Source organism: Comamonas sp. Z3 (assembly GCF_008121565.1).
GTDB classification, from domain to species: domain Bacteria; phylum Pseudomonadota; class Gammaproteobacteria; order Burkholderiales; family Burkholderiaceae_C; genus Comamonas; species Comamonas brasiliensis.
In genome coordinates this window covers 123,952-177,571 of sequence record NZ_VOQU01000006.1, presented here as the reverse complement: position 1 = coordinate 177,571, position 53,620 = coordinate 123,952, and the positions used below count along the sequence as shown (strand labels likewise).

Annotated in this window: 61 protein-coding genes (1 of these 61 cut by a window edge); 29 read left to right on the top strand and 32 right to left on the bottom strand. The window is 62.9% G+C overall.

What is annotated here, in order from left to right:
* Positions 1-431: the 3' portion of a GntR family transcriptional regulator gene (locus FSY59_RS18400; RefSeq protein WP_255439372.1), read on the top strand. 202 nt of this gene lie to the left of the window's left edge; 431 of the gene's 633 nt are visible here — the last part of the coding sequence; the start codon falls outside the window, past its left edge; its stop codon occupies positions 429-431.
* 8 nt (positions 432-439) lie between these two features.
* Here FSY59_RS18400 and FSY59_RS18395 read toward each other — a convergent pair whose 3' ends face one another.
* The 3 genes from FSY59_RS18395 to FSY59_RS18385 all read right to left on the bottom strand — a co-directional run bounded on the left by FSY59_RS18395 (position 440) and on the right by FSY59_RS18385 (position 3,766).
* A complete protein-coding gene (locus FSY59_RS18395) occupies positions 440-1,255 on the bottom strand; it encodes a 3-keto-5-aminohexanoate cleavage protein (protein ID WP_148729249.1) in 816 nt (271 codons plus the stop codon).
* Positions 1,255-2,172: a 3-hydroxyacyl-CoA dehydrogenase family protein gene (locus FSY59_RS18390; RefSeq protein ID WP_255439488.1), complete on the bottom strand. Its 918-nt coding sequence runs from the start codon at positions 2,170-2,172 to the stop codon at positions 1,255-1,257. Before FSY59_RS18390 ends, FSY59_RS18395 begins: the two co-directional genes overlap by 1 nt.
* A gap of 649 nt (positions 2,173-2,821) precedes the next feature.
* Entirely contained in the window at positions 2,822-3,766 is a 945-nt protein-coding gene (locus FSY59_RS18385; protein WP_148729034.1) for a LysR family transcriptional regulator, read from the bottom strand.
* Positions 3,767-3,881: 115 nt separating this feature from the next.
* On the opposite strand from FSY59_RS18385, the gene FSY59_RS18380 reads away from it, so the two are divergent.
* The 5 genes from FSY59_RS18380 to FSY59_RS18360 all read left to right on the top strand — a co-directional run bounded on the left by FSY59_RS18380 (position 3,882) and on the right by FSY59_RS18360 (position 9,648).
* Entirely contained in the window at positions 3,882-4,859 is a 978-nt protein-coding gene (locus FSY59_RS18380; RefSeq protein ID WP_043374928.1) for a tripartite tricarboxylate transporter substrate binding protein, read from the top strand.
* 2 nt (positions 4,860-4,861) lie between these two features.
* Positions 4,862-5,911 (top strand): 4-hydroxythreonine-4-phosphate dehydrogenase PdxA, encoded by a 1,050-nt coding sequence (locus FSY59_RS18375; RefSeq protein WP_148729033.1) that lies wholly within the window; start codon positions 4,862-4,864, stop codon positions 5,909-5,911.
* Between the two features lie 60 nt (positions 5,912-5,971).
* Positions 5,972-7,144, top strand: coding sequence for an L-rhamnonate dehydratase (locus FSY59_RS18370; RefSeq protein ID WP_003051848.1), 1,173 nt, complete (start codon positions 5,972-5,974; stop codon positions 7,142-7,144).
* Between the two features lie 11 nt (positions 7,145-7,155).
* On the top strand, positions 7,156-8,085 hold the full coding sequence (locus FSY59_RS18365) for a dihydrodipicolinate synthase family protein (RefSeq protein ID WP_148729032.1): 930 nt from the start codon (positions 7,156-7,158) through the stop codon (positions 8,083-8,085).
* Positions 8,086-8,199: 114 nt separating this feature from the next.
* On the top strand, positions 8,200-9,648 hold the full coding sequence (locus FSY59_RS18360; RefSeq protein WP_148729476.1) for an aldehyde dehydrogenase family protein: 1,449 nt from the start codon (positions 8,200-8,202) through the stop codon (positions 9,646-9,648).
* Here the strand turns inward: FSY59_RS18360 and FSY59_RS18355 are convergent.
* On the bottom strand, positions 9,633-9,941 hold the full coding sequence (locus FSY59_RS18355) for a hypothetical protein (RefSeq protein WP_148729474.1): 309 nt from the start codon (positions 9,939-9,941) through the stop codon (positions 9,633-9,635). The two genes, FSY59_RS18360 and FSY59_RS18355, sit on opposite strands and share 16 nt — an antisense overlap.
* A gap of 239 nt (positions 9,942-10,180) precedes the next feature.
* On the opposite strand from FSY59_RS18355, the gene FSY59_RS18350 reads away from it, so the two are divergent.
* Positions 10,181-11,185, top strand: a complete 1,005-nt coding sequence (locus tag FSY59_RS18350; RefSeq protein WP_003051856.1) for a 2-dehydropantoate 2-reductase — start codon at positions 10,181-10,183, stop codon at positions 11,183-11,185.
* Positions 11,186-11,227: 42 nt separating this feature from the next.
* The gene (gene cutA / locus FSY59_RS18345) at positions 11,228-11,602 is read left to right on the top strand and encodes a divalent-cation tolerance protein CutA (protein WP_043374920.1); all 375 of its coding nucleotides are present in this window, start codon (positions 11,228-11,230) and stop codon (positions 11,600-11,602) included.
* Between the two features lie 107 nt (positions 11,603-11,709).
* On the opposite strand, the gene ftsY is transcribed toward cutA, so the two are convergent.
* Positions 11,710-12,882, bottom strand: a complete 1,173-nt coding sequence (gene ftsY / locus FSY59_RS18340; RefSeq protein WP_019044104.1) for a signal recognition particle-docking protein FtsY — start codon at positions 12,880-12,882, stop codon at positions 11,710-11,712.
* Positions 12,883-12,946: 64 nt separating this feature from the next.
* Here ftsY and FSY59_RS18335 point away from each other — a divergent pair, with 64 nt between their 5' ends.
* From FSY59_RS18335 to coaD, 4 genes are all read left to right on the top strand, one after another.
* Positions 12,947-14,380, top strand: coding sequence for a pitrilysin family protein (locus tag FSY59_RS18335; protein WP_148729482.1), 1,434 nt, complete (start codon positions 12,947-12,949; stop codon positions 14,378-14,380).
* 504 nt (positions 14,381-14,884) lie between these two features.
* The gene (locus FSY59_RS18330; RefSeq protein ID WP_148729472.1) at positions 14,885-16,237 is read left to right on the top strand and encodes a pitrilysin family protein; all 1,353 of its coding nucleotides are present in this window, start codon (positions 14,885-14,887) and stop codon (positions 16,235-16,237) included.
* A complete protein-coding gene (gene rsmD, locus FSY59_RS18325) occupies positions 16,234-16,944 on the top strand; it encodes a 16S rRNA (guanine(966)-N(2))-methyltransferase RsmD (protein ID WP_003051863.1) in 711 nt (236 codons plus the stop codon). The genes FSY59_RS18330 and rsmD overlap by 4 nt, the downstream gene beginning before the upstream one ends.
* Before the next feature lie 160 nt (positions 16,945-17,104).
* Complete coding sequence (gene coaD / locus FSY59_RS18320) at positions 17,105-17,599, top strand: pantetheine-phosphate adenylyltransferase (protein WP_003051866.1); 495 nt, start codon at positions 17,105-17,107, stop codon at positions 17,597-17,599.
* A gap of 4 nt (positions 17,600-17,603) precedes the next feature.
* Here coaD and FSY59_RS18315 read toward each other — a convergent pair whose 3' ends face one another.
* The 5 genes from FSY59_RS18315 to FSY59_RS18295 form a co-directional block, all read right to left on the bottom strand.
* Positions 17,604-18,659 carry a putative zinc-binding metallopeptidase gene (locus FSY59_RS18315; protein WP_148729471.1) on the bottom strand — a complete coding sequence of 352 codons (1,056 nt, stop codon included), beginning with the start codon at positions 18,657-18,659 and terminating at the stop codon, positions 17,604-17,606.
* Positions 18,660-18,778: 119 nt separating this feature from the next.
* Complete coding sequence (locus FSY59_RS18310) at positions 18,779-19,099, bottom strand: BON domain-containing protein (protein WP_003051870.1); 321 nt, start codon at positions 19,097-19,099, stop codon at positions 18,779-18,781.
* A 73-nt stretch (positions 19,100-19,172) separates the two neighbouring features.
* Positions 19,173-19,715, bottom strand: a complete 543-nt coding sequence (locus tag FSY59_RS18305; protein ID WP_003051873.1) for a hypothetical protein — start codon at positions 19,713-19,715, stop codon at positions 19,173-19,175.
* A 161-nt stretch (positions 19,716-19,876) separates the two neighbouring features.
* Positions 19,877-20,038, bottom strand: coding sequence for a DUF1328 domain-containing protein (locus FSY59_RS18300; protein ID WP_003051882.1), 162 nt, complete (start codon positions 20,036-20,038; stop codon positions 19,877-19,879).
* 170 nt (positions 20,039-20,208) lie between these two features.
* Positions 20,209-21,558, bottom strand: coding sequence for a CHASE3 domain-containing protein (locus FSY59_RS18295; protein ID WP_050872335.1), 1,350 nt, complete (start codon positions 21,556-21,558; stop codon positions 20,209-20,211).
* 133 nt (positions 21,559-21,691) lie between these two features.
* Between FSY59_RS18295 and FSY59_RS18290 the strand changes: the two genes are divergently transcribed.
* Positions 21,692-22,324 carry a response regulator transcription factor gene (locus FSY59_RS18290; RefSeq protein ID WP_003051886.1) on the top strand — a complete coding sequence of 211 codons (633 nt, stop codon included), beginning with the start codon at positions 21,692-21,694 and terminating at the stop codon, positions 22,322-22,324.
* Positions 22,325-22,382: 58 nt separating this feature from the next.
* On the opposite strand, the gene FSY59_RS18285 is transcribed toward FSY59_RS18290, so the two are convergent.
* From FSY59_RS18285 to gpmA, 4 genes are all read right to left on the bottom strand, one after another.
* Entirely contained in the window at positions 22,383-22,763 is a 381-nt protein-coding gene (locus FSY59_RS18285) for a response regulator (RefSeq protein WP_003051888.1), read from the bottom strand.
* Between the two features lie 80 nt (positions 22,764-22,843).
* The gene (locus FSY59_RS18280) at positions 22,844-23,632 is read right to left on the bottom strand and encodes a HesA/MoeB/ThiF family protein (RefSeq protein WP_043374907.1); all 789 of its coding nucleotides are present in this window, start codon (positions 23,630-23,632) and stop codon (positions 22,844-22,846) included.
* 75 nt (positions 23,633-23,707) lie between these two features.
* Positions 23,708-25,219, bottom strand: coding sequence for a S41 family peptidase (locus tag FSY59_RS18275; RefSeq protein ID WP_003051892.1), 1,512 nt, complete (start codon positions 25,217-25,219; stop codon positions 23,708-23,710).
* Positions 25,220-25,346: 127 nt separating this feature from the next.
* Entirely contained in the window at positions 25,347-26,090 is a 744-nt protein-coding gene (gpmA, locus tag FSY59_RS18270; RefSeq protein ID WP_003051894.1) for a 2,3-diphosphoglycerate-dependent phosphoglycerate mutase, read from the bottom strand.
* 285 nt (positions 26,091-26,375) lie between these two features.
* Here gpmA and FSY59_RS18265 point away from each other — a divergent pair, with 285 nt between their 5' ends.
* The 4 genes from FSY59_RS18265 (at position 26,376) to FSY59_RS18250 (ending at position 28,901) form a co-directional block, all read left to right on the top strand.
* Positions 26,376-26,783, top strand: a complete 408-nt coding sequence (locus FSY59_RS18265; protein ID WP_003051897.1) for a rhodanese-like domain-containing protein — start codon at positions 26,376-26,378, stop codon at positions 26,781-26,783.
* A gap of 71 nt (positions 26,784-26,854) precedes the next feature.
* Positions 26,855-27,112 carry a glutaredoxin 3 gene (gene grxC / locus FSY59_RS18260; RefSeq protein WP_003051899.1) on the top strand — a complete coding sequence of 86 codons (258 nt, stop codon included), beginning with the start codon at positions 26,855-26,857 and terminating at the stop codon, positions 27,110-27,112.
* Between the two features lie 200 nt (positions 27,113-27,312).
* Positions 27,313-27,774 (top strand): protein-export chaperone SecB, encoded by a 462-nt coding sequence (gene secB, locus FSY59_RS18255; RefSeq protein ID WP_003051901.1) that lies wholly within the window; start codon positions 27,313-27,315, stop codon positions 27,772-27,774.
* A 116-nt stretch (positions 27,775-27,890) separates the two neighbouring features.
* On the top strand, positions 27,891-28,901 hold the full coding sequence (locus FSY59_RS18250; protein ID WP_003051903.1) for an NAD(P)H-dependent glycerol-3-phosphate dehydrogenase: 1,011 nt from the start codon (positions 27,891-27,893) through the stop codon (positions 28,899-28,901).
* 128 nt (positions 28,902-29,029) lie between these two features.
* Here the strand turns inward: FSY59_RS18250 and FSY59_RS18245 are convergent, their stop codons facing one another.
* Together FSY59_RS18245 and lysA are read right to left on the bottom strand one after the other, a co-directional pair.
* Positions 29,030-29,920, bottom strand: coding sequence for a DMT family transporter (locus FSY59_RS18245; RefSeq protein WP_148729469.1), 891 nt, complete (start codon positions 29,918-29,920; stop codon positions 29,030-29,032).
* Between the two features lie 309 nt (positions 29,921-30,229).
* Positions 30,230-31,477, bottom strand: a complete 1,248-nt coding sequence (lysA, locus tag FSY59_RS18240; RefSeq protein WP_034400885.1) for a diaminopimelate decarboxylase — start codon at positions 31,475-31,477, stop codon at positions 30,230-30,232.
* Positions 31,478-31,582: 105 nt separating this feature from the next.
* Here lysA and FSY59_RS18235 point away from each other — a divergent pair, with 105 nt between their 5' ends.
* Entirely contained in the window at positions 31,583-32,509 is a 927-nt protein-coding gene (locus tag FSY59_RS18235) for a LysR family transcriptional regulator (protein ID WP_003051909.1), read from the top strand.
* Between the two features lie 86 nt (positions 32,510-32,595).
* Entirely contained in the window at positions 32,596-32,967 is a 372-nt protein-coding gene (locus tag FSY59_RS18230) for a polyhydroxyalkanoate granule-associated phasin (protein ID WP_003051911.1), read from the top strand.
* Between the two features lie 5 nt (positions 32,968-32,972).
* On the opposite strand, the gene FSY59_RS18225 is transcribed toward FSY59_RS18230, so the two are convergent.
* Positions 32,973-34,454, bottom strand: coding sequence for a SulP family inorganic anion transporter (locus FSY59_RS18225; RefSeq protein WP_148729468.1), 1,482 nt, complete (start codon positions 34,452-34,454; stop codon positions 32,973-32,975).
* Between the two features lie 91 nt (positions 34,455-34,545).
* Entirely contained in the window at positions 34,546-34,995 is a 450-nt protein-coding gene (locus FSY59_RS18220; protein ID WP_003051916.1) for a MaoC family dehydratase, read from the bottom strand.
* 100 nt (positions 34,996-35,095) lie between these two features.
* Here FSY59_RS18220 and FSY59_RS18215 point away from each other — a divergent pair, with 100 nt between their 5' ends.
* Positions 35,096-35,497, top strand: a complete 402-nt coding sequence (locus tag FSY59_RS18215; protein ID WP_019044097.1) for a hypothetical protein — start codon at positions 35,096-35,098, stop codon at positions 35,495-35,497.
* 115 nt (positions 35,498-35,612) lie between these two features.
* On the opposite strand, the gene panC is transcribed toward FSY59_RS18215, so the two are convergent.
* Positions 35,613-36,452: a pantoate--beta-alanine ligase gene (panC, locus tag FSY59_RS18210; protein ID WP_003051920.1), complete on the bottom strand. Its 840-nt coding sequence runs from the start codon at positions 36,450-36,452 to the stop codon at positions 35,613-35,615.
* A gap of 40 nt (positions 36,453-36,492) precedes the next feature.
* Positions 36,493-37,362, bottom strand: a complete 870-nt coding sequence (gene panB / locus FSY59_RS18205) for a 3-methyl-2-oxobutanoate hydroxymethyltransferase (RefSeq protein WP_003051922.1) — start codon at positions 37,360-37,362, stop codon at positions 36,493-36,495.
* A gap of 202 nt (positions 37,363-37,564) precedes the next feature.
* Between panB and FSY59_RS18200 the strand changes: the two genes are divergently transcribed.
* The 6 genes from FSY59_RS18200 to yiaA all read left to right on the top strand — a co-directional run bounded on the left by FSY59_RS18200 (position 37,565) and on the right by yiaA (position 41,999).
* Complete coding sequence (locus tag FSY59_RS18200) at positions 37,565-38,299, top strand: Crp/Fnr family transcriptional regulator (protein ID WP_003051924.1); 735 nt, start codon at positions 37,565-37,567, stop codon at positions 38,297-38,299.
* Positions 38,300-38,431: 132 nt separating this feature from the next.
* A complete protein-coding gene (locus FSY59_RS18195) occupies positions 38,432-38,731 on the top strand; it encodes a DUF4148 domain-containing protein (RefSeq protein ID WP_003051926.1) in 300 nt (99 codons plus the stop codon).
* Between the two features lie 162 nt (positions 38,732-38,893).
* Entirely contained in the window at positions 38,894-40,078 is a 1,185-nt protein-coding gene (pabB, locus tag FSY59_RS18190) for an aminodeoxychorismate synthase component I (RefSeq protein WP_003051928.1), read from the top strand.
* A complete protein-coding gene (locus tag FSY59_RS18185) occupies positions 40,075-40,707 on the top strand; it encodes an aminotransferase class IV (RefSeq protein ID WP_003051930.1) in 633 nt (210 codons plus the stop codon). The genes pabB and FSY59_RS18185 overlap by 4 nt, the downstream gene beginning before the upstream one ends.
* A 49-nt stretch (positions 40,708-40,756) precedes the next feature.
* Positions 40,757-41,329 carry a DUF4274 domain-containing protein gene (locus FSY59_RS18180; RefSeq protein ID WP_003051932.1) on the top strand — a complete coding sequence of 191 codons (573 nt, stop codon included), beginning with the start codon at positions 40,757-40,759 and terminating at the stop codon, positions 41,327-41,329.
* Between the two features lie 151 nt (positions 41,330-41,480).
* The gene (gene yiaA, locus FSY59_RS18175; RefSeq protein ID WP_003051934.1) at positions 41,481-41,999 is read left to right on the top strand and encodes an inner membrane protein YiaA; all 519 of its coding nucleotides are present in this window, start codon (positions 41,481-41,483) and stop codon (positions 41,997-41,999) included.
* 27 nt (positions 42,000-42,026) lie between these two features.
* Here the strand turns inward: yiaA and FSY59_RS18170 are convergent, their stop codons facing one another.
* The 3 genes from FSY59_RS18170 to panD form a co-directional block, all read right to left on the bottom strand.
* On the bottom strand, positions 42,027-42,710 hold the full coding sequence (locus FSY59_RS18170) for a tRNA-uridine aminocarboxypropyltransferase (RefSeq protein WP_003051937.1): 684 nt from the start codon (positions 42,708-42,710) through the stop codon (positions 42,027-42,029).
* A 125-nt stretch (positions 42,711-42,835) separates the two neighbouring features.
* Positions 42,836-43,201, bottom strand: coding sequence for a 5-carboxymethyl-2-hydroxymuconate Delta-isomerase (locus tag FSY59_RS18165; protein WP_003051939.1), 366 nt, complete (start codon positions 43,199-43,201; stop codon positions 42,836-42,838).
* A 38-nt stretch (positions 43,202-43,239) separates the two neighbouring features.
* Positions 43,240-43,620, bottom strand: a complete 381-nt coding sequence (gene panD, locus FSY59_RS18160) for an aspartate 1-decarboxylase (protein ID WP_003051941.1) — start codon at positions 43,618-43,620, stop codon at positions 43,240-43,242.
* A gap of 347 nt (positions 43,621-43,967) precedes the next feature.
* Here panD and FSY59_RS18155 point away from each other — a divergent pair, with 347 nt between their 5' ends.
* Positions 43,968-44,996 carry a porin gene (locus FSY59_RS18155; RefSeq protein ID WP_148729467.1) on the top strand — a complete coding sequence of 343 codons (1,029 nt, stop codon included), beginning with the start codon at positions 43,968-43,970 and terminating at the stop codon, positions 44,994-44,996.
* Between the two features lie 152 nt (positions 44,997-45,148).
* Here FSY59_RS18155 and FSY59_RS18150 read toward each other — a convergent pair whose 3' ends face one another.
* From FSY59_RS18150 to FSY59_RS18130, 5 genes are all read right to left on the bottom strand, one after another.
* Entirely contained in the window at positions 45,149-45,514 is a 366-nt protein-coding gene (locus FSY59_RS18150) for a 6-carboxytetrahydropterin synthase (RefSeq protein WP_003051945.1), read from the bottom strand.
* 138 nt (positions 45,515-45,652) lie between these two features.
* Positions 45,653-46,291, bottom strand: coding sequence for a 7-carboxy-7-deazaguanine synthase (queE, locus tag FSY59_RS18145; protein WP_148729466.1), 639 nt, complete (start codon positions 46,289-46,291; stop codon positions 45,653-45,655).
* Between the two features lie 136 nt (positions 46,292-46,427).
* On the bottom strand, positions 46,428-47,285 hold the full coding sequence (locus tag FSY59_RS18140) for a ScpA family protein (RefSeq protein WP_003051948.1): 858 nt from the start codon (positions 47,283-47,285) through the stop codon (positions 46,428-46,430).
* A gap of 70 nt (positions 47,286-47,355) precedes the next feature.
* Positions 47,356-47,562, bottom strand: coding sequence for a DUF3460 family protein (locus tag FSY59_RS18135; RefSeq protein WP_003051953.1), 207 nt, complete (start codon positions 47,560-47,562; stop codon positions 47,356-47,358).
* A gap of 62 nt (positions 47,563-47,624) precedes the next feature.
* Positions 47,625-48,086, bottom strand: a complete 462-nt coding sequence (locus FSY59_RS18130; protein WP_050872324.1) for a hypothetical protein — start codon at positions 48,084-48,086, stop codon at positions 47,625-47,627.
* 106 nt (positions 48,087-48,192) lie between these two features.
* Here FSY59_RS18130 and FSY59_RS18125 point away from each other — a divergent pair, with 106 nt between their 5' ends.
* Positions 48,193-48,699, top strand: coding sequence for a hypothetical protein (locus tag FSY59_RS18125; RefSeq protein WP_003051956.1), 507 nt, complete (start codon positions 48,193-48,195; stop codon positions 48,697-48,699).
* A 323-nt stretch (positions 48,700-49,022) separates the two neighbouring features.
* Entirely contained in the window at positions 49,023-49,730 is a 708-nt protein-coding gene (locus FSY59_RS18120) for a YitT family protein (protein ID WP_050872323.1), read from the top strand.
* A 68-nt stretch (positions 49,731-49,798) separates the two neighbouring features.
* Here FSY59_RS18120 and soxZ read toward each other — a convergent pair whose 3' ends face one another.
* The 4 genes from soxZ to FSY59_RS18100 all read right to left on the bottom strand — a co-directional run bounded on the left by soxZ (position 49,799) and on the right by FSY59_RS18100 (position 53,436).
* The gene (soxZ, locus tag FSY59_RS18115; protein WP_148729464.1) at positions 49,799-50,128 is read right to left on the bottom strand and encodes a thiosulfate oxidation carrier complex protein SoxZ; all 330 of its coding nucleotides are present in this window, start codon (positions 50,126-50,128) and stop codon (positions 49,799-49,801) included.
* 163 nt (positions 50,129-50,291) lie between these two features.
* Entirely contained in the window at positions 50,292-50,780 is a 489-nt protein-coding gene (locus tag FSY59_RS18110; protein ID WP_148729463.1) for a thiosulfate oxidation carrier protein SoxY, read from the bottom strand.
* Positions 50,781-50,895: 115 nt separating this feature from the next.
* A complete protein-coding gene (locus tag FSY59_RS18105) occupies positions 50,896-52,227 on the bottom strand; it encodes an FAD/NAD(P)-binding oxidoreductase (RefSeq protein ID WP_148729462.1) in 1,332 nt (443 codons plus the stop codon).
* Between the two features lie 186 nt (positions 52,228-52,413).
* On the bottom strand, positions 52,414-53,436 hold the full coding sequence (locus FSY59_RS18100; RefSeq protein ID WP_148729461.1) for a YeeE/YedE family protein: 1,023 nt from the start codon (positions 53,434-53,436) through the stop codon (positions 52,414-52,416).
* Between the last annotated feature and the right edge of the window lie 184 nt (positions 53,437-53,620).

Below are 53,620 nucleotides of genomic sequence, written 5' to 3'. Positions count from 1 at the left end.
TCATTCATCTCTACGAAATGAGAGAGCTGCTCGAGCTGGAGGCGATGCGCAGAATTGCGCTGCCTCTGGACCGTGATGCCCTGGAGCAGCTCAGGCGCATTCAGGCCGGGCACGACGCAGCGATCCAGCAACAGGAGCCGCGCGGCATTTTTCGGACCAACCAGGAGTTTCATCGGCTGTTGTTTGCGCAATGCGGCAATGTTTTCCTGTCGCAATCCATCGAAGACTTCGCCCGCCAAACGCATGCGATTCGATTTGGAACGCTGATGTCCAGAGAGCGTCAGTTGCAATCCCAACAGGAGCATCACGAGCTGCTGGCGGTACTGGCGCAGGGGGAGGGCTCGCGGGAGCGCCTGATCCGTCTGACCGCAGAGCATCTTGTGCCTCCAAGAGACCATTACCTGAAGACACAAGAGGCGCTGCTGCCTTGAAGTGCTGATCAGTTTAGGAACAGGCTTCGAATATCGTCAGCCGTGGCCAGCGGACGGCCCAGCGCTGCGGCCCCCTGGCAGACCTGGGCGACCAGGGCGGCATTGCTTGCAGCCGGCTCACCACTCTTCAGGAACAGGTTGTTCTCGAAGCCGACGCGTGCATGCCCTCCCAGGCTGGCTGCAGCCATCGCGCACGCGTTTTCCTGAGGGCCGAAGGCGCACATTGCCCATGGATAGACATCGTCATGGGCATTCAGGAACGGCAGCAGATCGATGGGCGAAGAGGTCTGACCGGCAGAGTAACGGCCCAGTACAAAAAGCAGAAACCATTTGTTTTCCGGGATGACGCCGCTTGCACGCAGGCGTTGCCAGGCCTGCACGTCCGCCACGTCATACAGGATGATCTGGGTCATCACATTGCTCTGCTTGAGCCATGTGAAGAAGGAGTGGATATCCGCTTCGGGAACTTCAGGTTTGAGTATCTCGCGCAAGCCGACGGAGATCGCTTCCGGCGCCGTTTCTCGTGCGACCCGCATCTGCTCGTGTGGCTGGTAGACCTGAGCCGCTTCGGTGGTGACCTGAACCACCAGTTCCTGGCCCACCGCTTTGCGCACTGCGGCAGTGGCTTCAAGGTAGGCGTGGGCATCGAGCAAATGCCTGCCGTCAGGCTTGCGCACATGCATATGAATCATGGACGCACCGCAGTCCAGGCATTCCTTGGCGGTCTGTGCCAGATCGGCGGCAGTCAATGGAACCTCGGGGTGCTGTTCCCTGGTCTTGTAGGCTCCGTTGGGAGCAACGGTGATGATCAGCGGTGTATTCATCATGCGCTTTCTTCTTGCTCGGCGGCATCGCCCACGGCAGGCAGTTCGCTTTTGAGAAGTTCGAGACCTGCCAGCAGTGTCCTCTGGTAGCGCTGTTTCTCTTGGGCGATGCTCTCCGGAGTCCACTTGAAAAAACCTTCTCCGGACTTCATGCCGAACTTGCCTTCAGCCACTCTTTGCGACAGGCATGGGCTAGGCTCCTTGTTGGCCGCCAGAGACGGGTACATCGTTGCTCCAGCGGCGCAGTGGACTTCCAGACCCGCATGGTCGCGCTGAAGCACGGGACCTGCTGCGAGAAAGCGGAATCCGAAGCCAAAGCGCACGGCTGCATCCACATCCTCGGCCGATGCAATGCCCGCTTCAATCAGTGCAAAAGCCTCGCGAGCCAGCGCGTGCTGAAGGCGGTTCGCCAGAAAGCCTGGCAAATCCTTCCTGACCAGCACCGGAACCATGCCGCACTGGCGCATGAAGGCATGAAGGTTCTCTGCGCATTCCATGCGGGACGCCTCGCCACACACCACTTCAACGAGAGGCGTCAGGTGCGCAGGCATGAAGAAATGCAGACCCAGCATGCGTTCCTGTGTTGGCAGGCCTTGTGCAATTGCGGTGATGGGAAAGCTCGAGCTGTTGCTGGCCAGCAATGCATCCTTGCGGGCGCGCTGCTCGAGTTGCCTGAAAAGCGCTTGCTTGATGTCCAAACGCTCCGGGATGCATTCGATCACCAGGTCCACAGAGTTCCAGTCAAGATCGTCCAAGGACGATACGACGGACAGCCGGGCAAGGTGCTGAGCCGCGCCCAGCTGGATCAATCCCTCACGGACTTGCTCAGGGACTTTGGCGGCCCGGTCGGCGTCGGGTTCGATCACCGTCGTTCTGCAAGCTCCGCGGCAAAGGACGACCGCGACATCGGCTCCCATTGTTCCGCCGCCAATAACCACAGCGTGTGAACGCGAGGGGCGGAAAAAATGCCCAGGCGCACTGAAAATCGTTTGCTTCAACGGGTGTCTCCAGGTTTCGTATGTCTTGAAGACAGTTTGGATGGCGGCAATAAATTTGATAAGCAAATTTATTGGGATGACTATCCTGTTTCTTGAATGTATTGCTGTGCTTCCGCCGGCGTGACTAGGCAAGGCCACGGCGCAGTGCGAGCGCGCCAGGGCCGTGCTGACGCAGCAGCCGAAAGCCCTGGCCTTCGTTTGTCAGCATGTAACTGATGTGCGGTGGTCTGCGAGTCTTCTGGCCATCCGTGCACGCATTGCCGAGGCCCTTTGCCATGAGGAGCAGACGCCATAAGCCCCTGGCCTAATCGCCGGTGCTGGACGGCCCCAGAGCAGCTCCGAGGCCTTGATGTGTTCAACGTCCATGACGGTTTTGCATACCGCAAGCGTTGTATCTAACAGGCACAGCACTCATTCATCGATGCTTCGGGGTTGATGTGGCATGTGCCGGGAGCCGGGCCCTGGCGGCCAGTGCTTCCAGAGGACCGGGGTCTTTCACCGAACCTCAGCGGCCTTGGTCTGACGGTCTTGAAAAAGGGCCGCTTGTCACGACCGGCCACGCCACGCTTCAGGCTGCTGCATCGTGACGGTGCAGCAGATCCAGGAACATCTGTGCCGAGCGGCTGATGGGCCTGTCCTTGCGTACCAGGCTGCCGTAGGCCTCCAGACTGTGCTTGGTCCGATACGGCAGGATATGCAGCATGCCGTGGGCAGCATGAAGGTCCGCCACCGTGCGCGGAATCACGCCCACCATATTCGAGCTTCGCACCAGATTGATGGTGGTGAGTATGGAGCCGGTTTCGATCAGGCCGCGCGGCAGCGGCAGACTGTGCTCGCGGAACTCCTGCTCGATCAAGCTGCGCATGGGGCTGCCAGGCGGCTGCATCACCCAGCCATGCCCCTGCAAGGCCTGCAGACCGGGCCGCTGCAGCGACAGCAGAGGATGCTCCTTGCGCACGATGAAGGCCAGTTGCTCGTCGTCGATCGGGCAAAAGCGGCAATCGCTGCCCGCTTCATTGGTCATGCGCCCGACGACTACCTCCAGCACTCCTTCACGCAGCTGGGCCAGCAGGCGATCACTGGTGTCCACGGCCACTTCCAGCTCCAGCAGGGGCAACTGCTGCTTCAGCTCCAGCAGGGCCTGGGTGAGGCGCCCGGGTGAGGCGGCCATGATGCTGCCCACGGCCAGCCGTCCGGAGCTTCCCTGGCGCAGCTCGCCCAGTTCGCGATTCAGGGCCTCGATATTGCCGCGCAGCGAACGGAAATATTCCAGCACCCGCTCTCCTGCCGCATTGCGCTGCAGCCGGCGGCCCACGCGCTCGAACAGCCGCTGACCCAGGGCGTCTTCGAGCTCCTGCAGCATCTTGGTGGCTGCCGGCTGGGTCAGACCGAGCTCGGCCGCTGCTGCACGCAAGGTCTGGCGCTCGTCGATGGCCAGTATCAAGGCCACCTGGCGCATGCGCAGCCGGTTCAGCAGCTGTGGCGTGTTGTCGCTTTTGTCGATTGATCCCATGGCATGGTTTCTTATTGCTTCAGGTTATCGATTAATCAATAACTTTCAGTTTACGCATATCAGCGGCTTCCCTAGGATCGGGCTGCGATGAAATAAAAAAGCCAAGGAGACAAATGTGCAAAGACGTCATCTACTTTCCATAGCCGCCCTGTGCGGCGCCGCCGCGCTGCCCTGGCAGGTCCAGGCACAGGACTCTGCGAACTGGCCCGTCAAGCCCGTGCGCATGCTGGTGGGTTCTGCGCCCGGAGGCGGCACCGATGCCATGGCCCGCGCCGTGGCCGACCGACTGGGGCCGCTGCTCAAGCAGCCGGTGATCGTGGAGAACCGGCCCGGCGTCTCCAATACGCTGGCCGTGGACATGACGGCCAAGGCCACGGATGGGCACACCATGGTCATGGGCGTGGTCACGGCCCATGCCATCGCACCGCATCTGCTCAAGCTGGGGTATGACAACAACCGGGATCTGGTTCCCGTGGCCTTTGTCGGCTCGGTGCCCAATGTGCTGGTGGTGGGCAACTCCGTTGCCGCCAACACGGTGGCGGAGCTGGTGGCCATGGCCAGGAAGAATCCCGGTCAGATCAATTTCGCCAGCAGCGGTACGGGCAGCACCCAGCATATCGCTGCCGAGGTGTTCAAGGATGCCGCAGGCATTCAGATCACCCACGTGCCCTACAAGGGCAGTGCCGCGGCCCTGGTCGATCTGGTCAGCGGCCAGGTGCAGATGAGCTTCGACACCATGCCCTCGGTCATAGGCCAGATCAAGGCCGGCAAGCTGCGCGCTCTGGCGGTCACTTCTCCCCAGCGCAACCCTCAGCTGCCCCAGGTGCCGACCATGGCCGAAGCGGGCCTGCGCGACGTGGAGATCAGCGCCTGGTACGGCATCTACATGCCCGCCTCCACGCCCAAGGCTGTGCAGCAGAAAGTGCATGACGAGGTCAACAAGGTCATCGCCATGCCCGAGACCAAGACCCGTCTCGAAGCCGTGGGTGCCGAGCTGCGGCCCATGGCCCAGGCCGACTTCGGCAGTTTTCACCTCGCCGAGTACAAACGCTTCGGCGACATCATTCGCAAGAACAACATCAAGCTGGACTGAGCATGAGCAAGGCTTCTTTTCCCGTTGTCGCCCTGACCCTGGGCGATCCTTCCGGCATCGGCGCCGAACTGATTGCACGTTTGCTGGCCAGGCCGCAAGCCACCGAGCAGGCGAACCTGGTGTTGATAGGCGATCCCTGGCTCTGGGAGCAGGGCCAGCGTATCGCCGGACTGCAGGTGGCAACCGCGGCGCTGGCCGGCCTGTCTGCCGCGCGCGAGCGTGCCGACACGCGGCTGCCGGCCTTTGTGGCCGTGGACACCATCGCCCAGGCCGATGTGGTGCAGGGGCAGGTGGGGGCGGCAGGCGGCCGCTCGGTACTGCAGGTGCTAGACCAATGCATGGATGCGGCCCTGGCCGGCGATATCGACGCCATCTGCTTTGCGCCCTTGAACAAGCAGGCCATGAAGCTGGGCGGCCTGCACCACGAGGACGAGCTGCACCACTTTGCCGAGTACCTGGGCGTGACCGGCTACTTCTGCGAGTTCAACACGCTGGGCGATCTCTGGACCTCGCGCATTTCCTCCCACGTGCCGCTCAAGGATGTGGCCGGCTATCTGAGCCAGGAGCGCATCAGCCAGGCGGCCGAGCTGATCTACAACGCCTTGCGCGCCAGCGGCCTGGCTGCTCCCAAGGTGGCGATTGCCGGCTTCAACCCGCACAACGGCGATGGCGGAACCTGCGGTCGCGAGGAAATCGACATCATCGCGCCCGCCGTCCAGGCCCTGCAGGCGCGCGACTGGCCCAGCGATGCGCCGTTCCACGGCCCGTTCCCGGCCGACACCATCTTTCTCAAGGCCCAGGCCGGCGAGTACCAGGCCATCGTGACCATGTACCACGACCAGGGCCAGATCGCCATCAAGCTGCTGGGCTTCTCGCGCGGGGTGACGGTGCAGGGCGGCCTGCCGATTCCCATCACCACGCCGGCCCACGGCACGGCCTACGACATCGCGGGCCAGGGCAAGGCCAATGTGGAAGCCACCTGGCAGGCGCTGCAGATCGCCGCGCGCATGGGGGCCGCCCACCGTGATCGCCAGGTCGCCCCAACTGTCTGAGCCCATTTTCCGGGCGGCCTGGGCCGCCTGTCCTACCCACTCTTTGCTTCCGAGGTCTGTATGAAGATCAAGTCCGTCCGCGCCCGTGTCTATGAATGGAAGGGCAAGACCGTTCCGCCCCAGGGCAACTTCTGCTCCAACGCCATGGATCTGGTGTACTCCAACACCGAGTCCATGAGCACCTTCCGCTTCCATTCGTGGACCGTGGTCGAGATCGAAACCGATGACGGCATCATCGGTCTGGGCAACGTGGCCCTGGCGCCAAGAATAGCCAAGGCCATCATCGACGAGTACCTGGCGCCCCTGGTCATCGGCCAGGACCCCTGGGACTACGAATACCTGTGGCAGCGCATGTACCGCGCCACCCATGCCTGGGGCCGCAAGGGCGTGACGATGGCCGCCATCTCGGCTGTGGACCTGGCCATCTGGGACATCCTGGGCAAGAGCGTGAACAAGCCCGTGTTCAAGCTGCTGGGCGGGCGCACCAAGGAAAAGATTCCCTGCTACTACAGCAAGCTCTACCGCACCGACCTGAAAGAGATGCAGGACGAAGCACAGAAATTCCTGGATCAGGGCTTCAAGGCCTTCAAGATGCGCTTCGGCTACGGGCCCGCCCATTTGCAGGACGGTGTGAAGGAGAATCTCAAGTCCGTCGAAGCCATCCGTGAAGTGATCGGCTACGACACCGACCTGATGCTGGAGTGCTACATGGGCTGGAACCTGGAGTATGCCAAGCGCATGCTGCCCAAGCTGGCCAGGTTCGAGCCGCGCTGGCTGGAAGAGCCTGTGATCGCCGACGACATCGACGGCTACGCCGAGCTCAACGCCATGAACATCGTTCCCATCTCGGGCGGCGAGCACGAGTTTTCGCTCTACGGCTTCAAGCAGCTGCTGGACAGGAAGGCCGTCTCCGTCGTGCAGTACGACACCAACCGCGTGGGCGGCATCACGGCGGCGCACAAGATCAATGCCCTGTGCGAAGCCTATTCAGTGCCCGTGATCCCGCATGCCGGCCAGATGCACAACTACCACCTGACCATGAGCACGCTGGCTTCGCCCATGGCCGAGTACTTCCCCATCTTCGACGTGGAAGTCGGCAACGAGCTGTTCTGGTACATCTTCGACGGCGAACCGGTTGCCGACAACGGCTTCCTGCAACTGCGCGACGACGTGCCTGGCCTGGGCCTCACGCTCAAGACCGAGTATCTGGACCAGTTCCACATCATCGATTGAGGAGACGCAGCATGCCAGCACCCTCCAATCCCCGTTACCGGGGCATCTTCCCCGTCGTGCCCACCACCTTCCACGAGGACGGCACGCTGGACCTGACCAGCCAGAAGCGCTGCCTGGAGTTCATGATCGACTCGGGCGTGGACGGCCTGTGCATCCTTGCCAACTTCTCCGAGCAGTTCCTGGTTTCGGATGAGGAGCGCGAAATCCTCACGCGCACGGCCCTGGAGCATGTGGGCGGCCGTGTGCCGGTGATCGTGACCACCACGCACACCAGTACCAAAATCTGCGCCGAGCGCAGCCGCCGTGCCCAGGACATGGGCGCCGCCATGGTCATGGTCATGCCGCCCTACCACGGCGCCACCTTCCGCTTCGGCGAAGCCCAGGTGCAGGCCTTCTACCAGGGCGTGTCCGACGCCATCGACATCCCCATCATGGTCCAGGACGCACCGGCCGCGGGCACGCCGCTGTCGCCGGCCTTTCTGGCCCGCATGGCCAGGGAGATAGCGCAGGTCAGCTACTTCAAGATGGAAACCGCCGGTGCGGCGGGCAAGCTGCGCGAACTGATCACCCTGGGCGGCGAAGCGATAGAAGGCCCCTGGGACGGCGAGGAAGCCATCACGCTGCTGGCCGACCTGGAGGCCGGCGCCACGGGCGCCATGACGGGCGGCGGCTTTGCCGACGGCATACGCCCCATCATCGAGGCGCACCGCGCAGGCGACAAGGACAAGGCCTTCGAGCAGTACCAGCGCTGGCTGCCGCTGATCAACCACGAAAACCGCCAGGCCGGCTTCCTCGCCGCCAAGGCGCTGATGAAGGAGGGCGGCGTGATCGCCTGCGATGCGCCGCGCTCGCCCTGGCCGCCCATGCACCCCGAGGTGCGACGCCAGTTGCTGGACATCGCCCGCCGGCTGGACCCGCTGGTGCTGCGCTGGGCCCGTTGAGACGACTATGAATACAGGAGCTGGTTGCGCTTTTTCATTAAGGAGTTCAGGTGCTTTTTATACTGAAATCTATGAATAGCAAGTGCAGCAAGCTCCTCTATCAAGAGCATATCCATGACCCAACACCACAACCTCATCAACGGCCAATGGACGGCTGCTGACAGCTATTGCCCCAACACCAACCCCAGCGACCTGTCCGACGTGATCGGCGAGTACGCCCAGGGGGGTGCCGAGGACGTGCAGGCCGCCGTGGCCGCCGCCGCTGCCGCTTTCCCAGTCTGGTCCACCTCGGGCATCCAGGCGCGCTCCGACGCCCTGGACAAGATAGCCACGGAAATCCTGGCGCGCAAGGCGGAGCTGGGCGAGCTGCTGGCCCGCGAAGAAGGCAAGACCCTGCCCGAAGCCATTGGCGAAGTCGGCCGCGCCGGCCAGATCTTCAAGTTCTTTGCCGGTGAATGCCTGCGCCTCACTGGCGAGACCGTGCCTTCGGTGCGTCCCGGCATCGGTGTGGAAATCACGCGCGAGCCCATCGGTGTGGTCGGCCTGATCACGCCCTGGAACTTCCCCATCGCCATCCCCGCCTGGAAGATCGCTCCGGCCCTGGCCAACGGCTGCTGCGTGGTGCTCAAGCCCGCCGACCTGGTGCCCGGCAGTGCCTGGGCCCTGGCCGACATCATCCACCGCTCTGGCATCCCCGCCGGTGTCTTCAACCTGGTCATGGGCCGCGGCCGCGTGATCGGTGAAGCCCTGGTCAACCACGCCGACGTGGCGGCGATCAGCTTCACGGGCTCGACGGGCGTGGGCCGTGGCATTGCCGAAGCCTGCGTGAAAAGCGGCAAGAAGGTGCAGCTGGAAATGGGCGGCAAGAATCCCCAGATCGTGCTGGACGATGCCGACCTGAACCAGGCCGTGGAACTGTCGGCCCAGAGCGGCTTCTACTCCAGCGGCCAGCGCTGCACGGCATCGAGCCGCCTGATCGTGACCGACAGGATCTACCCGGCCTTCATCGAGGCCCTGCAGGCGCGCATGGCCCAAATCAAGGTCGGTGACGCACGCGCCGCCGGCACCGACATGGGCCCCGTGGTCAGCCAGGCCCAGCTGGAGCAGGATCTGAGCTATGTGGAAATCGCCAAGGCCGAAGGCGCGCGCCTGGCCGCTGGCGGCGTCCGCGTGGCCTGCCACACGGGCAGCGGCAAGGATGGTTTCTACATGGCGCCCACGCTGTTTGTGGACACCGAAGCCGGCATGCGCATCAACCGCGAAGAAGTCTTTGGCCCCGTGGCCAGCGTGATCCGCGTCAAGGACTACGAAGAAGCCCTGGCCATGGCCAACGACACGCCGTTCGGCCTGTCGGCCGGCATTGCGACCACCAGCCTCAAGCACGCCACGCACTTCAAGCGCCACAGCCAGGCCGGCATGGTCATGGTCAACCTGCCCACGGCGGGCGTGGACTACCACGTGCCGTTCGGCGGTCGCAAGGGCAGCAGCTACGGCCCGCGCGAGCAGGGCCGCTATGCCCAGGAGTTCTACACCACGGTGAAGACGGCCTATACGCTGGCGTGAGCACGGCCCTTGAGGGTTCTCTGGTTTGCTGCATCTCTTTGCCGGGCCCTGGGCCCGGCTTTTTCATGGCGCGGTGGCGACCAGCCCAGCAGCGCCGCCCTGATGGTCTTGCCACCGTCGGCGTTGTCCCAGACCCCTTCTTCCAGCACATCGTGAATGCGCTTGTCCAGCGTGGCAGCCACCTGCTCGCGCGTCTGCACGGCCTGGGGGCTGGCGTCCGGCACGATGCCCAAGGCGCTGGCCAGTGCCGTGATCTGGGCTGTGAGATTGACGACGGCGGTGTTGGAGCTCATGAGTCGGTCCTTGAAATGTCGATGAACAGGGCAGCTGGCATGGCGCGCAGTGCGGGGTGCCCAGCTGTCAACGGCCTTCAGTGTCGCGCGGGGGGATACTGCTGTTAACGTATCAACAATGAGCGGCGGCCGCGAAGATATCGCCTGGTTTCAAGGGGGCAAGGTCTTCAGATGCTTTACGGTAAAGCACCGGCAGCCACTGCTTTTTGAGAGTTCCATAAGACAGGAGAGACAAGAGCATGGGTCTGAAGAGAGTCTGTATCTACGGTGCCGGCGCCATTGGCGGCTGGCTGGGTGTGGCGCTGGCCAGGGCCGGCTGCGAGCTGAGCGCCGTGGCGCGGGGCCAGACGCTGGCTGCGCTGCAGCACAACGGCTTGACGCTGGTGCATGGAGAGGAGCGCGAGACCGTGGCCGTCAATGCGCAGCAGGACCCGGCCGCCCTGGGCGTGCAGGATGTGGTGGTGATTGCCGTCAAGGCGCCGTCCATGCCCGAGGTGGCCCGTGCCGTCGCACCGCTGATCGGCCCGCAGACCCTGGTGCTGACCGCCATGAACGGCGTTCCCTGGTGGTTTCTGGCTGGTGGCGTGGATGCCGGCTTGCGCGGCCTGCAGCTCAGGGCCGTGGACCCGCAGGGCGAGATTGCGCGTGCCATTCCCACCGGGCAGGTGCTCGGCTCGGTGGTGCATGCCAGCTGCTCTCTCGATGCGCCGGGGGTGGTGCGCCGTCATTTCGGCAACAGCCTCATCGTCGGCGAGCCCATGGCCCTGCCCGGCGATGCGCCCACGCCGCGTCTGCTGGCACTGACCGAGCTGCTGCGCGCGGGCGGCATCGAGGTCAGGCTCAGCGACAACATCCAGCGTGACGCTTGGTACAAGCTCTGGGGCAATATGACCATGAACCCCGTCAGTGCGATCACGGGCGCGACCACGGACAGGATTCTGGGCGATGAGCTGGTGCGCAACTTCATCACGGCCGTGATGCTGGAGGCCCGGGAAATCGGCGCACGCATCGGCCTGCCGATTGCCGACAGCCCGCAGGACCGCCATCAGGTCACGCTCAAGCTGGGCGGCTTCAAGACCTCCATGCTCCAGGATGTGGAAGCCGGCAAGCCGGTGGAGCTGGACGCCCTGGTGGGCGCCGTGCGCGAGATGGGTGCCATGTGCGGCATGAGCACGCCGTTCACCGATGCCCTGCTGGGGCTGACGCGGCTGCGCGCGCAGCAGCTGGGTCTGTATCCGGCGTAAGGCAGTGGCGGGCAGGGCGGTCTTGGGCCTAGACTAGGCTGCATGAGCACCACATCTACCCAGACCGCCACTCTCAAGTCCGCGTCCGCGCAGGACAGTCATTGGGCCACGCTGTGCGTGGTGACGACCACCGTTGGGCATTCGGCCGAGGCCGAGGACATGGCGCGGGCGCTGGTCGCGGCCAAGGCTGCGGCCTGTGTGCAGACCGAGCGCATCACCTCGTATTACGAGTGGGACGGCGTGCTGCAGACCGCTCCCGAATGGCGCCTGACCTGCAAGACCCTGCCCGAGGCACTGCCACGGCTGACTGCGCTGCTGCGCAGCCATCACAGCTATGAAGTTCCCCAGATCACCATGCGCACCGAGCGCTGCCTGAACGACTATGCCAAGTGGATCAAGCAGCAGGTGCAGCTCTGAAGCCTGAATAAAAAAGGAGCGCCTTGCGCGCTCCTTCATTGGGTTTCAGTGCTGAATCTATCTGAAAACTCGATAGATAAAGCGCTGGCAGCTATGGTTCTTGTGCTTCAGGACAGCAGGGCCTGGGCGAACTCGCGTGCGCTGAAGGTTTCCAGATCCTCGATCTTCTCGCCCACGCCGATGAAGTAGACGGGCACGGGGCGCTCCTGCGCAATCGCGGCCAGCACGCCGCCCTTGGCCGTGCCGTCGAGTTTGGTGACGATCAGGCCCGTGAGCTGCAGTGCATCGTCGAAGGCGCGCACCTGGGTCAGGGCGTTCTGGCCGGTGTTGCCGTCAATCACCAGCAGCACCTCGTGCGGCGCCGTGCCGTCGGCCTTGCTCACCACGCGCTTGATCTTCTTGAGCTCTTCCATCAGATGCAGCTGCGTGGGCAGGCGTCCGGCCGTATCGACCAGCACCACATCCTTTTTGCGCGCCTTGCCGGCGGAGACGGCATCGAAGCTCACGGCGGCGGGGTCGCCACCGTCCTGGCTGATGATTTCCACGGTGTTGCGATTGGCCCAGACGCCCAGCTGCTCACGCGCGGCGGCGCGGAAGGTGTCGGCGGCGGCCAGCAGCACGGACTGCTCGCCGTCGGCCAGATGCTTGGTCAGCTTGCCGATGGAAGTGGTCTTGCCCGCACCGTTGACGCCGGCCACCATGATGACGGTCGGTGTGTGCTCGCCGATGGTCAGCGGCTTTTCCAGCGGCCTGAGCAAATCGGTCAGCGCATCGGCCAGCAGTGCCTTGACGGCGGCGGGCTCGGTGGTCTTGGTTTCCTTGACGCGGCGCTTCAGGTCTTCCAGCAGATGCTGGGTGGCCTTGACGCCGGTGTCGGCCATCAGCAGCGCGTCCTCCAGCTCTTCATAGAGCCGGTCGTCGATCTGGGTGCCGGTAAAGACGGTGGCAATGCTGGAGCCGGTCTTGCGCAGACCGGCTTTCAGGCGTTCCATCCAGCTTTGACGGGAATTTGGGGCTTGCGGCTTTGCGGTAGGCTCGGGGGCTGCTACAAAATCCTGAGTAGCAGGCTGATCTTCGCCGGCCTTGGCCGTCGCGCCGCCGCCAAAGGGCTTGCGCCACCAGGAGCTGTTGCCATTTTCGGCAGGCGCAGCAGGCGTATCCTGTGAAGCGGGCCTGGTTGGCGCAGCAGACGCAGACGCAGGCGCCGCGGTTGTCTCGGCAGCGGGCGTGGTGTTCACCACATCGGGTGAATTGGGCTTTTTCTTGAAAAAACTGAACATTGGCGGGTTTTTAGAATCGCATCATTCTATGAAACATGTACGCGCACTCCCTGTACTGGGCTTAATGGCCTGTTTGAGCGCTGGGGCAGCCTTGGCTGCGCCGGGCGCATCGTCGCAACCTGTGCCTGCTGCTGCCACGGTGGCCGCGCCGCAAGTGCAGCAGTTCACGCTGAAGAACGGCATGCAGCTGATCGTGCTGCCCGACCGGCGCGCGCCCACGGCCGTGCACATGGTCTGGGTACGTGTGGGCTCCATGGACGAGGTCGACGGCACCACGGGCGTGGCCCATGCGCTGGAGCACATGATGTTCAAGGGCTCCAAAAGCGTCAAGCCCGGAGACTTCTCGCGTCGCGTGGCGGCGCTGGGTGGCCAGGAAAACGCGTTCACCTGGCGTGACTACACCGGCTATTACCAGCAGATTCCGTCCAACCGTCTGGAAGACGTGATGAAGCTGGAATCCGATCGTTTTGCCAACAACCAGTGGCCGGACTCCGAATTCAAGAAGGAAATCGAGGTCATCAAGGAAGAGCGCCGCATGCGCACCGACGACCAGCCGCGCGCCATGCTGATGGAGCAGCTGATGGCGGCCACCTTCATGGCCTCGCCCTATCGCCGCCCCGTGGTGGGCTGGATGAGCGATCTGGACTCCATGACGCCCGGAGATGTGCGCGACTTCCACAAGCGCTGGTATGTGCCGTCCAATGCCGCAGTGGTCGTGGTGGGGGATGTGAACGTCAACCAGGTGCGTGCCTGGGCCGAGAAGTATTACGGCAGCATTCCTGCGCGCGCCTTGCCGCAGCGCAAGCCGCAGACCGAACCCAGGCAGATCGGCGTGCGCCGTATCGAGGTCAAGCAGCCTGCCGAGCAGGCCTTTATCGCCATGGCCTATCGCACGCCCACCCTGAAGAGCGTGGACAAGCTTCAGGCCGAGGACAAGGATGCGCTGGCGCTGCTGGTGCTGTCCGCGGTGCTCGACGGTTATGACGGCGCCCGTCTGGAGCGCGCCCTGGTGCAGGGCGAAGGCCAGGCCAACGGCCGTGTGGCAGACAGCGCCGGCAGCTCGGCCAGCATTTTGGGGCGCGGGCCCAGCCTGTTCATGCTGACGGGCGTTCCGGCCCAGGGAAAGACCGTGGCCGATGTGGAAGCTGCCTTGCGCGCCCAGATCAAGAAGGTGGCCGAGGAGGGCGTGCAGGCTGACGAGCTGGACCGCGTCAAGACGCAGTGGATGGCCTCCAACGTCTATGAGCGCGATTCCGTCATGGGCCAGGCCCAGAACCTGGGCAATTACTGGATCCAGAACATGCCGCTGGATGCCGAGGACAAGCTGCTGGCCGAGCTGCAGAAAGTCACCTCCGACGATGTGAAGGCCGTGGCCGCCAAGTATTTCGGCGACGACCAGCTCACCGTCGGCACTCTGGTGCCCCAGCCGCTGCCCGCAGGCGCCAAGCCCCAGCGTCCCATGTCCGGCAAGGCCGATGCAGGCGGTTCGGTGCATTGATGAAACACCCCCTGAGCCGCTTTGCGTCTTCCCCCTCTCTCTACGCGCTGTGCGCTAAGGGAGGGGAACGCAGCCTTCGCTGCGGGGCGGCCCTTGCTCGGCTGCTCGCGCATGGTGCGCGCCCACGGTGGCGCTGCGTTGAGGAAATAGCTGCTTTGATGCAAACCCCCTTGAGCCGCTTGCCTGGGCGGTCCCGCGCCTTTCCCTCTCTCTACGCGCTGTGCGCCAGGGGAGGGGAACGCAGCCTTCGGTGCGGGGCGGCCCTTGCTCGGCTGCCCGCGCATGGTGCGCGCCCACGGTGGCGCAGCGTTGTGGAAATAGCTGCTTTGATGCAAACCCCCTTGAGCTGCCTGCCTGGGCGGCCCCGCGCCTTTCCCTCTCTCTACGCGCTGTGCGCCAGGGGAGGGGAACGCAGCCTTCGCTGCGGGGCGGCCCGTGCCGGGCTGCTTGCGCATGGGGCATGCCCTCGCTGATGCGGCGTCATGGAAAACAGAGGTTGAACACATGAAAACTATGAAGAAGATAGCTGCTGGCGCTTTTGTGGTGGGCGCTGGCATGGGTTTTCTGACCCAGTCCGCCTGGGCCTTGCTGCCGATAGAGCACTGGACCCAGCCCAGCGGTGCCCAGGTCTGGCTGGTGCAAAGTCCCGGCATTCCCATGGTGGATGTGCAGGTAGATTTTGACGCTGGCAGCCGCCGCGATCCCGAGGACAAGCTGGGCCTGGCGGCAGCCGTGGCCATGATGTCCTCCAAGGGCATCAAGGCGGCGGGCGATGCGCCTGCGCTGGATGAGAACGGCCTGGGCCAGGCCTGGGCCGACCTGGGCGCAAGCTTTGGCGCCAGCGCGGGGCGCGACAGCTTCAGCTTCGGCCTGCGCACGCTGACCGTGCCCGATCTGCAGCAGAAAGCCGTGGCCCTGGCGGCGCGCCAGATCGCGTCGCCAAGCTGGCCCGAGGCCGTGTGGCAGCGTGACCGCGAGCGCTGGAGCGCCTCCATCAAGGAAGCCGACACCCGTCCCGGCACCGTGGCCTCCAAGGCCTTGCGCAAGGCCGTGTTCGGCAGCTCGCCCTATGGCTATCAGACCACGGTCGACAGCCTGGGCCGCATTGATGTTTCGGCCATGCAGGACTTTCACCGCAAGCTGATTGCTGCCTGCCGCGCCAAGGTCAGCGTGGTGGGAGCGGTCAATCGCCAGCAGGCCGATGCCATGGTCAAGCAGTTGCTGGGGCCGCTGCAGGCCACCAATGGCAACGACTGCCCGCCGCTGCCTGCCGTGAGCAAGGTGGAGGACCTGAAGCAGGCCAAGGTCGAGAACATTCCGTTCGATTCGGCCCAGGCCCAGGTGCTCATAGGCCAGCCCGGCATTGCGCGCAACAACCCCGATTTTCTGGCCGTGATGGTGGGCAACCACATTCTGGGCGGCGGCGGCTTCACCTCGCGGCTGATGGAAGAAGTGCGTGAGAAGCGGGGCCTGACCTACGGGGTCTCCAGCGACTTCTCGCCGGGACTGGATCGCGGTGCCTTCATCATCGGCCTGCAGACCCGTCCCGATCAGGCGGCCGAGGCGCTCAAGGTCTCGCAGGACGTGTTGCGCAAATTCATTGCCGAAGGTCCTACCGACAAGGAACTCAAGGCGGCCAAGGACAACCTGATCGGCGGCTTTGCCCTGCGCATAGACAGCAACCGCAAGCTGCTGGGCAATGTGGCCAACATTGCCTGGAACGGGCTGCCGCTCGATTATCTGGAGCACTGGACCGATCGCGTTCAGGCGCTGACCACCAAGGACGTGAAGGAGGCGATGCAGCGCATGGTTCAGCCCGAGCGCATGGTCACCATCACTCTCGGAGCCAAGCCATGAGCCGCAGTGCCATCAAGCTACACACACCCGCAGGCCGCAAGGCGCTGGACAAGATGATTCACGAGTCCGAGCGCAAGGCGCAGGAGCTGGCGGCCAGCCGCCCGGCCCGTCCCGGAGCCAAGGCTGCCCAGCCTGCCGCCGCCAAGCCGGCGGCCACCGGGGCTGGTGAAATCCGCATCATCGGCGGGCAATGGCGCCGCACGCGTCTGGCCGTGGCGCAAAAGCCCGGTCTGCGGCCCACGCCCGATCGCGTGCGCGAGACCCTGTTCAACTGGCTGGGTCAGGACCTGAGCAACTGGAAATGCATTGATGCCTTCGCGGGCACGGGGGCGCTGGGCTTCGAGGCCGCATCGCGCGGCGCCAGCAGCGTCATCATGAACGAGCAGGATGCCGCCCTGGTGCAGCAGTTGCAGCGTCTTCAGCAAAAGCTCGATGCCAGGATGGTCAAGGTGCAGCGTGGCGATGCGCTGAGCTGCCTGAAGACCGTGGCGGGGCAGGATCTGATCTTGCTGGACCCGCCATTCGGTCAGACCGAGCTGTTCGAGCCCGCGCTCAAGGCCGCCACGGCGGCCTTGAATGATGGCGGCTTCATTTATCTGGAAGCTCCCGAAGCCTGGGCCGAGGACCGCCTGCTGGAAATGGGGCTGGAGCTGCACCGCTATCTGAAGGCCGGCGCCGTCCATGCGCATCTGCTGAAGAAGCAGTAAAGCCTTGCTGCCGAACCGGGAGCTGCTGGCGCTTCGAGCAGAGGCGTCAGCAGCTCCTTTTTGCATGGTTCAGCGCTGCGCAGGCCTGAATGCATAATCTCTTTACGCTGCACTGCAGCAGCCCTCACACTCATCAAGACCCGCAGGAGAGAGATAAGCCATGAGCCAAGACCTGATTGCTGTTTACCCCGGAACCTTTGACCCGATCACGCTGGGGCATGAAGATGTGGTGCGCCGGGCTGCACAGCTGTTTGGCAAGGTCATCGTGGCGGTGGCGGCAGGTCATCACAAAAAGACGCTGTTTTCGCTGGAGGAGCGCATTGCCATGGTGCGCGAGGCCTGCGCCAATTATCCGCAGGTGCAGGTGGAGAGCTTTGACGGGCTGCTGGCGCATTTTGTGCTCGCACGTGGCGCCAAGGCCATGGTGCGCGGCCTGCGCGCGGTGACGGACTTCGACTATGAGTTCCAGCTTGCCGGCATGAACCGCACGCTGATGCCCGAAGTGGAAACCGTGTTCCTCACGCCCAGCGATCGCTATCAGTTCATCAGTTCCACCTTTGTGCGCGAGATTGCCACGCTCAACGGCGATGTGGACAAGTTTGTCTCCAAGGGCGTGCATGAGCGCCTGATGGCCAAGGTCGGCCGCGCGGCCTGAGCAGTCAGTCTCCCTGGCTGGGTGATCTGCTGCGATAGCTGCTGATGGTCTCGTGGACGAAGCGCAGCTTGTCCCAGGCCGGGCCGGAAATCGCAAACGGGTAGGCATCGCCATGGCCCAGGCTGCGGTTCAGGCTGTTGTGCAGCAGCGTGAGCGGCACCCACTGGGACTGCATCACCGAAAAGTCGGGCGGCACCGGCACGAGCGGGTTCTGAATGCGCTGCTGGCCTGCGGCGGGGATATCCGGAACGGTGATGCAGGTGCCGTAGCTGGCTGCGGTTTCCAGCAAATCCACCATGTGCAGATAGTGAGCCCAGGTTTCGGCCCAGTCTTCCCAGGGGTGCGAGGTGGCATAGGCGCTGATGAACTGATGGCGCCAGCTATTGTCCAGCGGGTCCTTGCCGTAATGGCGCTGCAGCGCCTGGGCATAGTCCTGGTTCTCATAGCCGAACAGCGCCCTGAAGCGCTCCAGATGCACGCTGTTGGCTATCAGCTGATCCCAGTAGAAATGGCCAGATTCGTGACGCAGATGCCCGATCAGCGTGCGATAGGGCTCGTGCAGGGCCTGGCGGCGTTTGGCGCGCTCGTCGTCGTCGGCCTCGACGACATTGAGCGTGATCATGCCGCTGGCATGGCCGGTCATGACGGGGCTCTGGCCGGGCAGATCCGCGAGCAGGGAAAAGCGCGGCTCGGCCACGCAGTGACCATGGGGATCCTGCAAACCCAGCCTGGCCAGGGTGTAGAACAGCCTGCGCTTGGCAACCTTGATCTTCGCCCAACGCAGCTCGTTGGCAGGATCGCCGTTGTCGGGCAGCCATTCGGTCTGGCGGCAGGAAACGCACAGCGGCTGCGGGTCTGAAGCCTCGATCGCAAAATTGCACAGGCTGATGTTGTATCGATGGGCGCAGGCGCGATAGCGTGCGGTGGGGCCTGCGTTCGGCGGCAGAATGCCGACGCGCAGCTGATCGGGCAGGAATGCCTGGATTGCACCGCAATGCACGCATTGCAGGCTTTCAAAATAGATCAGATGGCCGCAGGCCTCGCAGTTGAAAACTTGCATGAGGACACTTTAATGGCTAAGTACGCTGATCGGGGCAGGAAAAAACAAAGCCAGCTCGAAAGCTGGCTTTGGGCTGGAAGCGCAGCCCTCAGACAGAGGCTGGCTTCAGGTGCGCAACGTCAAGGCCTGACCACGATGCTGTTGCGCACTTCACGCACATGCTTGGTCGTGCGGGCGATTTCGCCGGCACGGGCTTTTTCCGCTTCGGATTTGGCAAAGCCCGACAGCTGCACGGTGCCGTTCATGGTTTCCACGCTGATGGCGGTTGCCGAGACGCTCTTGTCTTCGGCCATCTTGGCCTTCACTGCAGTGGTAATGCCGGCGTCATCCACATAGGAGCCCACAGTCTGCTGGTCACGAGCCACCGAACAGGCTGTGGTAGCCAGCACGGTCGTCGCAGCGACCAGACTGAAAGCCAAAGCACGAGTCAGATTTTTCATATGGTTCTCCCTTGGTTTTGAAAAGGCGCAAAGCACGCCTGCGAAAGCTGGGAACGTCTACACGTTCCAAGAGTTACTTCCTGCGCGAGCGGCCCAGAAAGAAGGCTGTCGCCAGGGCCGCGCCGGTCGCGGCGGCGATCAGCACGGAACGCCCGGGTTGTTCGGACACATACTTGGTGGTTGCATCCGCTGCGGTGTTGAACTGACGGCGTGCGCGGTGCGAGCTGTCGGCCCAGAAGTTGATGCTGCGCTCTGCCAGATCCTGAGCCCGGTTGGCCAGGTTGTCGATCAGCGGGTTCTCGCTGTCGTCGAGATTGCGTATATGGCGCCCTGTGGAGTCTATCGCCTCGGAGGCCGTGCGCCTTGCGCGGCGTGCGGTGTCCTCAACCTTGTCGGCAACATCCTCGGCCACGTCGCGTGCTTCATTGACCATCTTCTGGGCGGCCTGCTTGCCCGAGTCCACGGCGTCCTGCGCTGCGTCGGCCATCTTGTGCGCAGCATTCTGGGCAGATTGGGCGGCGTGCTTTGCCGTGTCCTTGACGTCAGCAGCCACATCCTTGGCGGCGCCCTTGAGGTCTTCAACCGTGTCCTTGGCGTCTTTTACGGCTTGGCTCATTGTTTGGAACTCCCTGAAATCTAAAAATTTTCGTGACAGCGTGCAGTAACGCCAGTCTGCGGAACTCTGCCTCGAGGAGGCGGAAGTTGAGAGTGATCATGGCGAATACTGCCGGTTTGTGCAATGTGGACGAACAAAGTTCTACACATTCGGTGCCGTTGCTATTTCTTCACCAGGCCCATCAGGAAAGTGATGACGGCCATGACCAGGAAGACAAAAAACAGGATCTTGGCAATGCCTACGGCGCTTGCCGCAATACCGCCGAAACCGAAAACTGCAGCGATCAAGGCAATCACCAGAAAGACAATGGCGTAGTGCAACATGATTTTCTCCTTTCGAATGCAGACCGACAGGCATTGCTGTGCGGCCATGTATTGACTGTAGAGAACTGAGCAGCCCGTGCCTGACGGTGAGCTTCTGCCACCTGGGTCGGGGTATTGAGAGACAGCCGTGTAGGACGACATCGACTTGCTCGGCCGAGCGCTACCCGGTTTCAGGCAGTTGCTATGCTCAGGGGAATGACTGCCGAGATGGTGGTGCCCTTGCCGGGTTGCGAGGCCACGGTGAGCCTGCCGCCAACGGCTTCGACACGGTGCTTCATGCCGGCCAGGCCATGGGAGTTGGGGCGCATGCTGGCGGGCTCGAACCCCTGGCCATCGTCTTGAATCTGCACGGCTACATAGGTGGGGTAGTTGTGCACCGTGACGATGACATGGCTGGCCCTGGCGTACTTGCCGATATTGGTCAGCGACTCCTGCACCACGCGATAGACCGTCAGCTGCGTGGACTCGGGCAGGTCCACCTGCTCCAGACTGCACTCCACCTCGATGTTGCTGCGATCGCCGAACTCCCGGGTCAGGATTTCCAGTGCCGTGGTCAGTCCCAGGTTGGAAAGCGAGGAAGGGCGAAGGTCCTCGATGATGCGACGCTTGAGTGCAATGCCGCTGTTGAGCGTCTCGATCAGATGGGTGACGCGCTCGGAGACCTCGGGTGCCGAAGTGTCGATCTTGGATTTGAGTCGCGCAACATCGAGTTTGGCTGCGGTCAGCAGCGAGCCAAGCTCATCGTGCAGCTCGCGAGCCAGATGCGCCCGCTCGTCTTCGCGTACCTGCTGCAAATGGGTTGCCAGCTCGGTGAGCGCCGCTGTGCGGTCACGAACGACTTCCTCCAGGCGATTGCGCTCGTCGCGCTGGATCTCCTGCTCGCGCTGATGTGAGTGCTGCAGTGCATTGGCCTGTCGCAGATACATGAAGAAGCCCAGAATCCCGAGCGCCGTCACGGTCGCAATGCCCAGGCGCGACAGGCCCAGCGTCTGCTCGATGTCTGCGAGATTGGACTTGACGCGCTGGTCGATGCTGTCCATCAGGGTCTTGATGTGGCCCCGTATGGCATCCATGTTTTCCATGCCCACATCGGTGAACATCACAAAGCGCCATGCTTCGTCGTTGCCCTGGCGATAAAGGCGCAGGCTCAGCTCCATTTCGCTGGTCTTGCGCTCGACCTGACGGGCCAGCGGTGTGAAGGTGGCCAGCTCCTTGGGATCCATGATGAAGATGCTGCGCAGCTCGTCCATGCTGCTGCTGATGGCGGCAGAAGCGGAGTTGTAGGGCTCGAGATAGCGCTCTTCTCCCGTCAGCAGATAGCCGCGCAGACCGGTTTCAGCGTCCAGCATCTGCTGCATCAGCAAGCTGAGCTTGGCTCTGGTGCTTTGTGTCTTGGTGAGCGTGTCCAGAGCCTGCAAGGAGCGCTTATAGCCTGCCTCATTAATGCTTACCATTAAGACTGCCGCAATGACTGCGATCGTCAAACTGACTGCAATTTTGCGGATATTGGTCCAGCGCATCTACATCCTCTCACCGACAAGGCAATTACCTGATATTCTGCATAACCGTAGCGTCAACGACTGACATCATAGTGCGGGTCTTAAAATGTTATGCGCCCTGGAGACGAGCGCGGTTTCATGAAAAGAGGTGTTCATGATAAAAGTAGGCATAGTGGATGACCATGCGATCGTTCGCTCGGGATTACGCCAATTCCTGTCGGAGCATGTGGATCTGAGGGTCGTGGGAGAAGCCGGCAATGGACGGGAAGCCATCGATCTGGTCCGGGAACATGAAATCGATGTGTTGCTGATGGACTTGTCCATGCCCGGGCAAAGCGGCATAGATGCCCTGGCCATGCTCAGGGCCAAGGCGCCCGACATGGGCATCCTGATACTGAGTGGATACCCTGAGGAGCATTACGCGATCAACCTGATTCGTCAGGGAGCCAGCGGCTATCTCAACAAGGAGTGCGATCCCCAGGATATCGCGGAGGCCATCCGCACCGTGGCTCTGGGAAGGCGCTATCTGACGCCCGCAGTGGCCGACCTCCTGGCCCAGCAGCTCAATCGCAAGGATGATGTGCCGGCGCACGAGCAATTGTCGGAGCGCGAGTTTCAGGTGTTTCTGAAGCTTGCTCGCGGCGAGACGGCCGGAGATATTGCCAAGTCGCTTTCCCTGAGTGTGAAAACAGTGAGTACTTACCGAACCAGGCTCATGGAAAAAATGGGGCTTTCCTCGAATAGCGATCTGACCTACTATGCGCTGAAAAACCGCCTCATTGATTAATGGGGCTCCAATAAAAAAGGCTTGAAAGATTCAAGCCTTTTTTTACTTTTTGTTATTATCAAGACTTGCTGGTATTCAAATCCATGCAGAAATCGATAAGCGCATCGATTTCATTGGATTTGTCAAATACGGCATCGGCATTGAGTTCCAGGCAGCGCTGGCGGATATCGGCAGTCGCATAATTGCTCAGCACCAGCAGCTTTTTCTGCCGCGGTCGCTGTTGAAAGCTGGTGACAATGCCAAGGCCGCTGCCCTCGCGCAGGAACAGGTCCACGATGACCAGATCCCAGGCGTCCGGGTTATGGCTGAGCCAGCGTACGGCATCGGCTTCGGTCTCTGCCACCCCCACAGCCTCGACATCGGCAAGCTCCGCCATCGTCGCAATCAGGTTGTCGCGAATCGTAGGGTTGTCTTCAACAAAAAAGGTACGCAGTTTCACGACGGTAGCAAGTTGAGGTAGATGCCATGGATCAAGCTGTGAGAGTCGTTCAATTCTCGGTATGGGGAATCAATTACGGCCTATGAAAAATCATTGTATTGATGTTTCTTGTGATTTGTGCTTGACGTTCCGCAGATATCACAGGTTTTAACCCTAGCAATTTTCATCCTACTCCACTCCATGGAACGTGCATCAAGCATTTGAAGTTGTCCGACAGAAGATCGGCCAAAACCGACAATCAGCTTCAGTGCTTCAGCTGCCTGCTGGGTTCCGATCAGTCCGACCAGCGGTGCAAAGACGCCCATGGTCGAGCACTGGACCTCTTCGAATTCAGCCTCTGGCGGAAAGACGCAGGCATAGCACGGGCTGTCGGGGTCGCGCGGATCAATGACCATCAACTGGCCATCGACACGGATGGCCGCTCCTTCGATCAGAGGTACGCCATGGCGTACGCAGGCCGCATTGATGGTCTGGCGGGTCTTGTAGTTGTCGGTGCAGTCCAGCACGATGCCGGCCTCGGGCAGCAACTCGTCGAGCAGGCTCTCGGTCGCACGCTGCTGGATGCAGCGAATCTCTATACCGGGGTTGATGGCATGCACGGCGGTGCGTATCGACTCCACCTTGGCCATGCCTATGCGCTCGGTCGTGTGGGCAATCTGGCGTTGCAGATTGGTCATGTCCACGACATCGTTGTCGACGATGGTGATCCGGCCCACACCTGCCGAGCCCAGATAGAGTGCGGCAGGCGAGCCCAAGCCGCCGGCTCCGATGATCACTGCATGCGTTGCCAGAATACGTTCCTGGCCTTCGATGCCGATCTCGTCGAGCATGATGTGACGGGAATAGCGCAGCAATTGATCGTCATTCATCGGTTTGCGTCCATGGTTCCAAGAAAAAAGCCGGGCAAGCCCGGCTGATTTTGAGCGGGTTTGACAACCCGGTGCTTATTTTTTGCTCTTGTCGGAGTCACCCTTTTCGGGGGCTTTCTTGTCAGCGGGCTTTTTGTCTGCAGCCGTCGCATCCCCGGGCTTTTCTTCGGCCTTGCGCTCTGTCAGGGTCTTGCTGACCTTGACGGGCTGGCCCTTGAGCTTGTTCAGCGCCTGTTGCAGCTGGAAGTCCTTGTCAGTTCCGAATTCCGGCAGGCGGCGTTCGGCGGCCGGCTTCTTTGCTTCCTCTTCCAGGCGTTTGCGGGCTTCCTCGCGCGCTTTTTCCAGGGCGTCATTCTTGACCTCGGCACCCTGTCCGCTGGACAGATGCTTCTCGAGATCCGCCTCGCGCATGCCCAGTGCGGCAAACAAGTCACCATCCGCCGTCTCGTCCACCATCACATCGGGCACGATGCCCTTGGCCTGAATGGACTTTCCGCTAGGCGTGTAGTAGCGCGCCGTCGTCAGCTTGAGAGCCGTATCGGGGCCCAGGGGACGCACGGTTTGCACCGACCCCTTGCCAAAGGACTGGCTGCCCATGACGGTGGCGCGCTTGTGATCCTGGAGCGCTCCGGCCACGATTTCACTGGCCGAGGCCGAGCCTTCGTTGACCAGAACCACCAGGGGCAGCTTTTTCAGGGCTGCAGGCAGGCGCTGCAAGGGATCGCCAAAGCCGCGCTGGGCATAGAACTCGGGCGATGCCTTGTAGACGGCCTTGCTTTCAGCCAGCTGGCCGTTGGTGGAAACCACGGGTACATCGGGTGGCAGGAAGGCGGCCGAGATGGCCACGGCTGCATCCAGCAGTCCGCCGGGATCGTTGCGCAGGTCCAGCACCAGGCCCTTGAGATTGGGTTCCTGCTTGTAGATTTCCTCGACCTTGCGCACAAAGTCGTCCACGGTGCGTTCCTGGAACTGGCTCAGGCGAATCCAGGCATAGCCGGGCTCGATCACCTTGCCCTTGACCGACTGGGTCTTGATCTCTTCGCGGGTGATGGTGACGGGGAAGCTGCGGCTTTCATCCTTGCGCAGGATGTTCAGGCGCACCTTGGTATTGGGTTCGCCGCGCATGCGCTTGACGGCGTCATTGAGCGTCAGGCCCTTGACGGCCGTGTCGTCGATCTTGGTGATCAGGTCGCCGGTCTTGAGGCCGGCGCGGAAAGCGGGCGAGCCTTCGATGGGAGAGACGATCTTGATCAGCCCATCTTCCATGGTGATCTCGATGCCGACGCCAACGAACTTGCCGGAAGTGCCTTCCTTGAATTCCTTGTAGGTCTTCTTGTCGAAGTACTGGGAGTGCGGGTCCAGGCTGGAGACCATGCCGGAGATGGCATCGGTGATCAGCTTCTTGTCGCTGACCTGTTCGACGTAATCGGTCTTGATCAGGCCGAAGACGGCCGACAACTGCTGGATTTCTTCAAGTGGCAGAGGTGTCACACCCCCGCGGGCCAGCGTCTGCAGGGATACGGTGGTCAACGCACCGGCGACCACGCCCACAGAGATCCAGCCTGCAATTTTGATTTTTTGACCCATAGCACCCCTTAAACCATTCGCAATATACACCTTCGACGGCAGAAGGCCCACGAGGTTCCGCAGGCCTTTTGCAGTGTCAGCCCGGTTCAGACTGCGTCAGCGATCCGAACCGGGGTGGTGCAAGGTCTCAGGCCTTTCCCTGGGCCGCGACGGCCGCTGCGGCCTTGGCTGCGGCTTCGGCATCGCCCAGGTAGTAGTGGCGGATGGGCTTGAGATCGGCGTCGAGCTCATAGACCAGAGGAATGCCATTGGGCACGTTCACGCCCACGATCTTGTCGTCGGCGATATTGTCCAGATACTTGATCAGGGCGCGAATGGAATTGCCGTGAGCGGCAACCACCACGCGCTTGCCGGCCTTGATGGCGGGGGCGATGGACTCGCTCCAGAACGGCACGACGCGCTCGACCGTGTCCTTGAGGCACTCGGTCAGCGGGATCTGCTCGGGCTGCAGCTTGGCGTAGCGGACATCGCTGCGTTCGCTGCGCGGGTCGGTGGCTTCCAGGGCTGGAGGCGGCACATCGTAGCTGCGGCGCCAGACCAGCACCTGCTCGTCGCCATACTGCTTGGCCATATCGGCCTTGTTCAGGCCTTGCAGGCCGCCATAGTGGCGCTCGTTGAGGCGCCAGCTATGCACCACGGGCAGCCAGGTGCGGTCCATTTCATCCTGCACATGCCACAGGGTACGGATGGCGCGCTTGAGCACGCTGGTGTAGGCCACATCGAAGTCATAGCCTTCTGCCTTGAGCAGTTGGCCGGCCTTCTTGGCCTGTTCGACGCCGGTGGCAGTCAGATCCACATCGGTCCAGCCGGTGAAGCGGTTTTCTAGGTTCCAGGTGGATTCACCGTGGCGGATCAGAACGAGCTTGTACATGGATTCTCTCAAAGTAGCAAAGCAGTAATGACACAAAGTCAAAAGCGTGCATTTTAGGGGCTGGGCTTTGTCCGGGCTTGAGGCAAGGAAAGCCGGACCGATCCGGCGCCGGCCGGCCTGCTATTCCTGTAGCGAGCTTCGGGGATTGTGCGCAGCGCCCACTTGCGGCCCAGGGCGCGTCAACCGGGGCTATGGGCTTGCAGGCTGCAGGTCTGTGGCCCGCTGCTGCGGCCCGCAGGCTGGCCTGCCTCTAAAATCGTCCGGTTTGCCATCCCAAGGAATGACGTGAAATTCATCATTGATAACTGGTATTTGATCCTGATTGCCGTGGCTTCGGGTGTGATGCTGCTGCTGCCCGCGCTGCGCGGCGCGACCGGCGGTTCGCTGTCGGCAGCGGCTGCGGTGCATCTGATCAACCGCGAAAAAGCCGTGGTGCTGGACGTCTGCGAGCCCGAAGAGTTTGCCGCCGGCCATGTCAACGGCGCCAGGAACCTGCCGCTGAGCCAGTTGGAAGAAAAGCTGCCCACCACCGTCAAGAACAAGCAGCTGCCCGTGGTGCTGGTCTGTGCAACGGGCGCCCGCGCCGCGCGCGCCGAGGCGGTGGCCAAGAAGCTGGGTTACGAAAAGGCCCAGGCGCTGGCTGGCGGCATGAAGGCCTGGCGCGATGCCGGCCTGCCGGTTGAAAAAGCCTGATCCGGCCCCATCTGAGAACCCTGACGAATGCAGCGTTGCATGCTGCATTGAAAAAACCAAGGAAGTTGCCCATGCAAGCCGTGAAGATGTACACCACCGCCGTCTGCCCCTACTGCATTCGTGCCAAGCAGATTCTCCAATCCAAGGGCGTGGAGCAGATCGAGGAGGTGCGCATCGACTTCGATACCGCCGCCCGCGAGCACATGATGCAGACCACGGGCCGCCGCACCGTGCCCCAGATCTTCATTGGCGACACCCATGTGGGAGGTTGTGACGATCTGATGGCGCTGGATGCCAAGGGCGGTCTGCTGCCCCTGCTGCAAGGCTGACGCAGCTGCGCCGCCCATGTTGTCCCAGGACATGAATTTGCACTTTGTGCCGGCTGCCAGGATGCAGCCATGGGCGGCCACTGCATAATGCCAAATGCTATTTTCTGGGAAATGCCTGCTGCGAGGATAGCTGCGTGCTGATTCTCCGTGCAGGCATTTTCATTTCCCTCTCAAGATTTTTCTGAAAGACCCAGCTCATCATGGCCGAACAAGACAACAGCCCCGTGTTCCAGATCCAGCGCGTGTATCTGAAGGACCTGTCCCTGGAGCAGCCCAACTCTCCCGCCATCCTGCTGGAGCAGGAGCAGCCCAGCGTGGACATCCAGCTGGGCGTGGAAGCCACCCCCGTGGCTGAAGGCGTCTACGAAGTGGCCGTGACCGCCACGGTTCAGACCAAGATTCAGGACAAGACCGTGTTCCTGGTCGAAGCCAAGCAGGCCGGCATCTTCGAAATCCGCAACGTGCCTGAAGACCAGATGGGCGGCGTGATCGGCATTGCCTGCCCCCAGATCATCTACCCCTATCTGCGCGGCAACGTGGCCGACGTGGTGACCCGCGCCGGTTTCCCTCCCGTGCACCTGGCCGAAATCAACTTCCAGGCCATGTACGAGCAGCAGCAAGCCGCTGCCGCCGCTCAGACCGAAGGCCAACTGCCCCAGTAAGCTGACGGCAGCTTCCGATTCCTGCGATGTGCAAGAATCGGCAGCCAGGCAAAAAAGAGGCCCTAGAGGCCTCTTTTTATTGCGGGTTGTGCGCAAACTGCTATCAAAATTCAGGTATGAAAATTCTTGTCATCGGCGCTGGCGCCTGGGGTACGGCCATGGCCATCAGCGCGGCCACCCATCCGCAGCAGGGTCGCGTCAGCCTCTGGGCACGGGATCCGGCGCAGGCGCAGCTCATGCAGGCCGAGCGTGCCAACAGCCGCTATCTGCCCGGCATCCGCTTTCCGGATGCGCTCACGGTGGTCTGCGGCGATGTAATGGCTCATGTGGCGGATGCCGATCTGATTGTGCTGGGCACCCCCATGGCGGCGCTGCGCCAGTGGCTGGGCCAGCTCAAGGATTGCCGCCGGCCCGTGGTCTGGCTGTGCAAGGGTTTCGAGGCTGTGGCCGCCGATGCCCCTGCCGGCAGCTATGGGCTGATGGCGCATGAAGTCTGCCAGCAGGTCGCGCCGCAGCTGCAAAGCGGTGCGCTCAGCGGCCCCAGCTTCGCGGCCGAGGTGGCGCGCCAGCAGCCTACGGCTCTGGTGGCCGCCAGCGCCCATGAGGGCGTGAGCGAGCTGTTGGTGTCGGCCTTTCACGGCGAAGCCATGCGCGTCTATGCCAATCAGGACATCGTGGGCGTGGAAGTGGGCGGTGCCGTCAAGAATGTGCTGGCCATTGCCACGGGTCTTTGCGACGGCCTGCAGCTGGGGCTGAACGCGCGCGCGGCCCTTGTCACGCGTGGCCTGGCCGAGATGACGCGCCTGGGCGTGGCCCTGGGCGCGCGCGCCGAAACCTTCATGGGCCTGTCCGGCCTCGGCGATCTGGTGCTGACTGCGACCGGCGATCTCTCGCGCAACCGCAAGGTGGGCCTGTTGCTGGCCGAAGGCAAGAGCCTGGAGCAGGCCGTGACATCGCTGGGCCATGTGGCCGAGGGCGTGTACAGCGCCCGCACCGTGCTCGCCCGGGCACGCCAGGTCGGCGTGGAAATGCCCATCACCGAAACCGTGGTGGCCTTGCTGGACGGCCAGCTACCGGTCACCGAAGCCGTGCAGCATCTGATGGTGCGCGATCCGCGCGGCGAATAAGTCAATAAAACGATAGCTGTCAGCGCTTGATATTCATGGATTTCAGATACTTTTCTATCTGAAAATCAATGAATAAAGGCGGTGGCAGCTATTATTTTTTATGGCGCTGACCGGCGAATTCAGGCGCGCTACTTCGCCTCTCTGATGCTGAGCCAGGCACTCGCTGCCCCGCACAGCGCAATGACGACCATCCCCAGCACGGCCCATTGGTCGGGGATATGGCCATAGACCAGCCAGCCTGCCAGCAGCGCGGAGGGAATCTGGCTGTAGAGAAACGGCGTGATGGTCGCAGGCTCGGCTTTTTCATAGGCCTTGAGCAGCATCAGATGTCCCACGGCGCTGCCTGCGCCCATGGCAATCGCGGCCAGCCAGAGTGCGGCGCTGTCCGGCAGCTGCCAGACCCAGGGCAGGGTCATGCAGGTCAGGCTCAGGGCCAGCAGGCTGGTGTAGATCTGCGTGGTCAGCGGGCGCTCCTTGCCCGCCATGCGGCTGCTCAGGATCTGATAGGCCGTGTTGGCCAGCAACTGCAGCGCAGGCCAGACCAGGGCCCAGCCGCTGAACTGGCCGCCGCCCGGCCGCAGGATGACCAGCGTGCCCGCAAGGCCCAGCGCCACCAGCACCCAGCGCAAGGGGCTGACCTGCTGGCCCAGCCAGAGCGCGGCCAGCAGGGTCAGGGCCAGCGGCGTCAGCGCCACGATGGCCGTGAACTCCGCCAGCGGCAGATAGCGCAGGCTGAGCATGGCCAGCGCATTGCTGAGGCAAAACAGAATGGCGCGCAGAAACTGAAAGCCCGGGCGCCGGGTGTGAAAAATCTCCAGCCCGTGTCTTGCCACTCCGAAGCCCACGGTCAGCACCGACTGCAGCGCATAGCGCAGCCACAGAGCCATCAGCAGCGGCAGCAGGGCGCCCGCATATTTGGAGCCCGTATCGAGTATCGAAAAACAGGCGCAGGCCAGCACCGTGAAGCCGATGCCCGTCAGCGTATGGCGATGGACCGAGGGGGCGGAGTGCTGTGACATGGACGAACTTACCGGGCACTGGGCGGTGCCGAGAGAAAAGATTTCAGGTGATTTTGGCCTGAAGCGCCTGATGACTAAGCGCTAGCTGCTATTGAATTCATGGCGTGAACTCAATCATGGGGCGTGACGCAAGAGAGAGGCAGCAAGCAAGGGCCTAGCCGGCCGCACCGCCCTGCAGCTAGGGCTGCCCCAGCGATGCTGTCGTCCCCCTCCCTTAGCGCGCAGCGCGTAGAGAGAGGGGCGCCCGGCGAGAGGGGCGCCCGGCCAGGGGAAGGCGCGGGGCCGCCCAGGCAAGCGGCTCAGGGGGAATTACAAACCAATCTCCAGGGCCAGCAGTTCTTCCACTGTCTGGCGACGGCGAATCAGCTGGCTCTGTGCGCCATCGACCAGCACTTCGGCGGCCAGCGGGCGGGTGTTGTAGTTGCTGGACATGGAGCTGCCGTAGGCACCCGTGTCGTGGATCACCAGCAGGTCGCCCACGCTGGCGCCGGCCAGCGAGCGCGGCAGCACCACGCCGCCGTCGCCCTGGGTGAAGACATCGCCCGATTCGCACAGCGGGCCAGCCACCACGCTGTCCTGCGCGGGCAGGCTCTGGCCGTCGCGGCGCAGCACTTCCATGCCGTGGTAGCTGCCGTACATGCTGGGGCGCATCAGCTCGTTGAAGCCGGTATCGACCAGCACGAAGTGATTGCTGCCCGCATTCTTGGTGGCGCGCACCGTGCCCAGCAGCACGCCGGACTCGGCCACCAGGAAGCGGCCGGGCTCGAGCTCCAGGCCCAGCTTGTGGCCGACGATGGCCTCGGCCTGCTGGCGCGCCGCATCCCACAGGCCATGGTAGTGGTCGGTGTCGATGGTGGCATCGCCAGCACGATAGGGGATGGACAGGCCGCCGCCGGCACTGATGGCGTGCAGATCGACGCCAGCTGCCTTGGTGCGCTCGACCAGCTTGACCATGGCGCCACAGACTTCCTGCAGATGGCCGTAGTCCACGCCCGAGCCGATATGCATGTGCAGGCCGGCCAGCACCAGGCCGCCGGTCTTGATGGCTTGCAGCGCCGCTTCCAGTTCGCTGTGCCAGATGCCGTGCTTGCTGTGCTCGCCGCCGGTGTTGGTCTTGTTGCTGTGACCGTGGCCGAAGCCGGGGTTGATGCGCAGCCAGACATGGTGGCCCCTGGACACGGCGGCCAGCTGGTGCAGCATGTCGATGGAGCCGGCGTTCACGGGCACCTTGTGCTCCACCACGGTGGCCAGCGTGGCCTCGTCCATCACATCGGCCGTGAAGACGATGTCGGCAGGCTCGCCAAAGCCGGGCGTGAAGCCCGCTGCCAGCGCACGCAGGACTTCGCCGCGCGAGACCGCATCCACCTTCACGCCCTGCTCGCGCATGAGCTTGAGGATGTGGATGTTGGAGCAGGCCTTCTGGGCAAAGCGCACGGTGTCGAAAGCCTTGAGCTGGGCAATGCGCTCGCGGATGGTGGCGGCGTCATACACCCACAGCGGCGTGCCGTACTGGTCGGCCAGGTTCCAGAGCTGTGCAGGAGAGAAGGGGTTTGCCATGGCGGTCTCTTGAAAGGGAATAGTTCCGCGCATCATGCACGGGGGTATCTATTCAGTCCAATAGCTTGATTTATGAAGATCATTCAATATTGATATGCTCTGCACATGACCGATTCAGAAGCTTCACAGCGCATCACCCACCGCCATATCGAGGTGTTCCGTGCCGTCATGACGGCCGGCAGCGTCACCGGCGCGGCGCAGCTGCTCTATACCTCGCAGCCCACGGTGAGCCGCGAGCTGGCGCGCATGGAGCAACTGCTGGGCTATGCGCTGTTCGAGCGTGTGCAGGGCCGGCTGCGTGCCAATGCACGTGCCTTGCTGCTCTGGGACGAGGTGCGGCGCAGCTGGCAGGGCCTGGAGCGCGTGATCGACCGCGCCGTGGAGCTGGGGCGCCCGCAAGGTGCGAGCATCAGCGTGCTGTGCCTGCCGGCACTCAGTCATGCCTTGCTGCCGGGCGCGCTGGCGCGTCTGCAGTCCCGTCACGGCGCGGTGGCCGTGAGCGTGAGCACCCAGGAGGCACCGCTGCTGCAGGAGTGGATGGCGGCCCAGCGCTTCGATCTGGGCCTGTCCGAGCTGGCCGATGCACCTCGGGGCACGCGCAGCCAGCCCTTGCCTGCCATGGATGAAGTGGCCGTGCTGCCTGCCAACCACCCACTGGCGCAGAAGGCGCTGCTGAGCGAGCGGGACTTTGAAGGCGAATCCTTCATCAGCCTGGCGCGCGACGACCCCTACCGGGCCCAGATCGATGCGGTGTTTGCCCGCGCCGGCGTGCAGCGCCGGCTGAGTCTGGAGACCGCCAGTGCCGTCGCCGTCTGCGCCATGGTGCAGCAGGGGCTGGGTCTGGCCATCGTCAACCCGCTGACGGCGCGGGCCTGCGCGGGCCCGCAGTTGGTGGTGCGGCCGCTGGCGTTCTCGATAGCGTTTCAGGTGCATATGCTGCTGCCGCTGCACCGGCCCGCGGATGCAGGCCTGTCCTGGCTGATCGCGGCGCTGGAGCAGGAGGCACTCAGCCTGCTGGATGGCAGGCCCTGAAGTTGCCGATAGGGCTATCGAAAGTGAGCTTGCGCAAACTTCTATGTTGCAGTGCACAATAAACATCTGCACCCAAGGAGTTACATATGCCTGAGTCCGCCATTCCCCATCGCACAGCCAGCGAACTGCTGGACATCAGCATGGCTGCACCTCAGGTCATCAACCACCGGCTCACGCGCATGGCGCTCAGCGGCCCGGTACTTTCTGCGCGCGATCAGAAGGAGTTCACCCGCATGGTGGTGGAAAAGCAGGTGGCCTTCAGCCAGGCCTGGCTGACCATGGGGGCCGAGATGTTCAAGGTGCAGCAGCAGCTGTGTCTGGCCTGGATGCGCAACCCCTGGACCATGGGCCAGAAGCTGCCCGTGGCCGCCGACAAGGTGGCGGCCAGGAGCCTGGCGCCGATTCGCCGCAAGGCCGTGGCCAATGCCAAGCGCCTGTCGCAGACCCGCCTGAAATAGGCAAGCTAGACCCGGATGCGCTCGATCAGCCGCTGACTGGCGTCATCCAGCCCCTTGAGCTCCACGCGGCAGCCATGCTGGCGCAGACGCTCCATGACCTTGTCCAGCGCGCCCACGGCGGTGATGTCCCAGAAATGCGCGCCGCTGACATCGATGCGGGCCTGCTTGCCAGCCGCGGCACGCACGTCGAAGGCCTCGATCAGCGCATCGGCAGAGGCAAAAAACACCTGGCCGCTCACCGTCCAGGTATAGAGATCGCCAGCCTCGTTCAGGCTGTCCCGGACCTGCAGCATATTGGCCACCTTGAAGGTGAAGAACACGCCCGAGAGCAGCACGCCGGCCACCACGCCGGCGGCCAGATTGTGGGTGGCGATGGTGATGATCACCGTCACCAGCATCACCGAGCTGGACAGGCGCGGGTGGCGCACCAGATTGCCCAGCGACTTCCAGTCGAAGGTAGAGACCGACACCATGACCATGATGGCCACCAGAGCAATCACCGGCACCCGGGACACCCAGGGCTTGAGGGCGACCATCAGAATCAGCAGAAACACCCCGGCAAACAGGGTGGACAGGCGGCCGCGGCCGCCGTATTTCACATTGCCCACGGCCTGGCCTATCATGCCGCAGCCCGCAATGCCGCCGAACAGGCTGGCCGAGACATTGGCCAGGCCCAGGCCCGTGCATTCGCGGCTCTTGTTGCTGGGCGTGCCCGTCAGGTCATCCACCACGGCCGCCGTGAGCACGGACTCCAGCAGGCCCACCATGGCAATCGCCAGGGCCGGCAGGGCGATGATGCGCAGCGTCTCCAGGCTTGCGGGGATTTCGGGCAGGGCGAACAGCGGCAGGCTGTCCGGCAGATGGCCCAGATCGGCCACGGTCTTGAGCGGCAGACCCATGAGGCTGCCCAGCAGGGTCAGCACCAGCACGCAGATCAGTGGTGAGGGAATGGCGCCCAGCGCCTTGAGCTGCAGCCTCTGTCCCAGCCAGGGCAGGCCGTAGATCAGGGCCAGGCCCAGGGCCAGCATGGCCCAGGTGGCGGTGTTGGCGCCATGCAGATGCGGCAGCTGGGCAGAAAAGATCAGAATGGCGAGCGCATTGACAAAGCCCGTGCGCACCGAGCTGGAGACAAAGCGCACCAGGCTGCCCATCTTGCACAGGCCGAAAGCGATCTGCATGGCGCCGGCCAGCAGGCCTGCGGCCAGCAGATACTGCAGACCATGCGAGGCGACCAGCGGAGCTGCCACCAGGGCCACCGAGCCGGCCGCTGCCGAGACCATGGCTGGGCGTGCGCCGAACACGGCAATCACGATGCTGATGATGAAGGAGGCGTACAGCCCCACGGCCGGGTCCACGCCCGCGACAAAGGAAAAGGCAATGACCTCGGGAATCAGCGCAAACGTGGCGACGGCGCCGGCCAGCAGCTCACGCGGAACGCTGGGCGCCCATTCGGCGCGCCATCGGCTCAGGGAAAAATGGGGATTCATATCGCAGCAGCAAGTGAGGCGCTGCCCATGCAAAGCAGACAGCGCCGGTGGGCGATATTAAGCAGTGCCCAGGACTTTTGCTGCCTGAGGGTCAGGCCGGGCGCTTGAAGCACACCATCTTGGGCCTGAAGCGCTGCAGCACCTCGCCGCGCTGGTTCCTGGTGTGGGAGAGCACGCGCACCAGGGCCCGGTTGGGTTTGGACTGGGAGGGAATGATCTCCACGATTTCGGACTCCACCTGCAGCACGTCGCCGGGGCGCGTGGGCTGGGGCCAGGCCAGCTCTTCCATGCCGCCGCCGATCACGCCGTCGGCCAGGGGAATGCTTTGCGTCACCAGCAGCATGCTGATGGAGGCTGTATGCCAGCCGCTGGCGGCCAGGCCCTGGAAGAAGGTGTGCTTGGCAGCTTCGGGGTCGAGGTGAAAGACCTGGGGGTCGAACTGCCTGGCATAGGCAATGATTTGCGCCTCATCCAGCGGATAGCCGTCGCTGACGAACTTCTGGCCTACGTACAGATCATCCAGATACAGTTTCTCGCTCATTGGCGTCCTCTTTCATGGCGGTGTATGGGGTGGCCGACAGTATGCGCGGCGGCGAACCCGGCCGCTGTTGCCAAGGTGCCAGAGCGCTATGCTTGGACGCATGAATTTCGAGTTTGAAGATTCCGAGGTCGCCGCGATCAGCCTGCAGGATGGAGCGTTGCAGATCCGCTTTTCCGCCGCCCGTGTGCATGACGGTGAGCGAGTCGGAACCGGCGAGGGGCTGTGGCAGCCGTTGCTATTGATATGCAAGCACATTGCGCAGACTGACGAAGCGCTGGAGGCTGATTTGAATCCAATCCTGGCCGCCTTGGGCCGTGTTCGGCAAGCGCAGCTGCATGTCGCCGGGCAGCGCCTGCACCGTCTGCCCCTGCCTTTTGCCAGCGATGCGGGTTTTGTGCTGGAGCTGGAAATGGGCGACGGCCTGTTTTGCCGGCTCAAGGGGCGGGGGCTTGCGCTGCAGGCTCTGCCCAGTCAATCGTCGGTGGACTCCTACCAGTGCTGATGGCGCTCCTTGCCTCTGTATCGTTCTTGACGCTGGACACCGGCGCGGCCTGAATCAGAGGCGCCGGGCAAGGGGCAGCATGCCCTTGCCCGGCGCCTAAGAGGGATGCGCAATCCTAGAACTCCAGATTGTCTATGAGCCGGGTGCTGCCCAGGCGTGCCGCGCCCAGGGCCACCAGCTCGCCGCTGCGCGCATCGGCAGGTGTCTGCAGATCGCTGCGCTGGCGCACGCTCAGATAGTCGGGCTCCCAGCCCTTGGCGCGCAGCGCGGCCATGGCCTGCGCTTCGAGATCGGCCAGATTGCCACCCTGGCGCGCAGCATCGGCCAGGGCCTTGAGCGCCCGGGACAGCGCCATGGCCTGCACGCGCTGTTCATCGCTGAGGTAGCCGTTGCGTGAGCTCAGGGCCAGGCCGCTGTCGGCGCGTGCCGTCGCGCAGCCGATGATCTCTATGGGCAGGGCGAACTGCTGCACCATGCGGCGGATCACCATCAGCTGCTGATAGTCCTTCTGTCCGAAAACGGCCGTGCCGCCGCCCGTGGTGGCAAACACGGCCTGGAACAGCTTCATGACCACGGTGCAGACGCCGGTGAAGAAACCGGGGCGGAAGTGGCCTTCCAGGATGTCGGCCAGCTGCGCATCGGGCTGGACCTTGAAGGTCTGCGGCTCGGGGTAGAGGTCTTTCTCCCTGGGGGCGAAGACGATGTCGCAGCCTTCGGCTTCCAGCTTGGCGCAGTCGGCATCGAAGGTGCGCGGGTAGCTGTCGAAGTCTTCGTGAGGCAGAAACTGCAGGCGGTTCACGAAGATGCTGGCCACGGTCACATCGCCGTGCTGGCGGGCCTGGCGCACGAGGCAGAGATGGCCTTCGTGCAGATTGCCCATGGTGGGTACGAAAGCAGGGCGACCGCGACCGGCCAGAGCGGCGCGCAGGTCGGCGATGGTGTGAACGATTTGCATGACTCGAACAGTGGGGGAAAACGAAAACAAAGGCCCGGGTTCACCAGGCGTGCAGCGCATTGTCAGGGAAGCTGCCATTCTTGACCGCTTGCACATAGGCTTCCATGGCGCCCTTGACGCTGCCTGCATCGGCCATGAAGTTGTGCACGAACTTGGCCATCTTGCCCAGATTCACGCCCAGCATGTCATGCAGCACCAGAACCTGGCCGGCCGTGCCATTGCCCGCGCCAATGCCGATGGTGTGGCACAGCGGCAGTTCCTCGGTCAGCTGGGCGGAGAGGGTTGCGGGCACCATCTCCAGCACCAGCATGGAGGCTCCGGCGTCCTGCAGCTCCAGCGCATGCTGGCGCAGCGTGGCCGCTGCCTGCTCGTCCTTGCCCTGTACGCGATAGCCGCCCAGTGCATGCACGGTCTGCGGCGTCAGTCCCAGGTGGGCGCAGACGGGCACGCCGCGGTCGACGAGAAAGCGCACGGTGGGAGCCGTCCAGCCGCCGCCTTCGAGCTTGACCATATGGGCACCGGCCTGCATCAGCTGGCAGGCGCTGCGCATGGCCTGCTCGGGACTTTCGGCATAGCTGCCGTAGGGCATGTCGGCAATCACCCAGGCCGTGGCCTGGGCGCGGTGCAGGCCGCGCGTGACGCTGGCCGTGTGATAGGCCATATCCTGAAGCGTCACTCCCACGGTGCTGTGCAGTCCCTGGCAGACCATGCCCAGCGAGTCGCCGACCAGAATGCACTCCACACCGGCCGCGTCGGCCACGGCGGCAAACGTCGCGTCGTAGGCGGTCAGCATGGTGATTTTTTCACCGGCAGCGCGCATCTGGGTCAGTCGCGGCAGGCTGACGGGGCGGCGCTGGGGCTGGGGTGAAGAGGGGGGGATGGTGCCGTAAGGCGTGCCGGTAGCGGTCATGAGCTGTCTCCTGATATGTCTATGGCCTGGCCCCGCAGAAAAGCCTGCAGGCAAATTTGCCCGCGAGTCTATGCGATGCTGCGCTGCAGCGCCACGTTAAAACAGGGTATGGCTGCTGTCGTCCGCCTTACTATGCTGTGGGCTCAGCTTCGCATGGCCCAGCGCTTTCCGGCCTTCCATTTCTTTTTGCACAAGGTTGTTCATGTCCATGCTCGAGTCCCTGCAGCCGTCGGTTTCAGCGCCTGTGTCAGCCGTGGCCTGGCAGGGTCTGCGCAGCGTGAGCTGGCTGGAGTCGCTGTCCGACGAGAGGCTGTCGGTGCTGGCGGGGCAATGCCTGTGGCACCGGCTGGAGGCGGGACAGGTGCTGCACGGCGCCTATACCGATCAACGCATGTACATGCTGATCAGCGGCCAGCTCAGTGTCGGCAGCTACAGCGCCAGCGGGCGGGCCATGATTCTGGGTTATCTGGAACCTGGTTTCTTTTTTGGCGCGTTCGCGCCGCAGCCACCGGTTCGTCATGTCTCCGTGCAGGTGCAGGCCACGCATGAGAGCCTGGTTGCATCGCTATCGAATGCCGAGCTTGAGACGCTGATCATGAGCGATGTTCTGGTCATGCGGGCCGTGGTCCAGCGGCTCAGCGAACTGGCAGGGGTGCTGGCGCGGCGCGTGGTCAGCCTGGGAACCCTCACGGTGCGCGGCCGTCTGCATGCCCAGTTGCTGGAGCGTGCCGAGATGGCGGGAGTCGAGAACGACGAGGCACTGCTGTCGCCGGCTCCGCGCCAGAACGATCTGGCCCTGATGCTGGGCACCAGCCGCGAAGAGGTCGCACGCGAGATGTCGCGGCTCACGCGCCTGGGCTTGCTCAGGCGCGAGGGACGCAATCTGCGTCTTTGTCGTGTGGATGGTCTGCGGCTTCTGCTCGAGGAAGCACATTGATTTTCCGCAATGTGGAATGAGTTTTTGCGTGAGAAAACGCACAGACGGCCTGCGGGACCGGGAGCATAGTTCAGCCATACAGCAGCGAGACAGGTCCTCTTTCCGCTGCTGCGCCGTTGAAAGGATTGAAAAATGCGTTCCCTTACCCGTATCTTGACCGCCGCCGTGCTGACCGCCAGCGCCGCTGCGGCCATGGCTCAAGACCTCCCCCAAACTCCCGTAACCTCCAGCAAAAGCCGTGCCGAAGTGATGGCCGACCTCGAGATGTACCAGCGAGCCGGCCTGGGCTACATGCCCACGCCCGCAGCCTATGTCGAGACCGAGTTCAGCGCTGAATACCACAAGGCCTATGCCGAATACCAGCGCCTGCTGGCCAGCCCTGCCTACACGGCTGCCGTGACCAAGTACCAGTCGCAGCTGGGCGGCAAGTAACAGAGTTCTCTCTTAGCCATCCGACAGAGGTGGCCCATTGGTGGATGCGCGCTGAGGGATTCCTTCAGCGCGTTTTTTTATGCCGGCAATGCCGGGCGGATGGATATAGCAAGTTTGATAGCATTCCGCGCATGTCGACAGTGCGCTTGCAGGTGATCTGACTTGAAAACCATTCTTGATTTCACCGCTCCCTGGCAGGCTGGAGCAGCCCGTCTGCAGCATGGCTTTGGCGTTCCCGAGCAAGTCTTGCAGGCGCATCGCCCCGAGGACGTGCCTGCCGTGCTGGAGGCCGTGCAGCAGGCTGCCGAGCAAGGCCTGTGGTGCGTGGGTTGGCTGGCCTACGAGGCGGCCGCAGCTTTTGACCGTGCCTATGCAGATGCTGTACATGGCTCCCCATCGGGTCAGCCGCTGGCCTGGTTCGGCCTGCATCGCGCGCCGCTGGCGATGGATGTGCCGCCCCGGCCGCAGCAGACCGCAGCGGTGCATTGGCAGACAGCGCTCAGCCGCGCGCAGTTCGATGCCCATGTGGCACGCATCCATGCGGCGATTGCGGCGGGCGACTGCTATCAGATCAATTACACGGCCCCCCTGACTGCCGAGCTTGGGGCGCTGCAGCATGGCGATGCCGGCGCACTGGCCCAGGCGCTGTTCGCAAGGCTGCAGCAGGCCCAGCCCGGCGGCTATGCGGCGTTGGTCGACAGCGGCGACATACAGGTGCTGTCGCTGTCACCCGAGCTGTTTTTCGACTGGGATGGCGAGCGGATTCTGACCCGCCCCATGAAGGGCACCGCGGCGCGTGGCAAGACCCCGCAAGCCGATGCACAGGCTGCACAAACCATGCGCGAGTCGGTCAAGGAGCGGGCCGAGAACGTGATGATCGTGGATTTGCTGCGCAATGATCTGTCACGCATTGCGGTGCCGCACAGCGTGAAAGTGCCGCAGCTGTTTCAGGTCCAGGCGCTGCCGGCCGTCTGGCAGATGACTTCGGATGTGGTGGCTCGCACGCGCCCGGATGTGCGGTTGGTGGATGTGTTCGCAGCCCTGTTTCCCTGCGGCTCGATCACCGGGGCGCCCAAGCGTCAGGCCATGCGTCTGATTCGCGAGCTGGAGCCCGAGCCCCGAGGCGTCTACTGCGGCGCTCTGGGCGTGGTGCGGCCGGGGGCCGGGCCGAGGCGTATTCATGCCAGCTTCAATGTTCCCATTCGCACCGTGGTGCTCAAGAATGGGCGTCTGAGCTGCGGCATAGGCAGCGGCATCACGGCCAGCGCCAATGCGGCCGATGAATGGATGGAATGGCAACACAAGCAGGCTTTTCTGAAGGTGCTTGAACAAGGCGTCGGCGTATGAACACGAATCTTGAAATCCTCGAAACCCTGGCTCTCAAGGATGGCCGCTGGCAGAACTGGGCTTTGCACTGGGCCCGTTTGCAGATCACGGCGCAGCATTTTCGCTATCCGCTGATGCAGATGCAGCTGGAGTCCGATATGGAGCGCATAGCCAGTCAGACGCATTCCATGGGCGACTGGCGCGTGCGGCTGGCGCTTTCGGCCACGGGTGAGATGCAGATCACGGCCGAGCCCCTGCCGCCGACTGCTCAGCCCGTCGCGTTGCAGCTGGCGCATCGGCCCATCGCCAATGCGGTGGCGTACAGCGATGTGGTGCGTTTCAAAACCTCGGTACGTCAGCATTACGACGCTTTCAGACCCCAGAGCACCGGCATTTTCGATATCGTACTTTTCAACGAGGACGGCCAGATCACCGAAGGCACGCGCGGCAATATTGCCGTGCAGCTCGATGGGCGCTGGGTCACGCCGCCGCTGCAATGCGGCTTGCTTCCGGGCGTGGGGCGGGCGCTGGCCTTGTCGCAGGGACGGCTGACGGAGCAGGTGGTGACGCTGGAGCAGGCGCGTCATGCCGGCGGCTGGGCCTTCATCAATAGCCTGCGCGGCTGGCTGGATGCTCGTTTGATCACCTAGGGGTGGTTTGTTATTGTGCGGACGTAAGCAACCTGGAGGAGTCTCAGCCATGGATGACGACGACTTTGATGCCTTGTACCTGGACCTGATGAAGGAATTCCTGGCCACTGCGACACCACTGCAATGGCTGGCCGTGGTCACCACCATGAACTACGACAACGGCAGCGCCTTGCCCGACTGGATCAGCAAGCATCCCAAGCTGGAGCCCGCCGTTGCCAAGGCGCTGTACTGGTATCAGCAGCCGGGCTACTTCCAGCACTATGCCTCGCAGGACAAGGTGCCCGGCATCAACCGCGCGGGCTGGGCCCGCATACAGGCGCTGAGCCAGCGCTTCGAGCAGGGCAATCTGGCTCCCGCCACCATCGGCTGGGATCCGGCCAACGATCTGGCCTCGCCCACGGGCAATGAAAAACACCCGGGCTATGACTGGACCAGCGAAGCCGTCAAGGGCGATGAGGCCAAATGGCAGATTCCGGCCATCATGCTGCTGGCCGTGCCCGGAGAGCAACCCGATATTTATGCCTATGTCGACGAGCATGGCTGGGAAGACGGCATGCCGCCCCATGTCCAGGAAGAGCTCAATGCCGCCATGGATGGAGATGAAGTCGAGGACGAGGATTAGCGCCTGCGCGGTCGGACCGGTTCAGACGATGCTGTGGCTGACGAGCAAAACAGCTCTTTGGGTATCATTTTGCGATACCTTGTGAAGAAGGACTTGGCTTGAGCGAGCGGATTTTCTACTATCCGTTCACCACAACTTCCGAGACCCGCTCATGAACTCCCAAGCCATCACCAGCCACAAGCCTTCCTCCGCTTTTGTCGGCGCATCCTGGGCCGCCTTGCTGCTGGGCGTCGTCGCTTTCATGGCTGGCCTGTGGAATGCAGCCATGCAGCTCAACGAGAAAGGCTTTTACTTTGCCGTGCTGGTGCTGGGTCTTTACTCGGCCATTTCGCTGCAGAAAACCGTGCGCGACAAGCTCGAGGGTGTTTCCGTGACCGGCATCTACTACGGCATCAGCTGGGTGGCGCTGATCATCGCGGTGCTGCTGCTGGGCACAGGTCTCTTCAATGCCACATTGCAGCTCAGCGAAAAAGGTTTCTATGCCATGGCTTTTGCGCTGGCCCTGTTCGGTGCGATTGCCGTGCAGAAAAACACCCGCGACAGCCTGAGCGCCGACGATGGCTCGGCAGAGCGCAAGCGCGGCAAGAGTGAGCGCAACGGGCCCGCTCTGGTAGTGACCGATCCCGCCAAGTCCGCCGATGTGTCCGAGCAGGTGGCCAATAACCGCTGAGCCGGAAAACGGGTTGACCGCTGAATCTCAGGCGCCCCTTGGGGGCGCCTGATTGCATTGGCGCAGCTGCAGCTGCTGCGCCACAAACTGACTGAAGACTTCCTGCAGCACTGCATGGACCGTCGCATCCTGGGGCCGCTTCTGCAGCTGTGCCAGGGCCAGGGCCGCAGCCTCGAAGCTGGAGAGCTGTCCGGGCAGATGGGCCTTGCGGATGGCGTATCCGGAGTCCTCCACGCCGAGCAGGGGCAGGCGCGGCAGGGCCTGCAGTGCGGGATTGAGATAGAGCATCTTGCGGCTTTTGCGCCAGGTGCCGTCGATGATCACCAGCCGCAGACGCTCTGGCGGCTGCGGCCAGGGCAGAGGCAGGGGGGCGGCCGCAGCCAGCCCCAGGGCGGCATCCTGGTCTGCTGTATCGGGGTAGAGCAGCAGGCTGTGGCGGGGCGCACCATCGGTATCGGCCCAGCTGGCCGATCGGCCATGCAGCGCCGCTTCCAGCTCGGCGGCATCGAATTCCTCGCCCACCATGACCCGGCTGTGTGGCAGGCACAGATGCAGCAGATGCCCGGTGCCCTTGGCTTCGTGCACTTCCATGGGGTGCATGAGGATCAGCACTTCGACCTGGTGCGCGACCGGCCTGGCCAGCGCGCAGACGCAGGTGCGCAGCGCCCGGTGACAGCGGGGGCAGCGGGGGCGAGGCTCGGGTTTGCTCATGATTCAGGAGCTGCTTGCTCTTTTGGGGTAAGTGGTTGAGGCGATTTTTATCTCAAACCAAGGTCCCTGAAACAAAAACGCCCGCAAGCATGGCTGCGGGCGCTCTGGCTTGTGTGGCCGAGGGCTTACAGGCGACCCTTGAAGTAGGTGGCCTTGTCCATATCGGACACGTCCACGCTCAGCTGCACCATCACATCGGCAGGCTGGGGCACCAGACGACGCAGGACTTCGGCAATGCCGTCCGACATCTGCTTCTTGGCTTCGGTGCTGCGACCGGCCATCAGCTGCAGGTGCACATGGACGAAGCCACGGTTCTCGGGCTGGGTACCGATATAGACATGGTCCAGGTTCAGGCGGGCAATGCGGGCCTTGACATCGGCTTCATCGAGAACGGTAGGGTGGGAGCAGACCACGGCGTTGATGTCGCGCATCAGTTCGCGTTCGTTCAGGCCGGTCAGGTTGTCGGTGTATTCAATATGCAGATGAGGCATGGAGTTCTCTCGCTCGATTTTGGAGGCAAAAGCCGTTTTTACAGCATCTGGGTGGGCACTTTGTGGCGCAGCTCGACCTGTTTGTTGCTGTCGTCCACAAAGACCAGCTGCGGCTGGTGCTCGGCCACATCGCTCTCATGAACCTGGGCGAAGGCGGCAATGATGAGCAGGTCGCCCACGCTGGCCCGGCGAGCGGCCGAACCGTTGACGGAAATCATGCCCGTGCCGCGCTCGCCCTTGATGGCGTAGGTCACAAAGCGCTCGCCGTTGTCGATATTCCAGATATGGACTTGTTCGTTCTCAGCAATGTTGGCGGCATCCAGCAGATCCTCGTCGATGGCACAGGAGCCTTCGTAGTGCAGCTCGCATTGCGTGGTCTTGACGCGGTGGATCTTGGATTTGAGCAGGGTGCGGAACATGTTTGTCTCTCTGGGGCGCTTTGCGCGTTGCTGAAATGGGGCAGGCCTGTGCTTGCGAAAAATCACGCAAGTCTAAATGCGATCGGTAAAACCCATGTAGTTCATTGAGGGCATTGACAGGGAAATGCGGTGTCTGCGCATCCCTGCGGTGAAAGCTCTGCCGGTCGCTGATGTAGGACGATGTGACGATTGTCGTTGTGGTTGTTGTTTTGTTGAGAATTTAAGGGTTGTAACTAATGTTTCATTTTCACTTTGTTTAATGACTTCAGTCCCAGACGGGGCCCGTCCAAGGCAGGCCGTAGCCGTACTGCATGGGCTTTCTCATTTCTACAAACACAGTGAACAGCATGAAACGAACTCTTCTCGCCCTTGCCGCCCTGACCGTCTCCGCCGGCGCCCTGGCTCAATCCAGCGTTTCCGTCTTTGGCGTGGCCGACGTGTCGGTGGCCCACATCTCCACGACCGGCAAAAGCGTTTCCGGTCTGGCCAACGGTGGCAACTCCAGCAGCCGTCTGGGCTTCCGCGGTGTGGAAGATCTGGGCGGCGGCCTGAAGGCCGATTTCTGGCTGGAAGGCAGCCTCAGTGTGGACGACGGCACGGCATCCGGCTTCAAGTTCGATCGCCGCTCCACCGTCAGCCTGCTGGGCAACTTCGGTGAAGTGCGCCTGGGTCGTGACAAGACCCCCGCCTACCAGAACCTGGAAACCTTCCATGCCTTCGGTGACACTGGCATGGGCGCCATCAACGGCCATAACCTGATCAGCGGCTCGGCTGCAGGCACCTCCGAAGGCTCCAACCCCAAGCGCAACTCCAACGCCATCAGCTATCTGCTGCCCAAGCTGGGCGGCGTCTATGGTCAGCTGACCCACAGCTTTGGCGAGCAGGCCGACGACCATAGCCTGGCCAGCTCCACTGGCCTGCGTCTGGGCTATGCCAGCGGTCCCCTGAACGTTGCTGCAGCCTACGGCATCGCACGTGGCGGCACGGCTGCCGCTGGCGTGGACTACAAGACCATGAATCTGGGTGCTTCCTACAACTTCGGTGTTGTCACTCCCATGCTGCTGATCGCGTCCGATCGCGGCAACGGCAAGCGTGTCGATCTGTACAGCCTGGGCGTGAAAATGCCTCTGGGCGCCGGCGAACTGCGCGCCGCCTATACTTGGTACAAGGACAAGAAGCAAAGCGATGCGGACTCCCAGCGTCTGGCTCTGGGCTATGGCTACAAGCTGTCCAAGCGCACCGAAATCTATGCGGCCGTGGCACGCATGAGCAACGACGACAAGGCTTCCCGCAAGCTGGGTTCGTCGCTGAGCCCTACACCCGCTGTGGGCAAGAGCCTGACGGGTTACGAAATCGGCCTGCGCCACAATTTCTAAGAGCATGGGCAGCAAAGAGCTGCGGCGGCTGCCGCACTCCGCTGCCTGATGATCTTGCCGAGTTAGGCCTCCTGGTGGGAAAGCCGTCTGACTCTCAGCAAGCTGGCCCCGCAATAGCGGGGCCTTTTTTTGTTGCAGCTGTGCGCCTGTCCTCAGGACAGATCGAGCACGCAGCCGTCGCCGATGCTGTCGCGCCAGACGCGGATGCGGCTGGGCGCAGGCTCAAGGTCGGCCAGCGCGCTGGCGATGAAGAGACAGAGGTTTTCCAGCGTGGGCTTGCCCAGACCCGGCACTTCATCGAGAAAGTGATGGTCTAGCTGATCGCGCAGCAGCTCCAGGCGCGCGCGCAGGTGGCCGAGGTCGATGACCATGCCGTTGTCCGGATTGCGCGGGCCGGTCACGCTGACTTCCGCCCAGTAAGTATGGCCGTGAATGCGGCGGCTGCTCTCGGTCTCGATAGCGCGCTCCAGGGTATGGGCGGCATCGAAGAAAAAACGCTGGTGAACGGTGAACTGCATATCAGTGATCGGTGACGCTGAGCATTGCCTTCGGCCTTTGAGCTGGGAACGGACCCCATGGCGGACGGCCAGCAAGGGCCGCCCCGCAGCAAAGGCCGTCGTCCCCCTGGGGGGAAGGCGCAAAGCGACTCAGGGGGGTCATCTAATTCCAGTGAGCTTGTGGGTTTGCAGGCTCAGGCGCCAGCCGGGGCGTTGCATGCATTGCTCGATACAGGCGGTAATATTGCCGCTCTGCTGGGCGTTGTCCATGGGCTGCAGAAAATAGTGCTGGAAATCGGTGCTGGCTTCAATGGCCGCCAGATCGAATGTGGGCTGAGGCCAGACCAGCTTGAGTTCCTGGCCGCTGCGCTGAATCCAGTCGGCGCCGGCCTTGGGGCTGATGCACAGCCAGTCTATGCCCTCGGGTGCGGCCACCGTGCCGTTGCTTTCCACCGAAATACGAAAACCGCGCGCATGCAGGGCGGCGATCAGGGCCTCATCGACCTGCAGCAAAGGCTCGCCGCCCGTCAGTACCACCATGCGGTGCTGGCTGTCGTCGGCAGGCCACTGGCTCAGAATGCGCTCGGCCAGCGCATCGGCGGTGGCGAACTTGCCGCCCAGGGTGCCGTCGGTGCCGACAAAATCGGTGTCGCAGAACTGGCAGATGGCATTGGGCCTGTCCTGCTCACGGCCCGTCCACAGATTGCAGCCCGCAAAGCGGCAGAACACGGCGGGCGTGCCGGCCTGGCCGCCTTCGCCCTGCAAGGTGTAGAAAATTTCTTTGACGCTGTATGTCATGTCGTATGTGTCGCGTCAAGGCGCGGTGGAACAGGAGGCTGGCGTGCTGCAGCCCGGGATGCGAATGTAAGCCCTTGCTGAACTTCTGGTGGGCCATAGGGTTACAAGGCGCTTGCCTTGCAGGCGGTCGCAGGCCTCACACCGGGGTATAGGCCAGGCGCACATAGATCGGTGCGTAGGCTTCCGCCTGGGTGATTTCGATCAGCGTTTCCTTGGCCAGCTCCAGCATGGCGATAAAGGTCACGACCAGCACGGTCGAGCCTTTTTCCGGGTTGAAGATGCGCTCGAACTCCACGAAACGCTGGCCCTGCAGCTGCTTGAGGATCTGGCTCATGTATTCGCGCACCGATAGCTCTTCGCGCGTGATCTTGTGGCTTTGCACCAGCTTGGCACGCTTGAGGATGTCGCGCCAGGCCGCTTGCAGCTCGCCGATTTCCACATCCGGAAAGCGCGGTTGCAGGCTTTGCTCGATATAGACCGTGGCCTTGAGAAAGTCGCGTCCGTAGGTGGGCAGCTGCCCCAACTGCTGGGCGGCCAGCTTCATCTGCTCGTATTCGAGCAGGCGGCGCACCAGCTCGGCGCGCGGATCCTCGGCTTCCTCGCCGTCCTCCTGCTTCTTGGGCGGCAGCAGCATGCGCGACTTGATCTCGATGAGCATGGCCGCCATCAGCAGATATTCGGCTGCCAGCTCCAGATTGCGGCTGCGCACCTCGTCCACATAGGTCATGTACTGGCGCGTCACGTCCAGCATGGGGATGTCGAGGATGTTGAAGTTCTGCTTGCGGATCAGATAGAGCAGCAAGTCCAGCGGGCCTTCAAAGGCTTCGAGAAAGACTTCCAGCGCATCGGGCGGGATATAGAGATCCTGGGGCAGCGCAAACAGCGGCTCACCGTACAGGCGTGCCAGAGCTACCTGATCGACGACCGAAGGCGACGGGTCAGGGGCGTCCGGGTTCTGGCCCGGCAACAGGGTCTGTTCTTCAGCCTCGCTCATGGTCTGCTATGGATTGCAGAGCTGAGCGCGCTTGACGAGTAAGCGCTTGAGGCTGATTTCATCGAAAAGATCAGGAGTGGTTGGTCTGGTACACGTAGGGCTGTTGTTCCACGCGGCCGGCGCGCAGATCTTCCCAGACTTCATAGTTCACGTCCTTGTCCCACAGCAGGGCGCGACCGGCTTGCTGCTGCTTGTCCAGCTCGGGCTTTTGCTGCTTCAGGTCGTTGATGAAGTTGGTGGTGTCGGAACGGTAGTCGGGGCGACGGAAGAAAGACATATGTGTAAAACCTCTCAGAACAGCGGATTTTAGCCCGTCGCGGACGGCAGGCCCGCTGCGGGCTATTTCAGGTCCTTGAGACAGATCTGCGCGAACTCCTTGCAGTCGGCCGAGGCCAGGGGCGAATCGACGATCTTGCGCAGCACGGCGGCAAATTCGGCAGCTCCGACCGGGTTCGGGTCATTGCGCTGGAAGTCCTCGTCCACGCGCATGGTGCGGTCCAGCCAGCCCATCACCTGCACACTGGGTTGACGCTCCAGCGACGCCAGCAAGGCCGGGGTGTAGGTGGCCATGGGGTGTTCCTCGATCAGGCTGCCGAACGGGCCAGGGCCGCCATAGTCCAGCTCGGGATAGGTTTCGATCAGTGTCAGGATTTGCGGCAGAACCTGCTCCAGTGCAGCTTCCTGCAGTGTCTCCAGGTGTTCGTAGACGGGGTCGATGATCAGCCATTTGTCCTGCTGATCCCGCGCCGCCTGCGCGGCGTTGGTGAATTGGGAAAACAGTTGCTCAAGGGTTGTGCTCACGAGGGATGGCTCCGTTTTGACAAGCGTTTGCAAAAGTGGCGCGCGTGCGCGGATGGCTTGCTGTCAGAATTCGCATTCTGTCTGGCAAGCATTGTGATTCAAGTCCATGAATATTTTTTCGCGTATGACGGCGGCCCTGGCGGCAGCTGCAATCAGCACCCTGGCGCTGCTGGGTTGCGACGAGCAGAAGATCAAGGAGCTGGAGGAAGGTCTGTCCACCGAGGCCGATGTGCGAGCGAAGTTTGGCGAGCCCGAACGCATCTGGAACGAACAGGATGGCTCGCGCACCTTGGAGTACAACCGCCAGCCGGCCGGTGCCAAGAACTACATGATCACCATAGGCGCGGATGGCAAGATGAGTGCGCTGCGCCAGGTGCTGGCTCCGCATGTGTTTGCGAGGATCGTGCCCGGCATGGAGGAAAACGAGGTGCGCCGCATGCTGGGCAAGCCCGCCAAGATGATGACTTACCAGCTCAAGCAGGAAACCGACTGGGACTGGAACTACATCGATCCGCCCACGCGCGAGATGCAGTTCACGGTGACCTTTGGCTCCGATGGCCGGGTGCTGCGCACGCTCAACCGCGAACGTCTGCCCGACGAGTCGCGCGGCTGAGCGGCCGCAAAGCGGCCGGATCTGCTCAAAGCCCTGCCTGCGATGGTGCAGTCAGGGCTTTTTTGCATCTGAGAGGCAAGCCTGCGCGCATACGTTGGTGACGGGTGCGCTGTATCGATTCTGAATTGATAGCGTTGAGTGCTTTAACCGTAAGAGATGGAGGCCTAAAAAGCTCGAAATTCTTGATGGAGGTGCTTCCGAAATTCCCCTTCTGGATTTGTTGCGTTGCAGCAAATCATGTGCATACAGCATGAGTCCATCCGTAAAATTAAGGGGTTTCCCGGTGTTATCCGCACCGGCACGCCCCGGTCTTTATCGAGATCATGGGCATCAATCTTGCTGTCTTACCCGACATGTCCACACCGCTATCTTCTTCGGCCAGCTCCACTCTGGCCGGCCGCATGGATGCCTCCGCTGCTGCTGCACCGGCCACTTCGGGCCTGCGCCATGGCCGCTTCGAGGACGCGCAGGCCCTGTTCACGGGCTCGCTGTTTGTCTCCATCACCATGATGCTGTTTGCGCAGGCGGGACTGCTCACGGGCAGCACGGCGGGCGTGGCCTTTTTGCTGCACTACGTGACGGGGCTGCCTTTCGGTGCCGTCTTCTTTGTCATCAATCTGCCGTTCTACTGGTTTGCCTGGAAGCGCATGGGCGCGGAGTTCACGGTCAAGACCTTTGTCTCGGTCGCCATGCTGGCACTGATGGCCGATGTGGGCCCGCGCTTCATCCATATCGACTACCTGAATCCGCTCTATGCGGCCGTGGCTGGCGGCTTGCTCATGGGATCGGGTTGCCTGTTCCTGGCACGGCATCGCTCCAGTCTGGGCGGGGCCACCATCGTCTCGCTCTATCTGCAGGACCGCTACGGCATTCGCGCCGGCAAGGTGCAGATGATGATCGATTGCAGCGTGGTGCTGCTGGCGCTGGCCATCGTGCCGCTGGAGCGCGTGGCGTACTCGGTGCTGGCGGCGGTGATCATGAGCATGTTTCTGTGGATCAGCCATCGTCCCGGCCGCTATCAGGGCAACTGAGGTCTGTCATCCATGAAAAAGCCCCGCCCCGGTGCAAACCGGGCGGGGCTTTTTCATGTGTCTCGCCATCAGGCGACGCTGATCGTCTTCTGGGCACTCAGCGTCTGGCCCTGATCGTCCTTCCACTGCATCTGCAGCTCGCCGCTTTCCCGGGCCACAAAGGTGAACTCGATATAGGGGTTCTGGGCAATCGAGATGCCGGGCTCCCAGCTGAACAGCAAGGCGTTGCCCAGCCGGGCTTCGAAACGGCTCACGATATTGCGCGGACGCACCTTGCCCGTGGCCGGGTCGGTGCGCAGACCGCTTTCCATGACATGTTCCATCTGCGCGCGCACGCGCAGCACTTCGCCTTTCTTGGGGTTGGCATTGCTGACCCATACGCGAGCTGGTTTGTTCATTGAAATTCCTTTTGGTTCACGCATCCAGGGTAAATCTGGAAGCCGCTATGTCCGAATTGGCTGGGGGCTTGAGTCCAGCAAGCGCCGCGCAAAGGCAGCCCTGCTGCGCTGGCTGTCCCACTGTGGGGGGAAGGCGCGAAGCGACTCGGGGGGATGCCTAGATTCACATGCCGCAGCCGCTGGCGGCCACGGTCGTCGCCTGTTTGGCGACCAGTATCTTGCCGCTTTTCATGCGTGCCAGGGCATGAACGGTCTGCGACTGGGACAGGCGTATGCGCACCGCCGCCTCGGCCGCTCCGGCCGCAGCCGTGAACTGCATGCGGCAGGCCAACGGCGAGGGGTTGAGTTCGGCCAGCACGATGATCTCCTCGCACCAGTCCTGCTCGGTGATGGGCAGCGTCACCTTGATCTTGACGGGAACGGCGCTGGGGTTGTCGGCCAGCACGGGCAGCTCCAGCTGCAGGCCTTCGGCCAGGCCGGGCTTGCTGCCCGTGAATTGCTCCATGATTTTCCTGAACTCGGCCGGGTTGGGGGCCAGCGGGCCGACCAACGGAGTCTTGGCCTGGGCGAGAGCAGAGGCGGGCAGGGCCAGGCTGGCGCCGGCTGCCGCCGCGCCCAGCACCAGACTTCTGCGGGAGGTGTGCTTGAACATTGCTTTTCTTCAATCCAATCAACAGAACTTTAAAACTCGCACCAGCTTCAGGCCAGAGCCGATGGAGGGCGTCATCCGGCAGGGGGAAGCCGCATCGGCGGCTCAGGGAGAATGGCTAGACCCCCAGGAAATCTCCGAACTTGCCGTTGATCCAGGCAAAGTCCTCCTTGACCAGATCGGAGGTGCGCACATCCATGTCGATCTGGGTCTGGTTGACCTGGCCGCTGGCGTCCACCTCGTATTCGAACTTCACCGAAATTTCCTCCTGAGGGTCGCCGTTGACCATCATGTAGCAGAGGTTGTCGGGCAGCCGGGCCACGACCTCCTTGCCGGCCACGCGCTCTGCAATGTTCCGGGCGACGATCTTGCCGATGTAGTTGGCCACATGGCCGCTCTTGGGGTAGTGGCCGAACTGGGGCGAGATCGCGCCCATCAGATCGCCGACAAAATACACGCGGTCGTCACTTCTGGCATGGAACAGGCGGTTGTGCATATCGGCCCAGCCCGTGGGCTTGCCGGTGGCCGCATCCTTGCCGATCAGATCGGCCTTCCAGACCATGTCTGCGGCCTGGTGGGGCGGCATGAGGATGGCATCGTCAAACTTGAAGTCGCCTGCTGCGGTCTTGATCTGCTTGTTGAAGGGGTCCACTTCCTTGACGCCGGCATTGGGCACATGGGTGATGATGTCTGCGTACAGCTCCTCGAAAGCCTGCTTGTAGCCCACGCCGATAGGTGCGATCTTGGGCTTGGGGTCGAGAATCAGGATCTTGCCGGGAATCTTGTTCTTCTTGATATGCCAGGCGATCAGGCAGGCGCGCTCATAGGGCGAGGGCGGGCAGCGATGCGGCGGAGGCGGCAGCGTCATCACCAGCGTGCCGCCCTTGAAGTTCTTGACCTTGCTCTTGAGCGAGAGCATTTCCTGGTTGGGGATGTAGGCGTTGGGAAAGTGGGTGCGCGTGTACTCGATGGCGCGCTGGTCGTTGCCGAACCAGGCCTCGTAATCGTTGCGAATGCCGCCCGAGAGAATCAGGAAGTCGTACTCGATCAGGCCATGGGCCGTGCGCACCAGCTTTTTGTCGCGCTCGAAGCCCGTGACCTCGGTCTGCAGCAGCGTGTAGCCGTATTTGTTGGCCGGGTGCAGCATGTCGCGGTTCACGAAGTCCGTGCCAACGATGTCCACCAGCCACTTGTTGCTCATCGGGCCGGACCAGAAGGTCGGATTGCGCTCCAGCAGCACGACGTCGGAAGCGGGAATCAGCTCGCGCAGATAGCGTGCCGCCGTGAGGCCGCCCCAGCCGCCGCCGCAGATCACGATGCGTGGACCCTTGCCCTGGCGCGGCAGGATGGGCGACTGGCTGCTGATGATGGCGGGTGCAGCCATTGCCGGGCCGGCAGCAGCGCCCAGGGCGAGTGCGGGCGGAGTCCAGAGGAAATGGCGACGTTGCATGAGCATTGCTCCTGTAATGGGAATGGGGCCTGATCGAGGCCTCGGATTCGGGCAGGGGAAGCAAGCTTGGGCGCAGCGCGGCGGGATTGCCTCTCAGCCGACACGCGGCACAAGCAGAGCTGGTGGCTGGAGATTCTAGGAGCAGGCCCTGATCCGGGATCGTTGAATACCCAAGCGAAGCCAGCGCTATTGCTGGCGCAGCAGGCGCAGGCTGAGCAGCGTTCCGAGCAGGATGCCGGCAATCGCCACAAAGCTGGCCAGCGACAGCGTCGACAGCCCGCTCAGCCCCTGGCCGATGGAGCAGCCTGCGGCCAGCACGCCGCCGACGCCCATCAACAGGCCGCCACCGGCGCTGGCCGCCAGGCGGCTGGTGGAGTCAAAGCCTTCCCAGCGCGCCGTGCGGCTGCCAAGGGCTGCGAGAAAGGCACCGGCGAGCACGCCCGCCGTCAGCGCCAGGCCTATGCCGGGCTCGCGTCCCACGGACAGTTGCAGATAGAGCAGGGCCTCGGCAATCGGGCCGATAAAGCTCAGCGAGGTGAGGCGGGCCGGCTCGAACTCATCGACCCCGATATGCGCAGTCAGCCACCAGCCGGCAGCCACCAGCAGGCCTATGAGCAGCGCGCTGCCCCACTGCAGGTGGCTCTGGCGCAGGCCGGGGCGCAGCAAGGCATAGGCCAGCAGCAGCAGGCACAGACCAAGCGTCAGCAGCCATGTATTCAAGAAAGACAGATAGGCGGGCAAGGTGGCGTGAGCCAGAGTGAGGGGAGTGAGGGCCTGCAGCCACAGGCGCAGAGGCGTCAGCACACCGGTCATGGCCAGTTGCGCGCCCAGCGCCAGAAACACCAGGGTGACCAGAGAGCGCAGATTGCCTCCAGCCAGCAGCACCAGAGAGCGCGCGCCGCAGGCTCGTGCCAGCACCATACCGACGCCAAACAGCAAACCGCCAATCAGCACGCCAGCGATGGAAAAGCTGGGCCGCGCAATGGCGGCCTGGCTCAGATCGAGCATTCCCAGAGCCTGCAGCCCCTGCGAGGCCAGCAAGGCCACGGCCAATGCCAGGGCAAAGGCCTGCAATGCAGGAGCCTGACCGGGTGCGACTTCCGCATCCCGCCCTATTTGCTGGCGCAGCCCGCGCAGCAGACAGAAACGCCCCAGCCGCGCGGCGATGCCGAAGGCCGTGCCCAGCAAGAAAACAGACCACAGCAACATATCAGTCGTTCAATAAAGCAGATGAGGGTGGGCGGCAGAGATTCGCACCAGACGCATGATGCGTGAACCTTCGCTCGGGCTGGCGAGCAAGGGCTGTCCCGCAGCAAAGCCAGCGTCCCCAGTGTCGCGAGAGAAGGGGGAAGGCGCGTCAGCGCCTCAGGGCCAGCAAACAAACAGACCACAA

Bases quoted from the DNA above. Each gene is read 5' to 3' on its own strand.
- FSY59_RS18330 (WP_148729472.1), top strand. From the start codon at position 14,885: ATGAAAACTATGAAGAAGATAGCTGCTGGCGCTTTTGTGGTGGGCGCT.
- FSY59_RS18250 (WP_003051903.1), top strand. From the start codon at position 27,891: ATGAAAATTCTTGTCATCGGCGCTGGCGCCTGGGGTACGGCCATGGCC.
- FSY59_RS18230 (WP_003051911.1), top strand. From the start codon at position 32,596: ATGCCTGAGTCCGCCATTCCCCATCGCACAGCCAGCGAACTGCTGGAC.
- FSY59_RS18135 (WP_003051953.1), bottom strand. From the start codon at position 47,562: ATGTCTTTCTTCCGTCGCCCCGACTACCGTTCCGACACCACCAACTTC.
- FSY59_RS18315 (WP_148729471.1), bottom strand. From the start codon at position 18,659: ATGCAAGTTTTCAACTGCGAGGCCTGCGGCCATCTGATCTATTTTGAA.
- FSY59_RS18375 (WP_148729033.1), top strand. From the start codon at position 4,862: ATGAGCAAGGCTTCTTTTCCCGTTGTCGCCCTGACCCTGGGCGATCCT.
- panB (WP_003051922.1), bottom strand. From the start codon at position 37,362: ATGACCGCTACCGGCACGCCTTACGGCACCATCCCCCCCTCTTCACCC.
- FSY59_RS18125 (WP_003051956.1), top strand. From the start codon at position 48,193: ATGAATATTTTTTCGCGTATGACGGCGGCCCTGGCGGCAGCTGCAATC.
- FSY59_RS18335 (WP_148729482.1), top strand. From the start codon at position 12,947: ATGGCCTGTTTGAGCGCTGGGGCAGCCTTGGCTGCGCCGGGCGCATCG.
- secB (WP_003051901.1), top strand. From the start codon at position 27,313: ATGGCCGAACAAGACAACAGCCCCGTGTTCCAGATCCAGCGCGTGTAT.
- FSY59_RS18290 (WP_003051886.1), top strand. From the start codon at position 21,692: ATGATAAAAGTAGGCATAGTGGATGACCATGCGATCGTTCGCTCGGGA.
- FSY59_RS18360 (WP_148729476.1), top strand. From the start codon at position 8,200: ATGACCCAACACCACAACCTCATCAACGGCCAATGGACGGCTGCTGAC.
- FSY59_RS18305 (WP_003051873.1), bottom strand. From the start codon at position 19,715: ATGAGCCAAGCCGTAAAAGACGCCAAGGACACGGTTGAAGACCTCAAG.
- FSY59_RS18350 (WP_003051856.1), top strand. From the start codon at position 10,181: ATGGGTCTGAAGAGAGTCTGTATCTACGGTGCCGGCGCCATTGGCGGC.
- grxC (WP_003051899.1), top strand. From the start codon at position 26,855: ATGCAAGCCGTGAAGATGTACACCACCGCCGTCTGCCCCTACTGCATT.
- ftsY (WP_019044104.1), bottom strand. From the start codon at position 12,882: ATGTTCAGTTTTTTCAAGAAAAAGCCCAATTCACCCGATGTGGTGAAC.
- FSY59_RS18220 (WP_003051916.1), bottom strand. From the start codon at position 34,995: ATGAGCGAGAAACTGTATCTGGATGATCTGTACGTAGGCCAGAAGTTC.
- FSY59_RS18395 (WP_148729249.1), bottom strand. From the start codon at position 1,255: ATGAATACACCGCTGATCATCACCGTTGCTCCCAACGGAGCCTACAAG.
- FSY59_RS18140 (WP_003051948.1), bottom strand. From the start codon at position 47,285: ATGAGCGAGGCTGAAGAACAGACCCTGTTGCCGGGCCAGAACCCGGAC.
- FSY59_RS18300 (WP_003051882.1), bottom strand. From the start codon at position 20,038: ATGTTGCACTACGCCATTGTCTTTCTGGTGATTGCCTTGATCGCTGCA.
- FSY59_RS18390 (WP_255439488.1), bottom strand. From the start codon at position 2,172: ATGGGAGCCGATGTCGCGGTCGTCCTTTGCCGCGGAGCTTGCAGAACG.
- FSY59_RS18165 (WP_003051939.1), bottom strand. From the start codon at position 43,201: ATGCCTCATCTGCATATTGAATACACCGACAACCTGACCGGCCTGAAC.
- FSY59_RS18355 (WP_148729474.1), bottom strand. From the start codon at position 9,941: ATGAGCTCCAACACCGCCGTCGTCAATCTCACAGCCCAGATCACGGCA.
- FSY59_RS18235 (WP_003051909.1), top strand. From the start codon at position 31,583: ATGACCGATTCAGAAGCTTCACAGCGCATCACCCACCGCCATATCGAG.
- FSY59_RS18275 (WP_003051892.1), bottom strand. From the start codon at position 25,219: ATGGGTCAAAAAATCAAAATTGCAGGCTGGATCTCTGTGGGCGTGGTC.
- FSY59_RS18180 (WP_003051932.1), top strand. From the start codon at position 40,757: ATGGATGACGACGACTTTGATGCCTTGTACCTGGACCTGATGAAGGAA.
- FSY59_RS18310 (WP_003051870.1), bottom strand. From the start codon at position 19,099: ATGAAAAATCTGACTCGTGCTTTGGCTTTCAGTCTGGTCGCTGCGACG.
- FSY59_RS18200 (WP_003051924.1), top strand. From the start codon at position 37,565: ATGTCCATGCTCGAGTCCCTGCAGCCGTCGGTTTCAGCGCCTGTGTCA.
- lysA (WP_034400885.1), bottom strand. From the start codon at position 31,477: ATGGCAAACCCCTTCTCTCCTGCACAGCTCTGGAACCTGGCCGACCAG.
- gpmA (WP_003051894.1), bottom strand. From the start codon at position 26,090: ATGTACAAGCTCGTTCTGATCCGCCACGGTGAATCCACCTGGAACCTA.
- FSY59_RS18295 (WP_050872335.1), bottom strand. From the start codon at position 21,558: ATGCGCTGGACCAATATCCGCAAAATTGCAGTCAGTTTGACGATCGCA.
- FSY59_RS18155 (WP_148729467.1), top strand. From the start codon at position 43,968: ATGAAACGAACTCTTCTCGCCCTTGCCGCCCTGACCGTCTCCGCCGGC.
- FSY59_RS18245 (WP_148729469.1), bottom strand. From the start codon at position 29,920: ATGTCACAGCACTCCGCCCCCTCGGTCCATCGCCATACGCTGACGGGC.
- FSY59_RS18105 (WP_148729462.1), bottom strand. From the start codon at position 52,227: ATGCAACGTCGCCATTTCCTCTGGACTCCGCCCGCACTCGCCCTGGGC.
- FSY59_RS18370 (WP_003051848.1), top strand. From the start codon at position 5,972: ATGAAGATCAAGTCCGTCCGCGCCCGTGTCTATGAATGGAAGGGCAAG.
- FSY59_RS18110 (WP_148729463.1), bottom strand. From the start codon at position 50,780: ATGTTCAAGCACACCTCCCGCAGAAGTCTGGTGCTGGGCGCGGCGGCA.
- FSY59_RS18195 (WP_003051926.1), top strand. From the start codon at position 38,432: ATGCGTTCCCTTACCCGTATCTTGACCGCCGCCGTGCTGACCGCCAGC.
- FSY59_RS18365 (WP_148729032.1), top strand. From the start codon at position 7,156: ATGCCAGCACCCTCCAATCCCCGTTACCGGGGCATCTTCCCCGTCGTG.
- panC (WP_003051920.1), bottom strand. From the start codon at position 36,452: ATGCAAATCGTTCACACCATCGCCGACCTGCGCGCCGCTCTGGCCGGT.
- coaD (WP_003051866.1), top strand. From the start codon at position 17,105: ATGAGCCAAGACCTGATTGCTGTTTACCCCGGAACCTTTGACCCGATC.
- FSY59_RS18100 (WP_148729461.1), bottom strand. From the start codon at position 53,436: ATGTTGCTGTGGTCTGTTTTCTTGCTGGGCACGGCCTTCGGCATCGCC.
- rsmD (WP_003051863.1), top strand. From the start codon at position 16,234: ATGAGCCGCAGTGCCATCAAGCTACACACACCCGCAGGCCGCAAGGCG.
- FSY59_RS18215 (WP_019044097.1), top strand. From the start codon at position 35,096: ATGAATTTCGAGTTTGAAGATTCCGAGGTCGCCGCGATCAGCCTGCAG.
- FSY59_RS18280 (WP_043374907.1), bottom strand. From the start codon at position 23,632: ATGAATGACGATCAATTGCTGCGCTATTCCCGTCACATCATGCTCGAC.
- queE (WP_148729466.1), bottom strand. From the start codon at position 46,291: ATGACATACAGCGTCAAAGAAATTTTCTACACCTTGCAGGGCGAAGGC.
- cutA (WP_043374920.1), top strand. From the start codon at position 11,228: ATGAGCACCACATCTACCCAGACCGCCACTCTCAAGTCCGCGTCCGCG.
- FSY59_RS18150 (WP_003051945.1), bottom strand. From the start codon at position 45,514: ATGCAGTTCACCGTTCACCAGCGTTTTTTCTTCGATGCCGCCCATACC.
- panD (WP_003051941.1), bottom strand. From the start codon at position 43,620: ATGTTCCGCACCCTGCTCAAATCCAAGATCCACCGCGTCAAGACCACG.
- FSY59_RS18225 (WP_148729468.1), bottom strand. From the start codon at position 34,454: ATGAATCCCCATTTTTCCCTGAGCCGATGGCGCGCCGAATGGGCGCCC.
- FSY59_RS18170 (WP_003051937.1), bottom strand. From the start codon at position 42,710: ATGAGCAAACCCGAGCCTCGCCCCCGCTGCCCCCGCTGTCACCGGGCG.
- FSY59_RS18120 (WP_050872323.1), top strand. From the start codon at position 49,023: ATGGGCATCAATCTTGCTGTCTTACCCGACATGTCCACACCGCTATCT.
- FSY59_RS18385 (WP_148729034.1), bottom strand. From the start codon at position 3,766: ATGGGATCAATCGACAAAAGCGACAACACGCCACAGCTGCTGAACCGG.
- FSY59_RS18185 (WP_003051930.1), top strand. From the start codon at position 40,075: ATGAACACGAATCTTGAAATCCTCGAAACCCTGGCTCTCAAGGATGGC.
- soxZ (WP_148729464.1), bottom strand. From the start codon at position 50,128: ATGAACAAACCAGCTCGCGTATGGGTCAGCAATGCCAACCCCAAGAAA.
- yiaA (WP_003051934.1), top strand. From the start codon at position 41,481: ATGAACTCCCAAGCCATCACCAGCCACAAGCCTTCCTCCGCTTTTGTC.